Below are 57,671 nucleotides of genomic sequence, written 5' to 3' on the forward strand. Positions count from 1 at the left end.
ATATACTATCTAAATAATACCATTGATCGAATATTGAGACGATCACCTCAGTTTAATTTTATAAGAACCCAATTACATCGACTGGAATAAACTGAACGCGCAGAGCTATGGGATAGACTTCTTCCTGAAAGATCAATCAAATAGGCTGAGTTGCTTCACCTCAGAAGGGCGTTTCCTGCCACCAGCAGATACAGTGTGGAGTTGTTCCTTGGGAATGCTTTCCAGAAAGCAGGAAGGTTCTTTGGAAGTCAGAAGAATTAATTCGTCCTGCGCACGAGTCATCCCGACATAGAAAAGCCGGCGTTCTTCTTCGAAGTCCACAGGATGTTTTGGGGATTCCAATGGTATTTTCCCTCGGCGGACACCGCTTAGAAATACTACAGGATATTCAAGGCCCTTAGAGCCGTGTAAGGTCATTAATGTTACCGCGCCAGCTTCATATAATTTGCCTGTGGCACTGCGCATCAAATCGCTCTCCTGGCCAAGGAGCAGGTTTTGCAAGAAGGATGCCATATCCTTATGAAATACGGCAGTATTCAAGAATCGCTGGAAGGGTTCGGAGGAAGTGAGGTCGTGTTGTTTGGCCCATGTATCCAACATCTTCCGCGGCTTGTCTTTTCCCACACGCGGCAAGAACTCCTGTGCTTGTAAAAAGAAAGGTTGTAAAACAGCAACATCCGCATATTCAGAGGCCGCCATTTGCAATGTTTCTTGAAGGGAGGCTTGCCCATGGGAACGGGTCCAAAGTTGTGTGAGATGGTCGATCAAGTCTGCCGGACAGTTCCAAACAAGCTTTAGACAGGCGCGAAGAGCGGGAACATTATGGGAGTCCATTAAAAAGTGAAAGAATCCTACAGCACCGCGTACAGCGTCATCCGCTAAAAAGTCGTCGCGGCCAGAAATTATACAGGGAATTCCTTCGCGGCGTAGACATTTTTCAATGATGTCAGCCTGACGGTGAGTACGATACAACACGGCAATATCGGAAAAGCTGCGCGGAGGAGCGTCTTCGGAACGGGAGAAGCCAGCATCGCTGTCCAACATGTCAATTCCACCCACCATGCGGTTGATCTCTTTAGCAATATAGATTCCCTCGGACAAATCACTTTCTGCGGTGACACAACTCACACGCGGCCCTTTCGGACGTTGCGCTTCTAAACAGCGCATTTTCCCTGGATTTTCGGCAATGACGGAAAGAGCACAGTTTAAGATTTCCGGCGTAGAACGATAGTTTTTCAAGAGAACAACCTCACGCAGATTGGGAAAATCAGCCCGCAAGCGTTCGAAACAGTGGGCATCGGAACCACGGAACCCATAAATGGATTGGTCGGGATCACCAATCACGAAAAGATTCTTTCCATTTCGATTCCAAGCCTGAATCAGCCGAAACTGTAGCGCGTTGATGTCCTGGAATTCATCGACCAGCAGATAATGGAAACGCTTCTGCCATTTTGCATGTTTGTCCACTTCTGTTTCCGCCATTTCTAAAGCTTGAATCAACAAGTCGTCGAAGTCCAGAACCTGCGCTGTACACAGATATTCCTGGTAAGCGTCGAACGCCTCTGAAGAAAGCGTACTGTCCTCCGCTGCAATTCCATTCTTTTTGCGAGAAACTTCCTGCAAAAAAGCAGTGGGGGATAATTTGCAATCATGTGTTTTCATGATCTCCTCGGCGATTTCCCGTGCATCATATGCATCCAGAAGAGCGATGGTTGGATTCTGTTCGGTCAAAAGTTGGAGACTGATTGCATGAAAGGTGCCGATGGTCATAGCGCGGACAGCTCGTTTTCCACCGAGCTGTTTTTCCAAGCGTTCGCGCATCTCCCCAGCAGCCTTGTTGGTAAAGGTCACAGCCGTGATTTCGGCAGGTTTTACGCCGCGTTCCTGGATCAGATAAGCAATTCGTGAGACCAATGTCTTAGTTTTGCCCGTACCAGGACCAGCGACAACCGATATGGCTCGTTCCGGTGCGGTCACAGCGGCCAGCTGTTCCTCATTGAGGCTGTCGAGAGGTCCGGAAACTTTTTCCTGTACGGTTTCTACAGGAACGGATTTACATGTCGCTGGCGAATGTTCTTGCTGTTTTACCGGCGCTTTTTTGGCTTCGGAAGCAGGACGGATAAAGAAACAGATTTGCCCGTTCAGCGCATCGATTTCGTCCGGACGCAAGAGCTGAATTCTACCATAAGCGCCATCGTATCCGGGGGAACGTTGGACCTTTCCGGCCCGCAGCCGGCGTATTCCTTCGGCAACACAGGGGCCGGCAATACGTTCAATATCTTCCGGAGCAATTTCGCGCAGAATAGAAAACTCCGGCCCAAGCTGTCGCAACATGGATTCGTATTGTGTAGTTACTTTACTTCCGGTAGCTGACAACCCGGTCGACCCGGCAATGACTTCCGGCAGAGGCGCTAGACTTTCAAACGGGTTTGCGTTTGGTGCGCGGGCGCCGTCGTCTCGATCTGCAAGCTGTTCCACACGATGTTGCACGCCAATGGTTAACTTACGCCCGCAGACGGGACAAATCCCACCATATCGCTCGGCCTCGGCTGGACTCAGACAGAGATTGCAGTTTCGGTGGCCGTCGAAATGGTACTTTCCCTCCTCTGGGAAAAATTCAATGGTTCCGGCAAGCCCTTCCCCTGTTTGCAGGGCATGGGAAGGGGCCGGATAGGACAGCGGCCCCTCCAACAGATTCGGCCTCCCGCCCCAATTTGGAAGGAGAGTGTGCATCCGAATTGGAGACCAGATGATAGCCGTCCAATGCGGATAAGCGCCAGTTCATCGGCGGGTCCGAAGAGAGGCCTGTCTCCAAAGCGTGAATATGAGGGGTTAAGTCCTCAAAGCATTCTTCAATAGTGTTGAATCCAGAAAAGGCGCCAAACAGGGAAAAATGAGGCGTCCAAATGTGTGCGGGAATGAACACAGCATCGGGACAAGCTTCCAATGTGATTTCAAGAAGATCGCGGCAATCCAGCCCCAAAATGGGTCGTCCGTCCGAGTGAATATTACCAATTGCCTCCAACTTTTGCGAAAGAAGCTCTGCTGCTTCCAGGCTAGGCAATAGGATGACATTGTGGACCTTACGGACTTTACCCCCTTTTTTGTAGATGGAACTGATTTCACCCGTTACGACAAAACGTGGACGCAACAATCCGTCGGTACAGGCATCGTGCAGCCGGAAATCTTCCCGCAGCGTGTAAAGACCTTCCTCTGCGGGAATCAATTTTTCGTTTAATTCCTCCCGCCAGGCTGGATGGGTAAAATCTCCAGTACCGACCAGATGAATTCCCTTGCGGCGGGCCCAGAGCTCCAAATACTCGGGGATACATTCCCGACTGGTCGCTCGGGAGTACTTGGAATGGATATGTAAATCGGCAATATACATGCTTCTCACCTATTTTCGTCAAAATTCGCATCCTTATTATAGAGCGTCTTTTGGTGACTTGCAATCAATGTGCCACCGAACGCACTACGACGAAACCTTGCCTTTTTCGACAGAACGCGATACAATAAATCTGTTATGCCTGAGAAGGGCGCGCCCTTCTTGCTGGAACAAGTACCCGCTGCGCGGGAAATCCAAAATGAGGAGAATGGATCTATGAAAAGTTTGGGCTTCTATCCGGCAAATGTCCTTCTGCCCGATGGAGTGGACCTCAAAAAGTGGAGCGTTGTTGCATGCGATCAATATACATCACAACCTGCTTACTGGCAGGAAGTGGAAGAGATTGTCGGGGAAGCTCCCTCCACGCTGCGGATGATCGTACCGGAACTCTACCTGGAGGAACCGGGTGTCCAGCAGCGGATTGAGGCGGTGAACGCAGCGATGGACCGGTATCTTGTAGAAGGACTCTTCCGCACGGTGGACAACTTTATCTATGTGCGCAGGACCCTTCGAGACGGAAAAGTACGCCGCGGTCTGATGGGCGTCATAGACTGGAAAGATACGACTTTACTAAGGGATCACAGTCTCTGATTCGGGCGACAGAGGGAACGGTTTTGGAACGAATTCCACCGCGTGTGAAAGTACGCGAGCATGCGGCACTGGAATGCCCGCATATTATGTTGCTGATTGACGACCCCATGAAAACCGTGATTGAGCCGGTCGAGGACCGTATGGCTGAACTGGAATCGGTATATCAATTTGACCTGATGCAGGATAGCGGCTCGCTTGAAGGAATCCTCTGCGATGATTCCGAAGCACGGCGTATATTAGCTGCTTTGGATGAGCTGGGTGATCCAGAGGCATTTAATGCGCGGAACCAACTCACAGGAAAAGCTCCTCTGCTTTTTGCAGTAGGCGACGGCAATCACTCCTTGGCAACAGCAAAGACCTGTTATGAAAATTTGAAAAAGACCCTTTCTCCGGAGGAAGCACGGATACATCCGGCGCGTTACGCACTGGTTGAAGTTGTGAATCTGCACGACGATTCTTTGGAGTTTGAACCGATTCACCGCGTCGTTTTTGGTGTAGATGAAGAAAAACTGCTGCATTCTCTGAAGGAGCAGTGCAGGGCATCGGATGGCCAGCGTGTGGTCGTTTGCAAGGGGAAACAAAAAACAGAGCTGTATTTTTCCCAGACGTCGTCCAATCTTCCGGTCGGTACCCTCCAGCAGTTTTTGGATGCTTATATAGAAGAGAACGGTGGTAGAGTCGATTACAGTTCACGGAGCGGAAGTTGTGGAAGAACTCTCCGCGCAGACGGGAAATGTTGGATTCTTACTGGAAGCCATGCCGAAAAGCGAGCTTTTTAAAACCGTTGTTCTGGACGGCGCTTTGCCACGGAAAACATTCTCCATGGGGCATGCGTGGGACAAGCGCTTTTATATGGAGTGCAGACAGATTCAGGAATAAATTTCTTAAAAGGGGAAGAGCTTTTGCATCTCAGTAGAAGACGCAAGGCCTTCCCCTTTTTGGATTAGGAACCGGAGGGCTTGTCCCGATTCGTACGCTCCAAGTCACCAAAGTATTTCGCAATGGCATATAGCTGATCCAACTTGCAATAGAGTTCATTCTGATTTTGAATGATTGCGTTAAGATTCTGGTTGATGAGCTTTAATTCCTGACACATTTTCCGATTACGATGTCGACGTTTCATTACAAATCCCCCCATTCTACGTCTCAAGTATACCATATTTTACTTCATAGGCAATATCTCGTAAAGAGACACAGCCCGGAATTATGAGAATAAAATAGGGGGAAAGGAGGAAACCGGTTTGAACACCCAACAAATGCTCTATCAATTGGAGACCGTACGCCGCTCTATTTTGACCATACAAAAGCTTCAAAGCCGCGCATGTCAGACCCAGGCTTTGCTTCAAACAGTGGGGTATGCAGCAAATTTGTATTCATGGATTGACGCGATAAACCACTTTCGATATCCGGTGCGAAGCTGTCCGCGAAGACGCAGGTTTTAAACAATTCAATTTTCTCTTACATTTTTATCCAATAATGTGCTAAAATAAAGATACAGTATGCAAACTTGCGATGCCGAGGATTGGTAAGATCGTTGCATACAACGATGTTCGAGCAAATGGTGAATGCATGTTATGAAAAAGGAGGCCAGAACGTCTGTAAAGGTCTGGAATCCCGATGAGAATGGATGCAAAATCGCCCATTTGTTGACGTTGCAGAAGATACGTTGGTGAGATGTACGTTTGGAGGGCGAAAAATGTTTCAGAAAAATGATTTAATTGTTTATGGGAACACAGGAATTTGCCGTGTAGAAGAGATTGGCACGCCGGAGAGCCTGCCAGGGGTTGATAAAGGGAAACTCTATTACAAATTAGTACCTGTACGAAGTGCCAGCACCATCTATACTCCGGTGGATACGCATGTGTTCATGCGTCCAGCGATGACAAAAGAAGAGGCTGACCAATTGATTGATCGGATTCCACAGATTTCAGAGGATTCCTTTGAATGCCGTGACCCACGCGTCTTGGCTGAGCATTATCGTACCTCGCTGCAAACACATGAGTGCGAAGACTTGGTTCGTTTAATTAAAACGGTTTATCAAAAGAGCCAAAGGTTGGTTCAGAATGGAAAGAAACCTGGAAAGACCGATCAGCAATATCGCAAACGTGCAGAAGAATTGCTCAACGAAGAATTGTCCGTGGCGTTGGGCATCCCCTATGATGAGGTACCTGCCTATATTGAGCAGCGAATTTCCGGTTTGGAAGTGGCGCAGGGGGCATAAATCTGCGAAAAATCCAGATGATAAAAAACCGGGCTGTCTGCTTTTCATCAAAACAGATGGCCCGATTTTTTCAGCTCGTTTTAGAAATATCAATTGTACATACAATCATGTATCCATTTACTCATGCAGACCACAAGCACATTCTTCGCATTCGGTGAGTTTCCCTACGATTGGAGTGGGATCCATGCCTTGCCGTTTGTAGTAGTCCGCAATTGCTGCCTTGATTGCCTGCTCGGCCAGGACAGAGCAATGAACTTTGACGGACGGCAAGCCGTCCAGGGCTTCCATCACAGCCTTGTTTGTAAGTTTGAGCGCATCATTGATGGTTTTACCTTTGATGAGTTCTGTCGCCATCGAACTAGTAGCAATTGCGGCGCCACATCCGAACGTTTTAAATGTCACATCTGTGATGACATCGTCTTTTACTTTAATATACATACGCATAATGTCGCCACAACGGGGATTTCCCACCTCTCCGACGCCACTAGGTTCTTTTATTTCTCCCACATTGCGGGGATTTGTAAAATGATCCATGACTTTTTCACTGTATGCCATAAAGAACAACCTCCTTCTTTTTATCATTCATACGACGTTTGACCGGCAAGAATTTTCTCCCATAGGGGACTCATAGAGCGCAGCCGCTCCACAATGCCGGGTAAGACTTCGAGAATATAGTCGACGTCCTCCTCGGTGTTTTGGTCACTCAAGGAGAGGCGTAGTGAACCATGCGCGATTTCGTGTGGCAAGCCGATCGCAAGCAGTACATGGCTTGGGTCCAGAGAACCGGAGGTGCAAGCAGAGCCGGAGGAACCGCATATACCATTCAGATCGAGTAAAAGCAGAAGAGATTCCCCTTCAATTCCTTCAAAACACAGATTCACATTGCCAGGCAAACGTTTCGCACGGTCACCGTTGAGACGGGAACGTTCGATTTGTAAAGCGCCGTCAATCAGGCGATCCCGCATAGAACGCAGGCGTTTAGTACGCTCATCCATTGTGGCACAGGCCTCTTTTAAAGCTACGCTAAGGCCCACAATACCAGCCACATTTTCGGTGCCGGCCCTGCGGCCGCGTTCCTGTGCGCCTCCATCGATCAGATTTGGAAGGGAGACACCCTTTCGAATCGCTAATACCCCTACGCCTTTGGGACCATGTAATTTGTGCGCAGAAAGGGATAGTAAGTCGATGTTTTGCTCCTTCATTTGAATCGGTACGTTTCCGGCTGCTTGGACCGCATCGGTGTGAAATAGTACACCATGTTTTTTGCAGATTGCTCCAAGCTCTGGGATCGGCTGTATGGTACCAATCTCATTGTTTGCATACATAATGGTGACTAAAGCGGTATCTTCCCGAATTGCCGCTTCAAGTTCCTCTGGACGGACAAGACCGTCGGAATGAACATCTAGGTAGGTGACAGAGAACCCCTCTTGTTCCAGAGCCGCACATGTATGCAATACAGCATGATGTTCAAATTTTGAGGTGATGATGTGTTTCTTGCCCTTTTTGGCCAGTTGATGGGCAACGCCTTTAATCGCCCAGTTGTCAGATTCACTGCCGCCAGACGTAAAAAATATTTCATGAGGTTCTACCCCAAGGCAGCTTGCCACATCTGCACGAGCCAATTCCAGATGTTTTTTTGCGTCCCGCCCGATGGCGTATAGGCTGGATGGATTTCCGTATAAATCGGTATAAAATGGTTTCATTGCCTCAAATACTGTGGGAGAAACCGGAGTAGTTGCAGCATTATCTGCATAAACAAAGCGTGCCATAATTTTCACCTTTACTTTCTTCCTTTAGAAAGGGGATTTCCACACCCCTATGCTAAGCTTTCCCTATGAAGGAAATTTTAATCCTTACTAATTTACTATGAATTGAATATACACCATTTCAGTCTACATTGCAAGGGCTTTTAGCAAAAAGTTTCTGTAGGCTGATTTTTTGAAAGGGCAAAATGTGCAGCCGTGGAAACCATTCGGAAGTTTTCCACGGCTGCACATTTTATTGATATATAGAATATACATATTTGTTATCAATCTTTGTCTTTTGAAAACGGAAACAAAAACAATGGCATGTTTTGCATATGAGGAGTATAAACAATTATTTTATCGAGAAAAGGGCGTATCCAATCTATCTGAAACCGGCTTCATAGCAGGGATTCTTTTCAGCGGAATATGAACTCATCGGATAGGCTGCCTGTGAAATTAAATGGTTTTTCCCGTAGCTTTGGCACGATCGGCTCCGGCGACCGCCAAACGGTCGCATCGTTCGTTTTCAGGATGCCCGTTGTGCCCGCGTACCCATACAATATCCACTTGATGAACATCCAGCAATTGAAGAAGAAGGTCCCAAAGGTCGGAGTTGAGTGCAGGACTTTTATCTGCCTTTCGCCAACCGTTTTGTTTCCACTTTTTCGCCCAACCTTTTTCTATGGCATTGCATACATATTGTGAATCGCTGCAAAGGGTTACCGAACAAGGTTCCTTCAAACATTGTAGGGCACGAATTACCGCAGTAAGCTCCATTCGGTTGTTGGTAGTAGCGGGATCACCACCGCTGATTTCTTTTTCGATACCGTTAAAGCGTAGAATAGCTCCCCAGCCCCCTGGACCAGGATTGCCTTGACAGGCGCCATCGGTGAATATCTCTACATGTTTCATGTTTTTCGTCCTTTGTCCCCGCAGATGCGGTTGGTTTTATACTCTCAGCCGTCGGAAGGAGGCGAGCTCTGGCGAAGCCGGCTTCCGGTTACGGCGTGAGGTTATCTAAAACATCCAGGTTTGAAGAATGGAAAGGTACTAATAGAAAATTTGTGAAATCACAAAGCCGGATGTTTCAATGCTCTCTCAGCCGTCGGAAGAGGGCGAACTTTGGCGGAACCAGCTTCCGGTTACGGCGCGAGGTTATCTAAAACATCCAAGTTTGAAGAATGGAAAGGTACTACTAGAAAATTTGTGAAATCACAAAGCCGGATGTTTCAATGTTCTCTCAGCCGTCGGAAGAGGGCGAGCTTTGGCGGAACCGGCTTCCGGTTACGGCGTGAGGTTATTATAACACATTTTTCCCTACTCGTGATATTTTTGTATTTGTATCCCCTGTGGCGTTTTAAAAAAATCGTAATAGGGCAATAATAGAAACAACGACGGATGTTCAGAACGTGTTCATACCTTGACAGCCATACGGAATCAAGGTACAATAATGACAATCAAAACCGGTCAGGTTTGGCTTACTGTTATTATGGACATCCAGCCTGCGGTCGGCATACAAATGATGCAGAGCGATTTAGAGGCGCCGGGCAACGGGCCTCTTTGCTGTATAAATTGGAATATTCTTTAATACGCGCAGTTTCGGGGCGTGTGGGAAGGCACAGCGCGGGACAACACAGCGCGGATTAAAAATATATATCATTAATTTTTATTATTGGAGGGCCAACGCCGTCAGGCACCGTTTGCAGGCGGGCGTTTTACTTGGCATCTCCAGAAGACAATGGAGGTTGTATTTTGACAGAACGAAATCTGAATTATGAGGGAACATCTAATCCGTCTGAGAAAAATGCGATGGGCACAATGCCGGGCATCCACCCTGCCCTGTACGGGAAAGTGACGCTGCCGGTAAGGTCGGAACAGCCCATGCAGGCGGAAGTGTTATCCGAGAAATCTGAGCCGCAGAAACGCCGTACCGTACGTCGTGCGGCAAAAAAGGCAGACTCGGAAAAGGCACTGATGCAAGGACACAAAGAAACAAAACCTGCTCCTTCGCGAGGCAAAAAACGCGGACAAAACGGCGGAGGCAAGAAACCATCGATTCGAATTTACTTTCTGGGCGGTCTGAATGAGATCGGAAAAAACTTCACCCTGTATGAATGTGAAGGGGACATGATGATCGTCGACTGCGGGATGTCTTTCCCCGATGACGATATGCTCGGAGTAGATCTGGTGTTGCCAGACTTTACATTTGTAGAACGCAACGCAGATAAGATTCGTGGAATTGTGCTTACTCATGGGCATGAGGATCACATCGGCGCGCTGCCGTATTTGCTCAAGCGGGTCAATTTGCCGATTTATGGCACCATGTTGACCCTTGGGTTGGTGGATGGAAAGCTCAAAGAGCACGGACTCTCTGGAAAGGTAAAAATGAATGTCGTCAAGCCGGGACAAACGGTCAAGCTGGGGTGCCTGGATGTGGAGTTTATCCATGTGAATCACTCCATCCCAGATTCGGTGGGATTTGCCATTCATTCGCCAGCGGGTACCGTCGTCTATACGGGCGACTTTAAGATCGATTGCACTCCGGCTTGGGGAGAAATGATCGACTTAGGCCGTTTTGCGGAATTGGGTAATCAAGGCGTTTTGGCCCTGCTGGCTGACTCTACCAATGCAGAACGCCCCGGTTATACCAAAACCGAGCAGATGGTGGACAATACCTTTGAAAGTTTGTTCAAAAAAGCGGAAAAAAAGCGTATTATCATTGCAACGTTCGCTTCCAATATCAGCCGTGTACAGCAAATCATCAATTGTGCTGTACGTTATGGCCGAAAAGTTGCGCTATCGGGCCGCAGTATGTTGAACGTCATGGGCATTGCGGTGGAAATGGGCTATTTACAAGTACCGGACGGTGTGTTGATTGACATTGACCTGCTCAACCGTTATCCGCGTGAAAAAGTTGTCCTAATCACGACGGGCAGCCAGGGGGAACCAATGAGCGCTTTGACGCGCATGGCTTTTGCCGATCATCGAAAAGTGGAAGTAGGGCCGGAGGATTTTATCATCATTTCGGCGCGCCCCATCCCTGGCAATGAAAAGACCGTAGGGGCAGTGGTCGATGAACTCCTGAAGCGCGGTTGTGAAGTGATCTATGAGTCTATGTATGAGGTTCATGTATCCGGCCACGCCTGTCAGGAAGAGCTCAAGATCATTCAGGGTATCACTAAGCCCAAATTTTTCATTCCATTCCATGGCGAACAAAAGCATCTGCGCAAGAATGCGGATATCGCTATTTCCATGGGGATGGACCCCTCCCATGTCTACATTGGAGACATCGGAGACGTTCTGGAATTAAATCAGGATTATATGAAGAAGCTTACCTCGGTTCCTGCGGGCCGCATTTTGGTGGATGGTTTGGGCGTAGGAGATGTAGGCAGTATTGTTTTGCGGGACCGCAAGCATTTGGCAGAGGACGGTTTGATCGTCGTAGTCTGTACAATCGACGACAATGGCCAGGTTGTGGCGGGACCGGATGTGGTTTCGCGCGGTTTCGTCTATGTGCGTGAAGCAGAACCCTTGATCGATGAGGCGAAGAAGCGCGTCTTGGCAGCTCTTGAGAGTTGTTCCGAACATCATATCCACGATTGGGGGACGCTCAAAACGCGCATTAAGGACGAACTATCGCGCTTCCTTTATGAGCGTACCCGTCGCAGCCCAATGATTCTCCCGATTATTATGGAGGTCTAAGAGGCTGAAATGTGCAAACAGCACTGGAGTGTTGAAGGAGAACGACCGTGAAGAAAAAAGTTTGGGTGGCGTCGCCGGTCTGCTTTATATTGGCAGCGGCGATGCTGATTATGGCGCTGATAAGCTGGGCCATGGACCACCGGCTCCTTTTCATCGCGGAGGCGGTGATGGCTGTTTTGGCCATTGTTGCGATTGCCATTGTGAATATCCGCTTTCAGGGATACGTCTATACCTCTGTAAAGGCGGCCAAAAAGGCGCTCTTTGGAAAGAACTATGACGCCCTGGAACGCTTTACAATGCCTACTGCGATTGTTGGCGAAGCAGGAGACATCGTATGGGCCAACGCGGCTTTCCTAGAAAGCGCCGGCGGGGTACGCGATTGCCGGGGAGAGAACGTGATGAAGTTTCTCTATCCCCATACAATTCAGCAGGTGGTAGCATCCAAAGGTACGGATGTAACCATCGGCGAACGGCGGTTTACTGCGTTTGCCTCTAAAACGGAAAGTGGACACATTCTCTGTTTCGTGGATGATACGTACTATAAAGCAATCAATCGTGAATACGTGGAAAAGCAGCCCGTGGTGGCGTTGGCTCATTTTGACAATCGGGAAGAGCTTGCACGCGATTCTAGTGGCAGCGAGGATGCCCGGATTGCCTCGGAGGTAGAACAGATACTGACCAATTGGGCACAGAGTATGGGGGGATTTTTGCGGCGGCTTTCCGGTGGGCGGTTCCTGATTTTGACCGATGAAGCCCATATTCGCCAGGCGATAGAAAAGCGCTTTGAAGTTTTGGACAAGATCCGGGAGATTAAAGCGGGAGAACGCCGCAGCGCAACCGTATCGATCGGCGTAGCGCGCGGTGCAGAATCCCTGCAAGAAGCGGAACAGTGGGCACGTAAAGCTTTGGAGATGGCCTTGGGGCGGGGCGGAGACCAAGTGGCAGTCAAGCAAAAAAATGATACATATGAATTCTTTGGCGGATTGAGCAAGGGCGTGGAAAAACGTGACAAGGTGCGTACACGTGTGATCGCCGCAACCTTGTCAGATCATATCAAAGAGGCGGACAATGTGCTCATCATGGGGCACCGTTTTTCCGATTTAGATGCGATGGGGGCGGCGGTCGGCCTGTGGAGCGCGATCACCAAGGCTTTGCATAAACCTGCATTTGTTGTTGTAGATCGTCAGCAGACGCTTGCAGGGCAGATTGTAGAGCGGATCGATGCCCAGTCGGGCGACCGCGTGGTATTTCTTTCGCCCATGGACGCCATGGAACAGTTATCTTCCCGGACGCTGTTAATCGTAGTGGACACGCATTCGCCAGATTTTGTGGAGAGCCGCGAACTGTTGAATCATGTCAGCCGTGTAGTTGTTATTGACCATCATCGCTTGATGGTCAAGCGAATTGACAATGCGATTGTCTTTTACCATGAGCCCTATGCGAGTTCTGCTTCAGAAATGGTGGCGGAGTTGGTCCAATATATTGGGGACAGCACGCTTACGCAACAGGAAGCGGAAGCACTTTTGGCTGGAATCATGCTGGACACCAAGAGTTTTGTGCTCAAGACAGGTGTGCGGACCTTTGAGGCAGCCGCCTATTTGCGCCGCCGTGGCGCGGACACGGTGGAGGTTAAGCGGATGTTTGCCGACTCCATTGACAGTTACAAAGCAAAGTACAAAATTGTCTCCGAAGCCGGAGATTGTACAGAATTGTGCGATCGCCTGTGCAGAAAAAGAATTTCCGGATATTCGAGTGGTTTCTTCACAAGCGGCAGATGAACTGCTTTCGATCCGTGGGGTAAAGGCATCCTTTGTGATCTTCCCGACAGGGAATGTGATGAATATTTCCGCACGTTCGCTGGGGGACATCAATGTCCAGGTGGTGATGGAGGTTTTGGGGGGTGGAGGCCATTTGACCATGGCGGCGACCCAGCTTCCCAATTTGACCGCTGAACAGGCCAAGAGCAAGCTGTTGGCTGCGATCAAGGAAAAGGCGCAGCTTCCAGTTGGTCAGAAATAGGCAGTATAATCGGAATCATGGATAAAGGCAGGAGTTCCCTGTCCTTATCTGTGATTCCGGTTCTTCTCCGGTTTTCGCCGGAATAAAGTTTTTGCTATGGAGGAAATAACTATGAAAGTCGTATTGCTTCAAGATATCAAAGGAACGGGAAAGAAGGGCGAGCTTGTCAGTGTGTCGGATGGCTACGCTCGCAATTTTTTGTTTCCACGCAAATTGGCCAAGGAGGCCAATGCACAGGCCATGAATGAATTGAAAAACGCGGAAGCTGCTAAAGCGCACAAAATTGAAGTGGACATTGCCAACGCCAATGCCGCGGCGGAAAAGCTGGAGGGAAAAAGCGTCAAATTGTATGCTAAGGGCGGCCAGGGTGGACGCCTGTTTGGCTCTGTGACGGCAAAGGAAATTGCAGAAGAGATTAAGAAAGTCTATCATATCGATATTGACAAGAGAAAGATCGAAATCAACGGAGACATCAAAGCTTTTGGCACATATGAGTGCGTCATCAAGCTTTACACAGGAATTAGCACAAAGATTTATGCGGTGGTTTCCGAGGCGGAATAAGCGCTGTTTTTCTCAATTATAAAGGTGTTTGAAGAGGAGGTCTTTGCAGGATGGACAGTTTTTCAACGGGTTATAGCGCCTTGAATTTGCCGTTTAGCCCAGAAGCGGAACAGTCCGTGCTGGGCGCCATCCTGTTGGATTCCTCCTGTCTAGATCGTGTGGCGGAGATTTTACCGCGGCCCGATTATTTTTATCAAACCAACAATGGTCTGATTTACGGTGCGATGCTGGACATGTTTACCTTGGGGAAACCGGTGGACTTTGTCACAGTGTTGGAAAAGCTCAAGGAGAGCCGAGAATTTGACGAGGCGAGTGGAAAGACATACCTGTTACAACTTGCACAGATTGTTCCATCCATCAGCAATGTAGAGTCATATGCTCGGATTGTCCGCGATAAATATGACATTCGCACGCTGATTGTCACGGCGCGGGAGATCATAGAAGAGGCGGCAGACGGCACCGCGGATGCTACGACGCTTTTAGATTCTGCGGAGCAGAGGATCTTTGATATCCGTCGGGGGAAAAACATGCAGGGTCTGCAACGGATCGACGAGATCATCATCCAGACACTCGACCGTTTGGATTTGTTGAATTCACCGGACAGCGACCAATACAAAGGGGTGCCCACTGGAATCAAAGAGCTGGATGATACCATCACCGGCCTCAACCGATCGGACTTAATCCTGTTGGCAGCTCGCCCTGGTATGGGTAAAACAAGCTTTGCGCTGAATATTGCACGCCATGCTGCGGTTAAGGCGGACAAGCGTGTCGCCTTCTTTTCTCTGGAAATGACCAAGGAACAGTTGGTATCGCGTCTGCTCTCCACGGAAGCGCTTGTGGGCGGCACAAAACTGCGCACAGGCAAGCTGACCGAGGAGGAGTGGGTTCGTTTGATCGAAGGCGGAGACATTCTCTCTAAGACGCAGATGTTTTTTGACGACAGCTCGGGGATCACGGTTCCAGAGATGAAGGCAAAATTGCGCCGCCTGAAAGATGTAGATCTTGTGGTGATCGACTATTTGCAGTTGATGTCCGGTTCCACAAAGCGAAGTGGAGATGGTAATCGAGTACAGGAGATCTCGGAGATCACGCGAAATTTGAAAATCATGGCGAAGGAGCTAAATGTCCCTGTGCTGACGCTGTCTCAGCTTTCCCGTGCGAGCGAACAGCGCACAACGCACCGTCCAATGCTTTCAGACCTGCGCGATTCCGGTTCCATTGAACAGGATGCGGACATTGTCCTGTTCCTGTATCGAGAGGATTACTATGCTGGCGCGGATGCGCCGGGCGAATCGGAGGACCGCAACAGCGGCGAGTGTATTATTGCGAAGAACCGCCATGGCGAGACAAAGACGGTTCCACTGCATTGGCAGGGTGAGTTTATGCGCTTTACCGCGCAGGAGGTGCTGCGCCGTGAATGAGGACATGCAGCAAATTTTTGAACAAATCAAAGGGGTAATCGCTGCGTTCGGTATGTTTCCACAAAAGGGCAGGGTGATTGTTGGTCTGTCTGGAGGAGCCGACTCGATGGCGCTTACCCATTTTCTCATATATCATACCGATCAAACGGTATTGGCTGCCCATGTGAATCACGGCTTGCGCGGGAAAGATGCCAATCGAGATGAAGAGACGGTGCGGCTCTGGTGCCAGGAGAATCGAATTCCCCTGCGCGTCTTACACGCCGATGTAAAGCGTTTGGCGCAGGAGCGTGGAATGGGACTGGAAGAATGCGGACGCGAAGTCCGCTATGCTTTTTTTCGGGAACTGGCAAACCTTGAAACAGACCGTATCGCTACTGCGCACACCCTCTCGGATCAGGTGGAGACGGTGTTGTTGCATTTGACCCGTGGCGCAGGCCTGCGTGGCTTGAGTGGGATTCCCCCCGTGCGGGGGAAAATCGTCCGGCCCTTTTTGCGCATCACACGGGAACAGGTGGAAGCCTATTGCCAGTTTTACCGCCTTCCCTATGTGACCGATCAGACGAACGAGGAGCGGATATTCGCTCGCAATCGAATTCGTTTGGATGTAGTGCCTGTACTTGAATCCATCAATCCTGCGTTTGTACAGGGGATTGCTGGGATGGTCGAGCGCATTTCACGGGATGAGCAATATCTGCAAGAGGAGGCTGAACAGGCTCTTCGGCGGGCGAAGACGGACTACGGTTACAGGCGAGATATTTTGGCTGGACTGCCCATGCCGGTTCTTGTCCGCGCTCTGGAACATGTGATTCAGTGCGTAGGAGGTGTGCAACCGGAAAGTCAGCACTTGGAACATGCAGCGGTTGTAGTCCGTACAGGGCATGGCGGTTTGAGCACACCGGGTGGAATACAACTCGTCGTGCAGGGCAATACTCTCTTTGTGGCGCAGAGGCCGGTTTCCCCTTGGACTTTGCCTGCACAAGAAGGAACGATTCCTTTACCGGACGGTCGTTGCGTGACTTTAAGAAAAATCCACAAGAAAGACATAGAGAACCAGAATAAATTTAAAAATTTGTTATTTCATAATTGTATCAACTATGATACAATTACAACTACACTGTTCTTTCGAAATCGGCGGGCGGGAGATCATTTCCGCCCGGCGGGCCGCGGTGTCACAAAATCGTTGAAGAAGTTGTTCAACGAGGCGAAGATTGAGCCGCTACTGCGGGACCGCGTACTTTTATTGGACGATGGGAAGGAAATCGTATGGATGGAGGGCTTCGGCCCCTCTGAACATGCCCGGGTTCCGAATCATGCGGAACAGGTGCTCCTGATTACGGTCACGAACGCCAAAGAGGATTCGGAATCGCAGATACTTCGGGTAAATGATATCAGAAAGGAACGGGTAGATCATGGTCAATGACATCAAAGAGGTGCTTTTTAGCGAAGAATACCTGGCGAACATTGTCCAGCGTATCGGAAAACAAATCAGTGAAGATTACAAGGACAAAAATTTGTTGATGGTGAGCGTCTTAAAAGGGTCCGTTGTCTTTATGGCAGATCTGATGCGTGCGATTACCATCCCATGCCGCGTGGATTTTATGTCGGTGTCGAGTTACGGTTCCGGCGTAAAAACCTCTGGGGTGGTTAAGATCGTCAAGGATTTGGATATTCCGTTGGCTGGATATGACCTGCTGGTGGTAGAGGACATCCTCGACAGCGGTATGACGCTGAGTTACATACTGGAGCTCCTGCAATCTCGCGGCCCCCGGAGCATCCGGCTGTGCACGCTGTTCGATAAGCCGGAGCGGCGCACCGTAGACATAACCGCAGACTATGTTGGCACAACCGTTCCGGATGCCTTTATTGTTGGCTACGGACTGGATTATGATGAGAGATATAGGAATCTTCCCTTTGTGGGCATTTTAAAGCCGGAGGTGTACGGCGGCTGACCGTCCCTCTGTGAAGGAGTGGATAACTTGGACAATAGAGACAAAATGAAACGCCTGCTGATCTATCTTGGCATTCCGATTGCGCTGTTTTTGGTGATTGGTATGCTGTTTAGTAGCCGTCCGACGGAAAAGAGCTATGTCTATTCGGACATTGTCAGCTACTTTGAAGATCAGCAGGTGACCGCATTCTCGATCAATATGGGTACAGGCGAAATGCGCCTTCAGCTCGACGATGAGAAAAAGTCCATCATCAATTATACAGCGCCAAATTCAGCATACCTGTTGCAGGAGATTCAGCCCTATGTAGATGAATACAATGCTGACCATCCGGGCAATGCGCGGATGAAACGCGACATACAGCGGGCGCCGGAGACTTCCTGGCTTGTGAGTATGCTGCCGATGTTGGTGGTATTGGGGTTGGGAGTTTTCCTTTGGTGGTTCATGATGAAGCGCCTGAACTCGACCATGGGGGATGCCGGCAAGCAGATGAATTTTGGCAAGGCCAAAATCAAACAGATGGCCGACGAAAGAGGAAGACGACCTTTGCCGATGTGGCAGGTGCGGATGAGGAAAAGGAAGAACTGCGGGAGATCGTGGAATTCCTAAAGAACCCGAAAAAGTACAACGAACTCGGCGCAAGAATTCCGAAAGGTGTCCTGCTGGTGGGCCCTCCTGGTACTGGTAAAACCTTGCTGGCCCGCGCGGTTGCAGGGGAAGCGGGGGTGCCGTTTTTCTCCATATCGGGTTCCGATTTCGTGGAGATGTTTGTCGGCGTCGGTGCATCCCGTGTACGCGATCTGTTTGAACAGGCGAAGAAGAACTCTCCCTGTATCATTTTTATCGATGAGATTGATGCAGTAGGCCGTCAGCGCGGCGCAGGATTGGGCGGCGGCCACGACGAGCGCGAGCAGACATTGAACCAATTGCTGGTGGAAATGGACGGTTTTGGTGCGAACGAAGGCGTAATTATGATTGCAGCGACAAACCGCCCGGATGTTTTGGACCCCGCTTTGATGCGCCCCGGCCGTTTTGACCGCCAGGTGGTGGTCAGCTATCCCGACATTAAGGGCCGTGAGGAAATCCTCAAGGTTCATGCACGCGGAAAGCCGCTTGCGCCAGACGTTGAACTCAAAACGATTGCCAAGTCTACGGCGGGTTTTACCGGCGCGGACTTGGAAAACCTGTTGAATGAAGCAGCTCTGTTGGCAGCGCGGCGGAATCTGAAGGCGATCACTATGGCAGAGATCGAGGAAGCTACCATTAAGGTTGTAGTGGGAACAGAGAAGAAGAGCCATGTGATGACAGACCACGAAAAGAGGCTGACAGCGAACCATGAGGCTGGCCATGCTGTGGCGACCTATTATTGCCCCACGCAGGACCCGGTGCATCAAATTTCCATTATCCCGCGTGGCATGGCGGGAGGGTATACCATGCATCTGCCTACGGAGGACCGCTCTTATCAGTCTCGCAAAGAGATGAAGGAGGACCTGGTGGTGCTCCTGGGAGGCCGCGTCGCAGAAGCCTTGACGCTGGACGACATCTCTACAGGCGCGTCCAACGATATTGAGCGCGCCACAAAAGTCGCCCGGTCCATGGTGACAAAATATGGTATGAGCGAAAAGCTGGGGCCAATCCAATACGGTACGGATGACAGCGAACCGTTCCTCGGCCGCGATATGGGACATATCCGAAACTATTCCGAAGAGACCGCCTCCGCGATTGACAATGAGATCAAAATGTTGGTGGAGGATGCTTACCACAAGACGGAACGAATCCTGACCGAGCATATGGATCAACTGCACGAGGTGGCCGAATTCCTTTTCCATAATGAAAAGATGAGTGGTGAGGAGTTCCGGGCTGTGATGGAGGGTACTTATCAGTATCCTGAGGAACAGCCGCAGGAGCCTGCTTCGTTCGCCAGCGATTTCGATACAGATAAACATTGATTTTCGTCTATCGTTTTGGCCTATAGATTGTATGTGTCAAGGGGTCGCTGCCAATGCAGAATTTGCATTGTGCAGCGTCCTTTTTTTGCCAAACCGAACCAAGCAAATTTATTTGCAAAATGTATTGTTTTGGCATATAATTACGTATTGTATATGATTTGGCTTTATGAAAGTTTGAGGAGAGAGCAGAGAAATGGCAAAAAAACCGGTTTACGGCAATGAGAGCATCTCTTCCCTGAAAGGCGCGGACCGTGTCCGCCGCCGTCCGGCAGTAATCTTTGGCTCGGATGGAATCGAGGGATGTGAGCATTCGATCTTTGAAATTTTATCGAACTCCATTGATGAAGCACGCGAAGGATATGGCAAGGAGATCACAATCACCCGTTTTGCCGACGACTCAGTTGAGGTGATCGATCGCGGGCGCGGATGCCCGGTAGACTACAATCCCAAGGAACAGCGTTACAATTGGGAGTTGGCTTTTTGCGAGCTGTATGCGGGCGGCAAATATAACAATGCTTCCGCAGAGAGTTACGAATATTCGTTGGGGTTAAATGGTCTAGGCCTGTGTGCCACGCAATATGCTTCGGAATACATGGACGTGGAAGTCTGCCGGGATGGCTTCCGATACACTCTGCATTTTGAACGTGGAGAGAACATCGGCGGATTGAAAAAGGAGCCTTATAATGGAAAGGGCACAGGGACCAAAATCCACTGGAAGCCGGACATACAGGTTTTTACAGACATCCATATCCCTGTGGACTACTATTTAGACATCATTAAACGTCAAGCGATTGTGAATGACGGCATCAAGTTCGTCTTTCGCAATCAGGTGAACGGTAAGTTTGAAACGACGGAATTTCTGTATCAAAATGGAATTGTCGACCATGTAAAAGAAATTGTTGGAGAGGATGCACTGACTTCCGTGCAGTTCTGGCAGACAGAGCGCAAAGTCCGTGATCGCGCCGACAAGGCGGAATACCGCACAAAAATCAATGTGGCGGTTGCCTTTTCCAATCGCAATAGACAGATTGAATATTACCACAATTCCAGTTGGTTGGAACATGGCGGGGCACCGGATAAGGCGGTTCGAAATGCATTTGTCTATCAGATCGACGCTTACCTGAAGCAAACAGGGAAATACAATAAAAATGAAAGCAAGATTACCTTTGCAGATGTAGAGGACTGTTTGGTGTTGGTTATTTCCTCCTTTTCAAACCAGACTTCCTATGAGAATCAGACGAAAAAGGCGATCACCAACAAGGGCATTCAGGAGGCGATGACGGAGATGCTCCGCCATCAGCTGGAGATCTATTTTATTGAAAATCCCATGGAAGCGGACAAGATTGCTGCACAGGTGTTGATTAACAAGCGCAGTCGTGAAGATGCAGAAAAAACCCGCCTGAATATCAAGAAAAAACTCACCAGCACCATGGATGTCACCAGCCGTGTGGCAAAATTTGTGGATTGCCGCAGCCGCGATGCAAGTGAACGTGAGATTTTTATCGTGGAGGGAGATTCCGCGTTAGGAGCATGTAAACAGGCGCGCGACCCCAATTTTCAGGCGATCATGCCGATTCGAGGCAAAATTTTGAATTGTCTAAAGGCGGATTATGATAAGATCTTTAAGAGTGAGATTATCACAGACCTGTTAAAAGTTTTGGGGTGTGGTGTGGAAGTAAAAGCAAAGGCAAACAAAGAGCTTTCGACCTTCGACCTTTCCCTCCTGCGCTGGAATAAGGTGATTCTTTGTACAGATGCGGATGTGGATGGGTTTCAGATTCGCACGCTTTTGTTAACGATGCTGTACCGCCTGACGCCGACCCTCATCAATGTAGGAAAGGTATTTATCGCAGAATCGCCCCTATTTGAAATCACAACCAAAAGTGAGACGTATTTTGCCTATACCGAGAAGGAGAAGGACGATTTCCTCAAGCAATTGGAGGGGAAAAAGTATACCATCCAGCGCTCCAAAGGCTTGGGTGAAAATGAACCGGATATGATGAACCTGACCACAATGAATCCGGAAACGCGCCGTTTGATTAAGGTTATGCCGGAGGATGCGGCGCGAACAGCGGAGATGTTTGACCTCCTTTTGGGGGATAATCTCTCTGGGAGAAAGGATTTCATTGCGGAGAATGGATACCGCTACATCGACACAGCGGATGTAAGCTAAGGAGGGGGAGAACAGATGCCAAAAAAACGTAAGGACCCACCCCAGGCCCGTCCAAAGGCCAACGGCGTGATCGAAGGAGCGGGCGAGGTGGTAGAGCAGCGCATTACAAGGACGCTGGAAGAAAATTATATGCCCTACGCGATGAGTGTCATCCTCTCACGTGCAATTCCAGAGATCGACGGCTTTAAGCCTGCGCATCGAAAGCTCCTGTATACCATGTACAAAATGGGGTTACTGGGCCCGACCCGCACCAAATCAGCAAACATTGTGGGACAGACGATGAAGTTAAACCCGCACGGCGATGCGGCAATTTATGATACGATGGTGCGATTGAGCCGCGGTTATGAGGCACTGCTCCATCCATATATTGATTCCAAGGGAAACTTTGGAAAGTTCTATTCCAGGGATATGGCCTGGGCGGCTTCGCGTTATACGGAAGCACGCCTGGATGACCTTTGCAAAGAACTCTTCAGCGATATTGATAAGGATACGGTGGACTTTGTCGACAACTACGACAATACGCTGAAAGAGCCCACTCTACTGCCTGCAAGCTTTCCGTCCGTTCTGGTCAATGCAAATACCGGCATTGCGGTTGGTATGGCGAGCTCCATCTGCCCGTTCAATCTAGCGGAGGTTTGCCAGACGACCATCGCGCAGATGCGCGATCCGGACCATGACATTTCTTCCACTTTGTTGGCGCCGGATTTTCCCGGAGGGGGACAGTTGGTCTACGATGCCAAGGCGGTACAAGAGATTTACCGAACTGGGCGCGGCAGTTTCCGAGTGCGCGCGCGATATAGCTATGATAAATCGGCCAACTGCATCGATATTACGCAAATTCCTCCCACAACCACGGTAGAAGCCATTGTAGAAAAGGTTGTGGATCTGGTTAAGCATAGCAAACTCAAGGAGATTTCGGATATTCGCGATGAGACCGGGCTTGATGGGTTGAAGATCACTGTAGACTTAAAACGCGGCGTCGATCCGGACCGTCTGATGCAGCGTCTTTATAAGCTTACACCCCTGGAAGACAGTTTCTCCTGCAATTTTAATGTATTGATTGCGGGGGTTCCGCGTGTGTTGGGGGTGGGAGAGCTTCTACAGGAGTGGACTGCGTTTCGCATCGAGTGTGTACGCCGCCGCACACATTTTGATTTGAGCAAGAAACGTGACAAACTTCATTTGCTCAAGGGACTACAAGCGATTCTCTTGGATATTGACAAGGCGGTGTCCATCGTACGAAATACAGAAGAGGAAACCGAGGTCGTGCCGAATCTGATGATCGGCTTTGGAATTGACGAAGTGCAAGCAGAGTATGTGGCAGAAATCAAGCTGCGCCATCTCAACAGGGAATACATCCTCAAACGAACGGAAGAGGTTGACCAGCTCGAAAAAGACATCGCTCAACTTCAAGGAATCCTGGACAGCAAGGCAAAGGTTCAAGGAATCATTATCAAAGAGTTACAGGCTGTCGCCAAGCAATATGGACAGCCACGCCGAACCATGCTCATTTATTCCGATGAGTTGGAGGAATACCAGGAAGAAGAGGAGATTCCAGACTATCCGGTGCATCTCTTCTTCACTCGCGATGGTTATTTTAAAAAGATTACGCCCCAGTCGCTTCGCATGAGCGGCGAACAAAAGTTGAAAGAGGGCGATATGATTGTTCAACAGTTAGAGAGCACAAACAATGTGGACTTGCTGTTCTTTACAGACAAAGCACAGGTGTATAAGGCGAAGGCTTCCGACTTGGAGATACCAAAGCGAGTGTTCTGGGAGAATACATCCCTGCGAAACTCGGAATGGATGAAGGTGAAAATGCGCTGTATATGGCGGTGACGAAGGATTACAGCGGTTATATGCTGTTCTTCTTTGAAAATGGAAAGGTTGCAAAGGTCAGTATGGATTCCTATGCAACAAAGACCAACCGCCGTAAATTGCTTGGAGCTTATAGCGATAAGTCCCCAGCGGCATCCATTGCCTATATACAGGAGGATTGTGAGTTTCTGCTTGCCAGCGCACAAGGACGAATGCTTTTGATGCACACGGAATATCTGTTCAACCAAAGACAACGCGCAATACCCAGGGCGTCGCAGCAATGACCCTTCGCAAAGGTGGACGGCTGTTGAGAGCCGTCCCCTATGTAGAGGGAATGCTCAAAAAGCCAGATCGCTATCGGAAAAACATCCCAGCGTTGGGGGCATTGCCCACTCCGGAAGAATCCGAAGGAGAACAGATGACATTCGGATAATTCTTTGTCAAATGCCATAGGAATGGGATATTTGTATTTAGAAAAAGTAAACGTGCGGTATACCCGGAAAATACATGGAATGGTGTGGTATAAACAGAAGCGTTTCAGATTTCTGTTATGCTTTGCTTAAAACAGTTCTATACACGGCAAAAGGGCGCCAACGGCCAATAGCCGCCAGCGCCCAATGCGGTTTCCGAAACGGCAAACGCATGCATTCCGGAAGTCCTTTGTTAGATTGTCCAAATCCATATAGACTTATACATCGTCTGTCTTTGGTTCCAATCGGGTGTGGATTGAAAGGATGAATCGCAAATTGTCAAAACCCAAGCGGAACTTGTCACCCTCCATGCAGAGGGTATGGATTGAAAAGCTCCATTGCGGGCGAACATTTCCAGCGTGTCAGTCATCCTCTATGCAGAGGGTGTGGATTGAAATCTAAAAGTGCAATGTCCCCGGTTGTATGAGATGTGTCACCCTCCATGCGGAGGGTGTGGATTGAAATATTATCAGGAGATGTTACTGGATACTCTAAATGATGTCACCCTCCATACAGAGGGTAAGTATGGAGATCGGTTTCATCAAGCCGGGACGATCAAATTGGATAGGTTTTCTGAGACGTAATCATAGACCGACAACGCCCAACGGAAATCATAATCGGGAAACGTTTTTTCTCGCTCTTGAATTCTCTCTTCGAAGCTTTTGTCCGGATAAAGGAATCTTGTGACATCACAGATGAGATAGCCGTCTTTTTCCAGAAGGCAGGTTTCTCGGATTTCTTCGGTGGGAACCGCCTGTTCCTTCAAAAAAACGTAGGCTCCATCGACCAGTTCGTCTTTTTGAAAGCATTGTAGAAGGTACATCACCTGGGGCTCAAAGTCGACCACCCGTTCAGAGGTGTCCACATGGATGCGGGTTGCATTTCCATAAAATTCGCCGTTCTTCCAATATTCAGAGATGGCTGTGTGCTCTGCGCCCCAGAGGCCGTCGGCATTGCAGTTGGGATCTTGAAACGTTTTTGATGTGTCCACCTCTAGTCCAATATCCATGAGGGAATAACCTTTGATAATTCTGGCATATTCTGCTGAAAAGTCAGTGGGCAAAGATTCCGAGGATTGCGAAAGCTCCGTACTTTGGCTGGAAGAGTTAAGAGCAGAGTTATCCGTAACCGATGTTGGGAGGTTTTCATGGTTGGTGCAAGCACAAAGAATCAATACGAATAAAACTGCGGAAAATAGACAGTAGCGTTTTCTCATAAAAGGCCTCCTTTCAAGATCGACCATGGAGAGTTAATATTGGTAACTATACACCCTATGGATGATAGATCCCTGGTTCATGTAGTCTTGGAGGGTGGGATCGTTATAAAAAGCGGGATCTTTGATATAAATCAGTTCCCCGCTGTATGCATAAGCTACAACGAAATGAGTGTCATTCCCTTTGGCCATACCAATCATTACGGGCCTTTTTTTATTACTGATAGAGTCTGCAACAATTGGCGCTAATTGTGCAGTCGTATACGTTCGGGAGCGATCATGTAAATCTAATGTTAAGCTGCAACGGCTTCCCGCTTGTTCATAATCGAAAGGACAGGCGTAATTGGCGACAATTTTATGTACCTGACCAGGGTTATAATCGAGTCCTCTTAAATAGTTTGCTATCATTGTGAAGCTTGTCCATGTGCAGCCATAAGTTCCTATGGGAACATTCTGCGTTTGCATGAGGTCGTTGCTATACGACTGGCCGCTTTGCTGCCAGCGTTTTATAGAGATTTCTCCACGAGCTCTTGTGCGAAGTAACCGTTGTCCTCTTGCTGTTGCTGCTTAAATTTCTACCGTACTGGGAGGTAAGGGATCATCATCTAAGGAAATTGGACCTGTTGTCTGACTTGGCGTAGCAGAAACTGGTAGGGAAATCGTAGTTACAAGTAATATGTGTAATAAGAGAAGAGAAAAAATTTAAGTACGATAGAGCTTCTGCTTTAAATTTTATGAAATTAGAAATATAAATGATTATAATAATAAAATGTAATATGTATAGCCGCAAGAGAATCATCTTCTTATACAGCCTATTTTTAGAATATATAATTAAATTTGAGTTTGTCAATAAAAATTACAGATTTGAAATTACTTAAAACAAAATTTGTAAAGAATATGTGAGAAATATAGATATGTTTGGTTTAAAAGGATACCTTGATGAAAAGATGCTTGCAATGAGGCCCTTTTTGTGCTATTATATTCTAAGCTAAAAGCGGATTGGGTGAATCGTCCCAATTCAATTTTCGGAGGTGCGCTATGGGCGTTTGGCAAATTGTTTTGGGGGTCGTTTTGGCCTTGTTCTCCGTTGCTATCATCATCGTTGTTTTGTTGCAGGAAGGCCATCAGGCGGGACTCGGAGCAATTACAGGCGGTGCGGATACATTTCTTGCGAAGAATCAGGCTCGTACAGTGGACGCATTTCTTGCCCGGTGGACAAAGGTGATTGCAGTAGGTTTCTTTCTCCTGGTCATTGGCCTGAATGCGCTTGTATTTTTTGCCCCGTAAATCAAAACGTAAAAAGCCCCGCTTTCTAAGCGGGGCTTTTTTTGTGCAAAGAATCGGAAAGAAAAGCAATAATTTGTGTAGGAATCGGGAAGAATTTTGGTTGAGAAGTGCCGCAGAAGGCGGAACAGGAGTATTAAGAATGTTGGAAGAAATGAAGGATCAGATTTTAAAATTTGTGCAGAAGATGCCCCAGGCGTTTACTTCGCGTAGTTTAATGAAAAAATTACGGGTCAAGGATGCAAGGCTGTTTTATCAAGCGTTGGATCAGCTGCAACAGCAAGGGCTTGTAAAAATCAATAAAAAACATCGAATTCGCCCAGCTGATCCGTCGGCTCGAAAAAAGCGTTCTAATTCGAAAAGAGGAAAGCAGCCGTTGGGGAGTGCCTTGCGAGAAAAATTGCGCGGTCCCGTTGAAAAAATCGACGGTGTTAAGAAGGCTGTCATTGTCTCTCTGAGCAAGGGGTTTGCTTTTGCCCGCCCGGAGGATGGTGGGGAAGATCTATTCATCCATGCAGACCACTTAAAATCGGCGTTTCTTGGGGATACGGTTGTATTAAATCACCTGGAGCGCAGCGAACGCGGGCTTTCGGCTGACGTGGAGCAAATTACCGGAAAAGGCGAGCCGCTTACTCACGGGCACACTGGTAGAGGGAGAAAGTGGGCTGGAATTTGCGCCGGATGAAGCGATTCGTTATCATCTTCCCTTGGAAAAGAAGAGCTTGCAGCATCTGCGTCCACTGGTCAAGGCGCAAGCAGAAATTCGTCGGATTCCCGGGACGGACCGGCTGACCGCTCGTGTGATGAAAACTTATGGTAGTTCAGACCGCGCAAAGATCTGCGCAGATGCAATTATTGATCAAAACGGAATTCGAACCGAGTTTCCGAAGGAAGTTCTGGCAGAGGCAGAAAAGATTCGAAAAACCGAGATTACGGATAAGGATCTCAAAGGGCGCTTGGACTTGCGCGGAACAAGCATTTGTACGATTGACGGTGCAGACGCAAAAGATTTGGACGATGCTATTTCTGTAGCCGCACCCGATTGGGTTACCGCTTAGGCGTGCATATTGCGGATGTATCCCACTATGTAAAAGCTGGCAGTGCAATGGACCGTGAGGCACAGGAGAGAGGAACGTCGGTCTACTCTTGCGGATCGCGTCATTCCAATGTTGCCGAAGCATTGAGCAATGGGGTGTGTTCCCTCAACGCAGGGGAAGATAAGCTCACATTTTCAGCCATCATTGAATTGGACAAACGGGGACAATTCTTTCCTATCGGTTCCGCAAAAGCGTGATTCAGTCCAAGGTGCGCGGCGTCTACTCCGAAGTCAACCAGCTTTTTGATGGAACAGCCGATAAGGCATTGCGCAAAAAATATTCGCCGGTTATCCGCTCTTTGCACGCGGCAAGGGAACTTGCGGAGGTTCTTAAAGCGCGCGCAAAGCGGAATGGAACGGTAGATTTAGACAGTGTGGAGTCGCGCTTTGTATTGGATGAGAATGGCGTCTGTATCGATGTACAACCCCGTGTGAGTGGGGAGGCAGAGCAGATGATTGAGCAGTTAATGATTACTGCCAACCAAGCTGCTGCCAAGCTGGCAAAGAGTGCAAAGCTTCCCTTTGTGTATCGAATTCACGAACAACCGGATCCAGACCGGGTGGATTCTTTGGCAGAATTGGTAAACGCCTTGGGATTCAATCCTGTAAGTTTACGGCATCGCACAAGCGTCAAAACGGCCGATTTTGCTGCTATCATGGAACAGGCGGAAGGAAAGCCAGCCCAAAAGGTAATTTCCCACCAGCTGCTCCGAACTATGGCGAAGGCACGATATGATACACAACCGATTGGTCATTTTGGGCTGGCCCTCGAGGACTATTGCCACTTCACGTCACCGATTCGACGCTATCCGGATACTGCGATTCATCGGATCCTATCGGCATACCTGGCAAAGGACAAGGAAATTGCAGCGCACTATACAGAGTTTTCTCGTGAGGCTGCATCGAATTCATCTAAATGCGAAATCCGGGCGATGGCGGCAGAAAGAAGCGCAGAAGACTGCTATATGGCGGAATATATGCGGCAACATCTTGGAGAGGAAGAAACCGGCGTAATCAGCGGGGTGACCATGCGCGGAGTTTTTGTCGAATTGCCCAACACGGTAGAGGGATTTGTCCGATTACTTCCTTTGAAGGAGCAAACTTTACGTTTGATGGGATGATTACACAATATGATGAAACCACAGGCCGGAAGCTGACCATCGGCCAAACTTTAAGAGTAAAAGCAGTTGCAGCAGATGTAGCTACCGGCCGGATAGACTCATTCCTGTAGAAAATACTGCGGTTAGCGCCAATTAGGCGTATTTGCCCAAGGTTCCTTTTTTAGAAGGATACTTGGGCTTTTTGTTTGTGGTTTTTCTAGAATCTGGTATAAAGCGTGGAATAAATGCCCACCATATTGACATAAAAATAAAAATACACGCGGAGAATTCATGTAAGGGTATCTGTCGTAGTTTGACCCTCACAGAATAGATGCGGATGGAAAGTGGTGTGCATATGGAATCGGTGTTAAAACTGATACAACGTGTAGACAGCCGGGAGACCGATAAAAAACAGGATCAGGAGAAGCGGCAGCTCCTGGAAGAAATTCGGGAGGTGGCGCGCCTTATGGCCTGTAACGACCTTTGGTTTGAGTTGGAATGCAATGAAGACCTGATCGAAGCATGCATTTATCAACGTGAGGCATTGCAGGCACGGTATCGCTATCTATTGGCGACTGCACGGCGCAAAGGAATCAGCTGTGCGCCGTTCCAACCAAAGAGGGCAGAGGGATAAGTCCATTGCTTGGGCTTGTCCCTTCGCCTTGTTTTACAGGTGTTTTCCAGAGACATCCGATGAATTTGCACAAGGGGAGAGCCGCTTATACAGTGGTCTATACGATGGGATTGTCTACAGACATCTCCGCGGAAGAAAACAGATGGTGAAGAACCGCATATGGAAAGGGGAACGGGAAAATGAACAGTTGGAACATGCTTTTGATCGGATTGGGAATCTTTGTGCTCTTGGTCCTTTTGCAAGCAATTGTACGGGCGGCACATCCGATACAGCGTGCAGTTGGCGGAATTGCAATAGGTCTTTGTGCGCTGGTGGTGGTCAATTTAACGGGTGTTTTCACAGGGGTATCCATTCCGTTGAGTCCACTTGCAATTGGAGTATCAGGAGTAGCGGGGATTCCTGGGGTAACACTCTTGCTCCTGCTCAATTTAATCCTTGTATAGATTGCGCCTTTGCTCCAAAGAGGTTTTAAAGGAGGTCAAATAAAAAGAGATTGACTGGATTTTGAAGGATAGATATGATACAATCGAAAAAAAATACATGGGAGGTTGCATATGAAGGAGTTTCTTTTGGAGGCGTGTGTAGATAGTCTTGCGTCTGCTGAAGCGGCTAAACAGGGCGGAGCAGACCGCTTAGAACTCTGTACAGGCCTGGTCATTGGAGGACTGACACCAGGGTTGTCTTTTTTTCGTCAGGTCAAGAAGCGTACAGGTTTGCGAGTACATGTACTGATTCGACCGCGTTTCGGAGATTTTTGTTATTCTGCGGATGAGTTTGAAGGAATGAAAGAGGATATTCAAGCCTTCGTACAGGCAGGTGCAGATGGAATTGTCACAGGCTTTTTGCGTCCGGATGGCCATTTGGATTTCGAACGGATGAGACAGGTGCGCGAACTTTGTGGAACTTGTCATTTTACATTGCATCGTGCCTTTGATGTTTGCGTCGAGCCATTTCGCGCTCTGAGAGAGGCCAAAGAAATTGGTGTGGACACCATCCTAACTTCTGGGCAAAAGGACAGCGCTCTCGACGGCGCAGATCTTCTGCACGATCTGGTACAGGCTGCTGAGGGAAAAGTGGATATTCTTGTTGGAAGCGGGGTTCAAGCCAAAAATCTTGCGGAACTGGCTTCACGGACAGGAGCCAAAAGTTTTCACCTTTCGGCTAAAGAAAAAGACAGTGCCATGGCCTATCGGAAAACCGATGTGCACATGGGACTGCCCATGATGAGTGAATATACGATTTTTGAAACAGATGCACAGGAGATCGCCGCTGCACGGCGTATCCTTGAGCAGTTGAGTGGGAATCAGCTTTAACCTTTCATTTCCTTCAAAAGGTCGGAAACCATATCGCGATTATTTGTGACAAGCGCCAGCATCATCCGGTACACATTCTGTGGAGCACGATGAAAATTGCGCTTCACCATACGCGCCTGAAAGAGGTCTGGAACATAGAGGGAAAAGCTCATCAGCTCCATGTCGCCGCCAGAAACATGACAGGTTACATTATATCCACGTTCAGTCCGATTGATCTCTACTTTGTTTTCACGTTCTCGTTTGGCAGCTGCCAGCAGATTCACAGCCGCAGACACTGCGCGTTCACGTACCGAGAGGGGAACGGCTGCATCGAGCTGTTTGGCAATCATACGAGCCTGCCGTGTAGCAGAGAGCAGATCGGGGTGCTCGGCATCAGCCGTGATGTTCCCCTTATCGAGAAGTTCTGCCAAAGCGTCCGTCACTTCAAAATAATTGGCCAGCCCATTGTCCTGCATAATTCCAATGATGTCTTGCCGGGAAAGAGGGGCATCTACACTGGAGAGCAGATAACAGATCAATATACGAATCTGATTTTTGGTGCGGAGTCCCCCGGCTCCACGCCTCCGGTAAAAGCATCATAGTCCATGAGAAACCCTCCTCTTTTATCCTAGCAAGGTACACACAGCCGTTCTGTACGCACAAATGTTGCGAGAGGAATTATCACACAAAAGGCGTTACAAAAAAGTCAAAGCGACTCATCCCGCCTGGATGATTTTGCTTTGACTTTTACAATTCCTCTTTTAGTTTAACATATGGCACGGCACCTTGCAAGACGAAAGAGCGGGTTTTATTTTTTCAGACCACAGATATCGTTTGCGCTCTGAAGAATCTGTTCCTGTTCTTCTGGTGAAGCAGAACGGAAAACTCCGACTAACATCCGTTCGTCGGCCGATAGATCGTAAATATATTTGATATGATCAAAACTATCCCCTCTGCTGGAATCACGCAGCTGTCCTGCCTCTGATTCATCCATCAACAGTTCCATCAAAGAGACGTTATAGATTTTTGCCAGCAGCTTTAAAACAGAAATAGAAGGCGTCGTTTTGCCGGTTTCATAGTAAGTATAGGTGGAACGAGAACAATTTAGAATTTTCGCGATTTCCATCTGTTTAAAACCATTGTTTTCCCGCAAAGTGCGCAGCTTCTCGCAAAGCTTTTTGTTCGTCAAGGCCTATTCCCATCTTTCTTATAAATTCTGAATCTATATGCTATATTATAATATAACTGTTTGATTTTCGGATAAATATGTCAATAATCTTCACTGAATATAGAGATAATAGAGGTAGTATTCGCGGATTTTAAAGAAACTTGATGGGATGGACAAATATTTTTTGTAAAACTCTTGACGTTTCATTGAAAATTTTGTATACTATCAAAGTCAGCGATGCTGTATGGTTCTTTATATCGGTAGCTGATTAATGGTTTATTCCTTTGGAAGATTGGTCATCCAGAGGGAGTGTTATAGGAGTTTTATGCTGGTGTGGCTCAGTCGGTAGAGCAGCTGATTCGTAATCAGCAGGTCAGCGGTTCAAGTCCGCTCACCAGCTCCAAAAGAGTCGAGATCATTTGATTTCGGCTCTTTTTGTTTTTACTGAATTGTTATTCTACGTTGGAACTGTTTTGCCCGAAATTCCCCGGCAAAGAGATGGTTTTGTAACGCGACGATGTAGATTCTTGGCCGCTCATAGGTGTAAGATGGAAAATCATTCTTTACCATCATATAGGGTTCCCTTAGAATACAGAAGGTTAATATGGTTTTAGTTTTTCAGAAGAAGTGAATCATTAAATAAAGGGTAAAACACCCCATAATAGCCGTTTGTTCTGCTATTATGGGGTGTTTTTTGCAATGAATTTTGAATAAAAACAATAGACTGAGTACAAAAGAGCGTTAAAGGAATCAGAAAATGGAGTTGCCGATTCCACACTTTTAGAGATCTTCGACGGATAGTTCGATTTACTCAGGTTGGTTTTCTGTATATGTTCGTTGAACTAGCATAAGGGTATAGGCAGAACCGGCTAGGATATAAGTACAGAAAGCGCCAAGAACGAGAGTAGACCATAGAATGCCAAAATTTTGTAGAAAGATCACCCCTATGACTCTGTATCCCTGTCCCATTGTAATTCTTTCGGCGGATACAAGGTTTATTACTATGTAATGTGGAGCTATGCCATACGAATCCGTGTATCGGTTTACCGGGAAGTATTGCAGTTATCAACAATATCTGACCGATACACATCAGAAGGGGTAGAGAGATCAAGAAGTGCAAGCCGTCCACAAAGGGATTAAGAGTAATAGGTGGAAGAAGTGCCAAAAGGGATGGATGGGGGGAAAGTTATATATTAGGAGTTTTTTATATTCTTTAATAATCCGGTCGGCCAATGGTTTGAGTCCGCTTACTAGCTTCAAATGGACCACATAGTTAAACTTTTGTGAAATCATATGACACGTTGTTTTTGTTTATCTTTCGTGCTATTGTAAAAAATTCGCTGTCTTGTTTATTCTTGGAAGGAAAACGGTATCATGATTTTACATGTTCGAGAGAGGAATATAGCTAAAATAACTAAAAAGTTGTGGAGAAGAAAAACAAAAAAATTACTAGACCTAAAAAATATACCAGTACAGTAAAAAATAAACACAAAAAAAGTACAAGAAGTTCAAAAAATAGTATTATATATTCTGGACGCATTTTCATTACAATGTATAAAAGAAAGATAGATAAACAACGAGAAAATATAAAAATTGAAAGGTTCTTTGATGCATCGTAACAATAGCGGAAAATATGAACCAATTGATCGCTGTTTAGTCTATTTATATATAAAAAGAACGGGGGGAAAGGCATAGAAAGAAGATTACGCGATGAAGAAGAATGAACAGAGGAACAAATATTTTGAAGACATTTGTCCGGTTCGAGGAAACATTTTGGTAAAGGAGAAACATGATGAAGGAAAGAAAAGGCGTATTTTGGCGCTCTAAGCTGCAAAGGATCTTGGCTTCGACGCTGGCGGTATGTATGGTAGCAACCAGTATACCGGTGGCATCGGCCATAGCGACTTCGGACGATACACAAGTAGAGTCCGCGCAGGAAACCATTTATGTGAATTCTTATAGTGGGAATGAACGGTCGATTGATTTTAACGACCATTGGCGTTTTTATCTGGGGGATGCCAGTGGTGCGGAAAATGTCATATTTAACGATTCCTCTTGGAGTGATGTTACATTACCGCATGACTATAGCATTGACCAGGGGTTTACACATGTGGCTCCTGCGGAACAGGAGAGCGGATATGTGTTGGGCGGTACCGGATGGTATCGTAAAAGCTTTATTCTGTCGAAGGATATGCAGGGAAAGACGATCAGCCTGGATTTTGACGGCATTTATATGAATGCGACTATCTGGGTGAACGGGCAGAAGCTTGGTGAACACCACTATGGTTATACTCCATTTTCGTTTGTCCTTCCCAATGATATATTGAACTTTGGCGGCGAAGAAAATGTGGTTGCAGTCAAGGTGGACCATCAATTGCCTTCCAGCCGCTGGTATTCCGGAAGTGGTATTTACCGCAACGTATATATGACGGTAACTGATCCCGTACATATTGCTTACCATGGCAATTATGTGACAACGCCGAAGATTGCCGATGAGTATGCTTCTGGTGTGGGAACCGTCCATGTGGAGACCACAGTGGAGAATGATCGCACAGAAGCAGCAAAGGTTTCCATTCAGAATACGGTTTACCGCTATAACGAAGACAATTCAGCGGTCGAAGAAATCGCGGTTGTGACGAGCGAACCGACAGAAGGGACAGATATTGCCGCAGGTGAGAGCAAGACGATCGAATCAGACGTTATAGTGGATGCTCCTGCGCTCTGGTCCACAGACGATCCGAATTTATATCGTGTTCGTACGGATGTATTGGTAGCAGGAGAAGTGGTGGACAGTATTACATCCGATTTTGGTTTCCGTTGGTTTAAGTTTACGAGTGACGGCTTCTGGTTGAATGGTGAAAAAATGCGTATGCACGGCGTATGTCTCCACCACGACCAGGGCTCTTTGGGCTCAGAGGCTTGGTATGCTTCCATGGAACGCCAGATTGAACTGATGAAAGACATGGGCGTCAATGCCTACCGAACTTCACATAACCCTGTGTCCGACGAGATGATCGACATCTGCAATAAAAAGGGCATGCTGGTAATGGAAGAAGCGTATGATGGTTGGAAGGCCTATAAGGACGGCAATAACCATGATATGGGTGAATGGTTTGATGTACAGGTTGGGGAAGACAATCAGATTGTTTACGGCGAACCAGACATGACATGGGCTGAGTTTGACCTCAAGGCCATGATTCGTCGGGATTGCAATGCTCCGAGTGTGTTCAGTTGGAGCATTGGCAATGAAATCTTCCAGCTGATTACGGGTTCGACCTCCGACTATACACAGCGTGCGCAGGACCTGGTAGACTGGGGTGCGGAAATCGACAACAGCCGTGTGTTTGCTTATGGATGCAACCAGAACACAAGCAGTGCCAGCGACGGTGTAGCCAGAGTACTGTATAACCATCAGGATGACTATGGCAATCGTGGATTGTCAGGTTACAATTATAGCAATAACTTCTCGAATGGCCACAGTAAGGGGTATAATGTCTTTTCAGCAGAGACAGCCTCTGCGGTAAACAGCCGCGGCGTGTACGACCGCAAGACGACCCGGCAGGATCTCAACGATGACAAACGACTGACCTCTTATGACAAGAGTGCAGTCAGCTGGGGCGCTACCGCTAGCAACGCCATGTGGAAGATGACATGGGCCCCTTACCTTTTTGGCGAGTTTGTATGGACGGGTATCGATTATCTCGGTGAACCCACCCCGTGGAACTGGACCGGACCTGGTGCGAATGGCCAGTCCAAGAACTCTTATTTTGGTATTGTGGATACGGCAGGTTTCCCCAAGGACACATATTACCTCTATCGCAGCCAGTGGAATGACAACGAAAATACGCTGCATCTGCTGCCCACTTGGGACGAAGAGGATGTTATTAAGGATAACCAGGGCCGCGTGGAAGTGGTTGTATACAGCAACGCTCCGTACATTGAGTTAGAACTCAACGGAGAGGTGGTTGGCACGGCAACGGCAACGGTTCGTAAGATGGAAGAAAACGATGTTTATATCACTTATGATGCGGGAACGGGCGCATTTTCTAAGGGGAACGATGCGAGTTCGCAGTATGCAACCTTCTGGGTCCCCTATGAAGAGGGAACATTGGAAGTAAAGGGATATGATTCTCCCGAAAAAACCGAGCAGATTACAGAGTTTGAAGGCCGCAATCAGGTTTCCACTACAAAGGGAGCAACGCAATTAAGCGCCTATGTGGATAGTCCCTCGATCAAGGCAGATGGAAAGGACTTGAGCTTTGTCACTATTGATGTAACCGATGCGGATGGTCATTTGGTCAATTCGGCAGAACCGGAAATTACGGTCACTGTAGAAGGCGATGGTAAGCTGATGTCTTTGGACAACGGTGTACACGACGACTGGACCAATTATTCCGATCCTGACTCGGAAAGCTGGCCGCGGGAAACTTTTGGCGATTGTGCAGTCCACCGAAGAAGGCGGCTCTTTTACCGTGACGGCCAGCAGCAGAGGTTTGCAATCCAGCAGTGTGACCGTGACAACCGAACCGGTTGCAGAGGAAGAGCCAGAGGCAGGCGCAATTTCTAGCTATGTGATGTCACGCAATCTCTATGTAAAGGTTGGCAATATGCCGAAACTTCCTGAGACGGCGACAGTCAACTATGCAGATGGCAAAACAGAAGAAAAGTCCATTGTCTGGGATACAATTCCAGAGGAAAACATCGAGACAGATGGTTCCTTCTCTGTCGTGGGCAAGTTGGATGGTATTTCGGTTACGGTCAATGTGACCATGATTAGCGAAGCAGCGGCTTTGCTCAATTATTCTGCGGCAGTTTCTAAGGGTTCTGATCCAAACCTTCCGGCCACACGCCCTGCCATTTTAGCAGATGGTACCATCTTAAATGCGGAATTCCCGGTGGATTGGGAGACCGATGGAATTGATTTCAGTACGGAAGGCCTCAAGAAGATAACTGGTACAGCAAATGTCTTTGGAAAACCACTCACTGTGACCGCAAATGTGCGCATTGCAGCAGGGGAAGATATCTTGACGGAGAACATGACCCCCGTTGCCCCGAAGAGCTTTGTCAATGGGGAACCGTCCAATGGTGCGCTTGATCCGGTAAGCGACGGAAAGAAAACGGCCGACAGTGCCGGCTGGACAGGAACCGGTAGCATCTATTTTGAGTATGCAACAGCGGTTAACTTTAAACAAGCAAAACTGTATTTGAAGGATACAGCTCCTACATCGGACACCATGCGTCTCTATCGGTCCGGTGACGAAGGCGCGACTTGGCAGCCTATCGAAAATGGCCTGGAGGTCAGCAATGCCCGTGAGGATGGAGTGACCATCCGCACATACGACTTTGATATGACTCCTGGTACGGCGTTCAAACTGGAATTCGATGAGCAGGTTACCCTTTTGGAAGTCGAATTGATGAACAGTGTACCGGATTTTCCGGTCGGTTCTGAGGCGGCGCTTGATTCCCTGCAAGTGGGAGGATATATTGCCAGCTCTTCCGCATTGGAAAACGGTTTGTTTGAAGTCATTGACACGGATTTGAATGCGGACGATGTTACGGCGCAGGGGAAAGACAACGCCAGTGTGACGGTTTTGCCGAAGAATGATGAGAATATCATCCGTATTCTAATGGAATCTGAAGATCATGCAGAGCGCAACGTTTTTGATGTTGTGCTCGGGGAAGATGGTTCTGCCTCCGACGATCCCGACGATGCGACCAGTGATTATCCGTATCAGGATATGATTCTGACGGCGCCGAGCGTAGAAAAAGGCGGTTCCGCAGCAAATGCAAATGATGGCGACAGCAATACCATTTGGCATACGAACTGGGGCGGCGGTGTTGGTCCGGCCGACCTGACAAATGATCCGGAGAACCGTTATCTCCAAATTGAACTGCCAACCGCAGTAAAAATCAATGGTATGCGTTACCTGCCGAGAAATAAAGATCAAAATGGCATTGTCACTTCCTACAGCATACAAGTGAGTATGGATGGGGACGAATGGACGGAAGTAGCAACAGGTGATTGGAGCACTTCAGTGGAGTGGAAACTGGCTCAGTTTGCACCAGTAGAGGCAAAGTATATCCGGCTGTATGGCGTAAAAACCGCAACAAACGAAGGAAAGCCGCAAAAATATATGTCCGCTGCAGAAGTACGTGTGCGTTGTGCAACGACAAGCCTCTATGCTGGAAATACGTCTATTGCACTGGATGCAGAAAGTTTCGACTATACAAGCAACCCGATTACCCCTGAACCAGTTGTCGTCTATGATAACGGTACAGAAAGTATCACGTTGACCAAGGACGTCGATTACACGGTTTCCTATCGGAACAATACGGAACCGGGTACGGCAACCGTGCGGGTTACTGGCAAAGGGAATTATTCTGGTATTGTTGAAAAAACCTTTACAATCCGTCCGGTGGATGTAGTAATTGAAGATTACGAAGAGGTAGAAGTTACGACAGGCGTAGGCGAGTATCCGCAATTGCCAGGCACGGTGCTGGCATATACAAATATTGGCCAGACCCTGATGGAGGTTCATTGGGATAGCATCAGCAATGAGCTTTTGGATGAACTTGGTACATTTAAGGTATATGGTACAATTGCAGCGGACGACAACCACCGTATTGTTGCAACCGTGACGGTCAGCGGTGTTGTGGGTGTGGAAAGTGTCAGCTCTGTCACAACGATTGGCAAGGTGCCGAATCTTCCAGAGAAAATTCTGGTATATTATAGCAACGGGGATGTTGCCCGGAGAAATGTAGAATGGACTCTGGACCATGTAAGCTTTGATGGCGAAGTGGGGGATATTGTTCCAGTCGCCGGCATGGTGGGAACCACAGAGACCCTGGCGAACGTTCGCTTAGTAGAGGAAGGTTCGGTGGATAACACAACCGAAATCCAAAAGAATTTGGCTTTGAATCCGGATGCCTTTAATCAGACGCAGATGACGGATCAATGGCCGGTTGTCCGTGCGCATGCCAGCACAAAGGGGATGTATGTCACCCGCGTGGTCGATGGAAAACGCGGAGAAGACCATGGTGAGATCTGGACCAGCAGCACCAGCAGCATGCGGAAGGATTTCTATGCAATCACTGTTGGCTTTGGCGAAGGAGATAAAACAGGTAAACTTCAAACGATCAGCAAGGCGGTCCTTGATTTTGCTATCCCAGATGGCAGCGCTTTGCCAGAAGGATACAAAGTTCAGTACTATTCCGGAAACGGCGGTATGTTTGATGCGTCCAGATTCTTTGGAACTGGTGATATTGAGCATATCGGAAACACACAGAACTGGAACAACACCAACCCTATCAATATTGACGACAATTGGACGGATGTAGTCCTATTGGATGAAGAGTATCCCGTTCCGACCGAAGAAAACCCAACCGTGTCCGTGCAGTTTGAACCGGTGAAAACCTCGGCAATCCGCGTTGTGTTTACTCCGGCTGCGGGCAAGCAGGTAAGTCTGTACGAATTGGAATTCTATTATATGCCGGATATTATGAGCGATCGAGTGACGGATGTTTCCATCCAGTGTGGTGGAACGCCGGTCACGTTTGACGATGAGAAAACAGCGGTTGTTCATTTGGAGAGCGGAGAAGGCTTGCCGGAAATTCTCGCCACAGCTGGCGAAAATGCATCGGTTACCGTGGTCCACGCCACCGATGTTAACGGAACAGCACGCGTAATGATCACTCCTGAAAATGGTAATATAGCCAAGCAGGAAGTATATACCATTCAATTCCAGTCCGAGGGTGGCGCAAGTGCAGGCGCGTATTTTGTTTCTTCCCAGAATCCAAATATCCTTGTAAAGCCCGCTAGGACCGATGAAGGTATGACCGTCACAGTGGAGCCGAAACCGGGCTATACCATCCAGGAAGACAGCTTAAAGGTACTCAAGAGTGCTGATTTGACCGATGCTGGCGTAGAGGTGGCGGCTGGCCAAGTTGCCGGAACCTATACTTTCTTGATGCCAGAATTTGACGTTACGGTCACAGGTGAAACGGTTAAGGGCGGCGAGCAGTCATTGACGGTCACCTATAACTCCAAGGATGTCACCTTGAAAGTAAATGGAGAGCCACAGAATCTGGCGGATCTGGTCGGCAAATATGTAGCGGAAGACCTTGAAAGCGGAACAGCGGTAGAGTTGACCTTCGAACCGCGGATCGATGGCCGTGCATTCCGTTCCGTAACCGTTGATGGAAAAGAACCAAAGCTCATCGAAGGCAATACCTACACGCACTTAGTAGAAATGGAAGACCATGCTGTGCAAATGGACTTCGTATTTGAGTTGATAGACAAATCCATTTTACGTCAGATTTACGATTATGCCACGATTTATGTGGAGGATGGAACCGTTGACGGACTGATCAGCAGTGTGAAGGATGCCTTCATGGAGGCGTACAGGACCGCAGAAGACGTGTTGAATGATCCAGCTGCTTCCCAGAACGATATTGACCGCGCGTGGTCCAAGCTTCTGGACGCGTTACACTATCTGGAGTTTAAGCCTGGTGATAAGAGCGGGTTGGAAAACCTGTATGAGATCCTGAAAAACCTGGAAGAGGACCACTACACCAGTACGGGATGGGATGCATTTCAAGAGGCGCTTGATCGGGCAGAAGAAGTCCTGGCAGATGATGAGGCGCTTGCAGGGGATATCACAAGTGCATATGATGATCTTTTGAACGCATTTGAACATTTGGAGCCCACGGCAGATCGCTCCGCGTTGGATGCAGCGCTTGAAAAGGCGCAGACCGTAGCAGACGAAATCCAAGAAGGAAAGTATCTGCCGGATGGCCAGAAAGATTTCCAGGATGCATGGAGAGCGGCATTGGACATCGGCCGAGATGCAAGTCAGGAAGAAGTCGATACAGCAACCGAAGCTTTGGTGAAGGCAATGGCCGCTCTGCGAAAAATTCCCAGCAGAGACGAGTTGAACGCATATATCCAAGAGGTGGAGCAGATCGATTTGGATGGTTATACGGATCGCAGTGTGGCAGCCTTTAAGGCAGCTTTGAATATTGCGAAGGCTGCGGCAGACGATATGGATGCAGATGGCCAAGTATTGGCAACCGCATTCTATGGACTAAAGGATGCAGTCAATGGACTTGAGAAGGTGGAGAATCCTGCACCGGGTCCAAAGCCGAATACCAACAAAGGGAATAGTAACCGCACAACGATAGCGGACAACACATATGGGACTTCCGGCGTCGTTTCTGCAGCCCAAGCGATTTCTACGCAGGAAGCATATGTAATCAGTGACACGACAGTCAATTTCGTATTAAAGCATGGTCAGGCATATTGCTTTAAGATGAAGGTTGTAAACAGCAGTGTGGTTCCAAACTTTACAGTGGGCAACGGCAGTGTACTCAAGACACAGTTTGTCGCAAAGGTTGGCAATGACTACTATTATAGGGTTTATGCCATTGGTACACCAGGGCAGAGTACAGGTGTATATACGACGCTGCCGGGGCAGAATGCGCAGAAGCATTGTACTGTAACGATTGCTTAAATAAGCAGTAGCTTTTAAAAGGCCACTGTAGTGGAGAAAAAGGTGGACAGCTTCCAAATGGGAGCTGTCCACCTTTTTTGTCTTTAGGTTTAAGAAAACCCCTGGTTCTACCAGGGGCAAATTAAAAAGCCTTGGCAAATAAAACTTTCATGCTGCAATCGAGCTGGTTTGACAACCGCATCGCAAAAGAGCAAGGAGGTTTTACACAAGTGAAAAATGAAAGAAAACACACGGCGCGCTCTAGCGATCGGAGTGAGTATCATTTGGTGTTTGTGCCGAAATATCGCAGGAAAGAGATCGATAAGGCAGTGCGCAGAGACATTATCGAGATCATCAAAAAACTGTGTAAGGAGATGAAAGTCGAGATTATCGAGGGCGGGGCATGCCCGGATCACATTCATCTTCTAGTGAGTATTCCGCCGTACATGGGTATAGCGCAGTTCGTGGGACCGCTCAAGAGCAAAAGAGCGCTGATGATCTTCGATAGGCACGCAAATCGGAAGTATAAATATGGGAGTAGGAACTTCTGGTACAGGGGATATGTCGTGGATACGGTAGGAAAGAATGCAAAAATAATTCAGGAGTATATCCAAAACCAGTTGGTGGAAGATCTTGCAAGCGGCCAGATTTCCCTTAAGGAGTACATGGATTTGTTCACGGGCAGCAAGAGAAAGTAAGACAAAAGAAAACAGCCGCTGTAAGCGGCTGCCTGTAGTAGTGATGCGATGGTAAACCCTCTGTGCCCTTTCCAGAGGTCAGCAAGTGCTGACCCCTCTGGGGTCTGAGCAAACCACTCGTTTACGAGTGGTTTTGGTTTGATGATTTACGTTTTCCAGAAAAATCGGCCATTTTAAAGTCCTTCGTCGCTCTCACATATCTTGTAACCATCTTTTGTACGTGGTATAGTCATAATCATCCCAGAAAAAGGTTAGGAGAAAAGGAGTGGCGAAATGAGATTGGAACGTGTAACCGATATTGGACACAAAATGTTCGAAGAAGCATTACAGGTATACCGCATCAGTTTTCCATTTCACGAACAGAGGGAGATCCATTCACAGATAAACATCATACAAGATGACGAGTATCATTTTGATCTGATTTACGATGAGGGACTCTTCGTCGGGTTGCTTTTGTTCTGGAAGACAGAGGACTTTATTTATATAGAGCATTTCTGCATTTTACCCGAAATGCGCAATAAACAGTATGGACGTAAAGCTTTGGAGCTTTTGGGACGGCAAGGAAAAACAATGATCTTAGAAATAGATCCGCCAGTGGATGCCATTTCCTGCCGTAGAAAAGAATTTTACGAGCGGAGTGGTTTTGTAGAAACCCCCTATCTTCATGTCCATCCCCCTTATCACAGAGGGAATACCGGGCATAGTCTGGTCCTTATGTCCTATCCCCAAAAAATCGCTCAGGAAGGATACGGTTTATTCCGCCGTTATTTAGAGCGCCGTGTAATGGCAGATGCCTACATCTAATCTTATAGTTTGCCGGATAACCACTCGCCAATGGAACATGGGAGTCTCCCAGCCATTCTGATAGGGAAGCGCGATACATTTGACTGAATGGATGTACCGCAAAAGCCCACCGAAACAGTGGGCTTTTGTAAAAAGGTTCTTCTCTCAGATAGCATCTAAGACGACGTCGAATAAATGAATCGGGTCTAACTGACACCTTGTGCAGCGCTGTGCAAGTGCCGTTACAAAAGATAGACAGGGGGAGACGTCAGAAATAAAGTTGACTTGCTCCCATTCAAGGTCGATAATTTGTAAAGCGATAATTCCAAAGGACTGATAACACCCTATGTAGGGAGAAAAGAGCGTTTCTTTAAAGGGAATGTATTGAACCACGATTGCTGATACCCTCCCTGCCAACTTTTATGTTCCAATCAAAAAAGAAGGCAGGCCGAAGGAATATCTCCGTACTTAAGGATTGTTCTCCTTTTCTGATTTTTGAAAATGTATGCGAGAAAGTTGGTACGATGTTAGTAGCATAGTGTTGTGTTTGTTCAGAATGATCGTTACAAGTATCATGGAGAGCGTTTTCAAAGTGTGTTAAAATTGACATAATATTCCTCCTCGAAAAAAGGATATTCGAATGATTTGTACTCAGCTACGAATAATCGTTCATGTTGTGGAATATATCAAAATTAGCGATAATTTTTGTTTGTTTTAATGATTAATTGAGAAGAAGAACTCGGTGAGTTGGAAACGGTTCAGATTCTTAAATAGAAGGACTGAGAAAGTACCAGCCTAATAAGACAAATAGAGGGGACCTTTTTGTGAACCGATTCAGTTTGTCAGGACAGCATAAAAAGAAGTATGATTGTAGGAAATAAAATCGAGTTACGAACGGACGCCACCGCAGTTCCAGCGGTATCCGTTCTGTTTTAGTATGGGTACGCTGATGGTTGTAAAAGAATATGTAGCCATCAAAGAACCAGCTGGCGTCTTTAAAGGTAGGAATCTTCGAGCGGTAAATGCACTCCGTTTTAAGGATAGAGAAAAATTTTTAGCGCGAGCATTGTCATAGGGGGTTACCTCGTTTTGACCGAGATGGCGTAACGCTGTATTCTTCAATCAGCTTGAAGTATGCTTGGAAAGTATACTTCAAGTTTCGGCCGCTGTGGAGTTGCAGCTCTACAGTGCTTTTCTCTATTTTTAGCAGTCCGTATGGTGTTCAGGACAAGATCGATCGTTTACCTGAAAGTTCAGCTCTTTGGGCACTGGCGCCTAAGCAGCGCGACAGGTTCTCTCGGTTCCTTCCAATTTTTGAACCTATTATTTGCAAGCGTAGTTTTTTCTAGAGAAGTGGTACAGAAAACAGGGATGGCTGTATTTTTCTACAGCCATCCCTGTTTTTTGATACTCTTATTTCGCCGCACAAAAGTTAGCGCGGCATATGTAGCCTTACGAGACTGAAAAAGCTTTGGGGTAATCCAAATAAAAGCAATCCCGGCAGTCCGGGGGATTCTCCCCAACGACTGCCGGGATTGCTTTGTGTGAAATTGAGAGATCTATATACACTCTTTTAAGAATAGATACCATGAGAAGGTGTAAAACGGCGATCCGTTGTGGGAACTCTCCGAAAATAAACGGAAAGGCCCCATTTTGGAAGAAAAATGCAACCAAGCAAAAAAGATCTCCCCACGATGTAACTTTCGTAAGTAATAAAAAAGGGCGCGCAATCCTCTGCACGCCCCTCATAATGACCTGAAAGATTCTCCCATGAAAGGGATTGCCTCTTCGGTGCCGTTTTCCGATCGATTATATCAATGGAACACGGCTTTTCGGAGTTTTGTCGGATACCAGTCCTTTTTGCCTGAGAGTTTCCGGCACAGCCCCTTCGGCGTCGCATACAGTATGCGATCTCTCCTGGTATCTTCATCCATTTTATACACTTTATAAATTTAGTATAGTAAATTTTTCTAGGGAAGTCAAGCTTTTTTGTAAAACGTTTTTATAATAATGCCGGGCCAATGCGAACAGAAAGAACGGGGACATAATCACATACTTTTATGCCATATATTTTGATGCACCTTATATTATGTACCTTATCATTCGATATCTCACTCCTTCGGAAAACATACGAAATAGAAATCCTCTCTCCTGTGCTCTGGACGCCCTCATGATTTGGAAAACACTGTAGAGGAAGGAACGAATGGGGCGGACTATTCTCAGATAATATGTTCCTAGATGATGGGGAGATTGCGTTTTGAGGGGGGAAAACGTTTATAGCTTCAGAAGACATAATCGCTGAAAGAAGGAATGTAGGGCCCAGTTTTACCGTTGGAAACGATCGTACACGAGAGATTTTAACGTATAAAATATTTTCAAAGGAATTTTTGTTCCAATGCCCGTCCTATTCAAAAGGAAAAGAGGAAACCAGAACAAGAACGTCCGGTTCCCTCTGCTCCTTCTCCACATTTAAAGGCTCTGTACAAAGTCTTTGATGTCGCCCAGCTCCTCCAGAAGAGGGGCACCAATGACCTTTGAAAGCGCCTGGTTTAACTCCGAATACTCATTTCCAGTGATCTCAATTTGGTCATACTGATGTTCCCGCAGAAGATCCATGCGACGATCCAGTTCGGCGATAATTTCCTTTTTGATATCTTTTGCCATGGAAACACTTCCTTTTGTTCAATATAGGCACATGCGCATCTGCGCTGTACAAAACATATGGGAGTAGTGTCCCCGGGTGGATCGCGCTTATGCGTCTTATTTGCTCATCTCCTTCGACTTTTCTGTACAGACATGGACTGCTTGGATGACAGCAGCGCGCATACCGTTTTGCTCTAAGCTGGCAACCGCTTCGATTGTTGTGCCTCCGGGGGAACAGACCATATCCTTTAGAGCTCCTGGATGCATACCGGTTTCCAACACCATACGCGCAGAACCTAAGACTGCCTGTGCAGCAAATGTATATGCCTGCTGACGTGGCATCCCCTGTAGTACAGCGCCATCGGCCAATGCTTCAATGAACATATAGACGTATGCTGGGGAAGAACCGCTGACGCCGGCTACAACATCCATCATGCTTTCTCCAACAAATTCCGCCTTACCAAAGCTCTCAAAAATTTCCTGAATGTCTTTTTTTTCCTCTTCCGTTACAAAACTGTTGGCGCATAGCGCCGCCATCCCCTCTCCAACTAAAGCGGGCGTGTTGGGCATGGCGCGTACAATTTTGATATTGCGGCCGAAACGCGCTTCGTTGACAGCGATCGTCTGTCCAGCGGCGATCATGACAATCACAACGTCCTCTTTGACGGTATCCCGAATTTCCTCGATTACATCTGCGTATAAATAGGGTTTAACCGAGAGTACGATAATATCACATTTTTTTGCAGGAATCAGATTGTCCTGTGTGATGCAAATCCCGTATTCCTCCTGCACATGGGTTAAATTCTGTTCACTGGGGTCTGCTGCATATACCTGTTCTGGCGAGACTAATCCGGACCGTACAATTCCTCCGATCATCGCTTGTCCCATGTTGCCACAGCCAATAAACCCGATCTTTTTATTCATAGTAATGACTCGCTCCTTTTTCAGACGCCATGTCCCATTTGGACAAGGTGTTTTTCTTTTATTTTACAGCGTGGGGCAAAGAATGACAAGGCGAGCGATTGGAATGCAGAAAATAGGCATGCGAAAATTTTTGCTGCATACAATGGAATGGCGGGTGGATGGACCGGATTTTTCAGTGAAATTTCCGAACTTTTCAAAGTGTCTTCAAAAAACGGTCACATTACGCCAGTATACTAAAGGCAAATCTAAGAAAGGAGATGAGAGACAAGAATAAAGTATAGAATTGTAAATAGAAATTGAAATACATAATATACTACTGTTGAAGCTGACCGGGTGGCTGGAATACCAGCCCGGTCGGCGGGACAGACAAACAGAGAACTCATGCAACTTTGTGCATGGGCTTTTTTATTTTATCCATGTTGCGATTGAAATCAGGAATGTTTTTAAGTTCATTCCAGTTTTGAAGAAAATTTTGGGCGGAATTTTACTCAGATTATGTAAACAGTCGACGCTTTTTTCCTTGAACATTTTGGGCGTTTACGGTATAATCAAAACATATTTTGGGAAAATAGGTTTTTTTGGTCATGACAGATATTTTTGTATTCGGAATAAAAATTCTTTCGTAAAGCGATAGGAATTTGTAGTGAAAGGGAATCTGCTTTGTTGGTTTGTGGTAGGTATCCGGATGGGGAATAGGAGTGAACAAATTTGAGAAAGCAATTTCGGCGGATGGGTTCTGCCGTAGCAGCTATGTTGTGTGCCGTTTCGTTGACAGTGACAGCCCTGCCAAACGTTGCAAGGGCTGTTACCACTGCGCAGACGACGGATTATCTGAATCTGCGTACAGGTGCTGGCAAGTCCTATTCGGTTCTTTTGACCATGCCCAAGGGGACGGAAGTTACCGTTCTTGAGGATTCGCAGGGGGAATGGGCGAAAGTACGGCTTTCTTCTGGCCAAGAAGGGTATTGCAGTAAAGCATACCTGACAACAGAAGGAACTCTGAGCACCTCCACCTATGGGGCATTGGGGACAGGAGAAGCAGCGGTTACGACAGCAAACCTCAATGTGCGCAAGGGTGCCGGCACCAGTTATGGAATTGTGACGACTCTTGCGGAGGGCGCCTCGGTGACTATCCTAGACGGCTCTCATGCAACATGGGCGAAAGTGCGCACGGCTAGCGGGCTGGAAGGATACTGCCTAAAAGAATTTTTGAGCAGTACAGGAAATGCCGCAAATTCTTCTAATACAGGCGGGGAAACGGCTTCTACGGGTAGGACTGCGGTAACCAAAGACTATCTAAATCTGCGCAGCGGCCCTGGAACCAATTACGATCGTATATTGACGTTGGCGCAAGGCGTCTCAGTAGAGGTATTGGACAATTCCAATGCGGAATGGGTCAAGGTTCGCACTTCTTCGGGCCAGGAGGGTTACTGTAACCGGACCTATTTATCGGTTTCCGAAACATCCGCCAGCGATAGTGCGGGGGCATCCAACTCCAATGCGGGGACTACCGCCGGGTTGACTGCCACGGTTAAGGAAAATTTGAATCTACGTGAAGGCGCTGGTCCCAGCTATGCGATTATCAAAACGATGCCAAAAGGCGCGACCGTCACCGTGATTGACAATTCCCATTCCACTTGGGCGAAAATCCGGACATCGGATGGAACAGTAGGATGCTGTTCCAAGGAATTTTTGGATATCCAAGCCAGCTCTACAACTTCCCCATCCTCCCCACCGGCAGGAACGGCTGATTCCGCTACTTCTTCTGGTTCGAATTTGACGGCCACAGCAAAAGAGAGCGTGGCACTGCGCTCTGGAGCAGGGCCGAGCTATGATGTGATCCGTGTACTCTTTCCGCAGGAAACTGTCACGGTAACCGACAATTCTCATGCGACTTGGGCAAAGATCAAGACGTCGGATGGGACAGAAGGATACTGTATGAAGCAATATCTAACGATTCAGGCTTCTACCACAGGCACCGGTTCGGAAACAGGAAATTCCAATGGCGATCAAACAATCACTGGGGCAACGGTCACTGCGGATGCATTGCGTTTGCGTAGTGGGCCGGGAACGCAATATGATCAGGTTGCGATGCTGCTCAAGGGAGCCACGCTCACGGTGCTCGATACCTCCAATACAGAGTGGACCAAGGTGCAGACAACCAACAATCTAACAGGTTACGTCAGTAATGAGTACATACAGTTCCTATACAACGGCCAGACGGGAGTTCCGGCCAATTCGCTGGCCATTTCGCGCACGTCTGGTACGGTTTCCGCCGGAAAAACACTTTATATCAAAGCGACAGCAAGCCCGAGTACTGCTTCGATCACATGGAGCAGTAGCAATTCCGCAGTAGCAACCGTCACCAATGGATACATCTACGGAGTATCCCCCGGCACAGCTACGATTACAGCCACTTCGGGTTCACAGTCTAAGACCTGTACGGTCACAGTTACGACAGCTGAGCCAGTCCGGACTGCGTATACCTCACCGAATATTGCAGGAGTAGGTTCTGCGGTCACCTTTACGGCCATTACGGATACCAGCCGGGATGGAGTTCGCTTTACTATCCAGATGCCAAACGGTACGGCACAGATGATTACGGCTACATCCAGTACAACGGAGACTACTGGTCAGACAAGCACAAAGGTCTGGAAAGCAACAATGAATTTGACCGAACAGGGAACTTATCGTGTGGTGGCAAATTCGTCCCAGGGCGGTGTTTACAGTACAGAGGGGTTTGCAACCAGCGCTTATGTGGTATCTTCACAAGACTATACGGTGACAACCACTGAACAGCGGCGTGCCAGTGACAAGATGATCGAGTTGATCGCCAATTGGGAAGGCTACAGCGCTTCGGTTTATGCGGACAAGTTGACCTCCAATCAGGTGCCGACCCTCGGCTATGGACTGACGCTCAAAGAGGGGGATACTTTCTATAACGATCTTTCTAAGACCGAAGCGTGGTCTTTGCTGGTCAATACCATCAATGATGCGTCGTATACGACCGAGGTCAACAAGTTTATCACACAGAACAACTTGCGGATGAGCCAGTGCCAATTTGACAGCCTTGTGAGCTTTGGCTACAATGTGGGCGCAGGATATTGGAACAGCACGTCCTCCGAGATTGATTTGCGACGGATTATCCTAAACGCAGTGGTACCGCCACAGAGCTTTGGCGCAGGAATGTCCGCTACCGTCAGCAAAGCTACAGTCGTGCGTTCGGCACCGAGTCTTTCCGGTTCGCAAGTATGCGAGGTTGCAAAGGGTACGACCATTTCGGTTACCTCAGCCGACTTTACGAATCAAAAGGATGGCTGGTATTTGGCGGCTTTGCCGAACGGTTCTGCAGGGTGGATTAATTCCGGATATGTGACCCTGAATAGTTCCGATTTAGTGCACGACCTCAATTATACGAACGCCTATGCATTTGGAACCGACATGTTGCGTTGGAACCAAGCAGGTGGAAAGAGCTATGCAGGCCTGTTGTACCGCCGTTTAGGAGAGGCAAATGTCTATAATTACAACGATTACAGCGCATCCCGTGTCAACACCTATGGATATACGTATCCTTCTGCATTGGCCTATTTGGACACGAAATCATGAGATAGCAAGAACCGATTTTGACATTGGATGTTCTCTGGATTCAAGTATATGGGATAGTCCATCTATAAGGGGGAGCCAATTTGACCGAGCGTGAAAAAATGGAAAAGGGACTCTGGTATGATGCCAATTATGATACCGAACTGGTGGAAAAGCGTTTGGAAGCAGAGGAACTATGTTTTGCTTTTAACCATACACGTCCGAAAGAAGTCGATCAGAAAGAGGCCCTTCTCAAAAAAATTCTTCCCCATAAGGGAGCGGGTGTTGTTATCCTGTCTCCATTTTACACGGATTACGGCTATAATTGTTGGATAGGAGAAGCCACATTTATCAACCACAATGCTTATCTGATGGATGGCGCCCCCATTGTGATCGGGACACACTGTTTTATTGGGCCAAATTGTGGAATGTATACAGCCAATCATCCCGTCGTGGCGGAAGAGCGAAATATGGGATTGGAGCAGGCCAAACCGATTACAATTGGAGATCATGTATGGGTTGGAGCAGATGTCACTATTTTGCCGGGGGTCACCATTGGAGAAGGAAGTGTGATTGGAGCCAAGAGTGTTGTGACCAAAGATATTCCAGCACGCGTGCTTGCTGTAGGCAATCCATGCCGCGTTCTTCGCCCAATCACAGAGGACGATCGTATTCGCTGAAGATCAGGTGAAAGACTGGCGCGAGAGAATGACAGGGTGTTTTAAAATACCTGTTCGATCCGTTTTTGCAGGGAGATCTGGAACAAAGCCCGTTTCCGAGGGATTTTCCTCCCAAAAGAGATTTATTGAAAACGATAAAAGGACGCTCTGCGAGCTGGCAATGTGCCGGATGCAGGGCGTCCTTTATATACTTGCTGATTTCAATGTACCATCGCTCTTTTTGTACGAAGCGCTTTTTGCATTCACCTCCTAGTGAGATAGAAGTAAGGGTTAAACGAATATTTTGGATGATAATGTGAGTAAGTTTCACGATTTTTATATTGACTTCTATAGTATGTCATTGTAGCGTAGAAGATGCGAAAAAGAGAGGTGATGAAGCAACGTAAAGCCAGCTTGGAATCATAGGCTCTGTATAAGGAGGATCGTTCGTATGTGGCCTAAAGGGCAGATAAGGGTATGCTGGTGAAACTTTGGAAAAGTAGTAGAGGCAAAACGAGAAAGGCTGACCGTTTTTTAGGCGGATACCAGCGAATTAGAACGTACGGAACTTCTTTTCCTGTATAAGGCCGTTTCAAGTAAGTTTGAGGATTGCATGTAGAAGAACTTGGGAAAGGAACAACACTATGGACAGCATTTTAAAACACTTATATGAAGGGGAACTCTATCCAGAGGAAAAGATCGTTTCCACAGATCCGAAATATCATTCCCTTGTACGTGAAATCAATGAAGAACAGAACTACTTATATGAACTTTTGGATGAAACAGACGGCAGGCGGCTGGAGCACCTGGGGAAACTCTATATGGAGGAAAATGCCATGGACTGTTACGCGGGTTTTGCCTACGGGTTTCGATTGGGGGCGCGCATGATGTGTGAGATTTTCGCGAAGGAGAACCATTGACAGAGGTTAAAGAGCAGAATCATTTTCGAATTTCACAGCGCAAAAGGCCGGAAAGCCGTTTCGTGGGCTCCGGCCTTTTGTGTTTCTGTTATAGGGCCCTTTTAGCTTTTACAATTCCCGTGTCCAGTACTTTCGGTCCAATGCACGATATTGTACGGCTTCCGCCGCATGAACAGCCTGAATCTGCTCGCTTCCATCCAAGTCTGCGATGGTTCTGGCGACCTTTAAAATACGATCGTATGCACGTGCAGATAGGCCGATGGTTTCAAAAGCATGTTTGAATAGATTTCTGGCGTCGTCGCTCAATACGCAGATCGTATGTAAACATTCTGGGGTGATGCGGGCATTACAGGAGATTGCTGTCCCGCGATAGCGGTCGTTTTGTATTGCGCGTGCAGCATCGACCCGCTGCTTGATCGAGGAAGAGGGTTCTGACGGGAGGGAAGAATCAAGCTTATCAAATTCCACGGCAGGTACTTCGATATGAAGATCCAAACGGTCCAGCAGGGGGCCGCTGACACGGGAGAGATAGCGGGAAACTGCGCCGGCGCTACAGACACACCGCCTGGTAGGATGCCCAAAATATCCACAGGGACAGGGGTTCATGGCGGCCACCAGCATCACGCTACACGGGTACGAAACCGCTCCGCTGGCGCGAGAGATCGTCACCCGGCCATCCTCGATGGGTTGCCGGAGAACCTCCATAGCACTGCGGGAAAATTCCGGGAGTTCATCCAGAAACAAAACCCCGTTGTGGGCAAGGGATAGCTCTCCCGGCTTGGGAAGAATCCCTCCCCCGGAAAGCCCGGCTGCTGATACGGTGTGATGTGGCGAACGAAACGGCCGCGCCCGTATGAGTGCTGTACAGGTGGGGAGTGTCCCTGCAATGGAATGAATTTTTGTTGTTTCAATGGACTCTTCGAAGGTCATATCGGGCAGAATGGAGGGGAGCCGCTTGGCCAACATACTTTTGCCAGAGCCGGGTGGACCGATCAGGAGAACATTGTGCATCCCGGCCGCTGCAATTTCCAGCGCACGTTTCGCCTCTTCCTGTCCGCGAACTTCGGCAAAGTCAGGGAAAAGCCCGTCGTTTTGGCTTGGAGTGTCTCCTGGAAGGATGGGAGATAGCGGGACACGCCCTGTTAGATGGGCAAGAAGAGATTCGAGGTTGCGCACCGGGTAAACCTCAAGCCCTTGAACGACAGCACCCTCGGCAGCATTTTGTGCAGGGGCAAATAAACGCCGAAACCCTGCCTCTTTTGCAGCAATTGCCATTGGTAGCGTCCCACGGATGGGGCGGACAGCCCCGGAAAGGGAAAGCTCCCCAAGGAATATGCTGTCTTCCACCGATGCATCCAGTTGACTGGAAGCACGCAACAGGGCAATAAGGATCGGCAGATCATAGAGGGAGCCCTCTTTGCGCTTGTTCGCTGGGGCGAGATTGACGGTGATCCGGCTGACGGGAAACTGGAAGCCCATATTTTTCAATGCCGCACGGACGCGGTCTCGCGCTTCGCGTACCGCAGCATCGGGTAGGCCGACCATCTCGAACGCGGGAAGCCCCCGTGAAAGATCCACCTCTACCTCTACGACAAATGCGTCCAATCCATATAATCCCATGCTGTATACATGTTCTACCACGGTTGTATCCCCCACTCGATCAAAGTCTCCTGAAATTATACGCTATGGTGGGGAATCCTGCGAAAAAGGAGATAAAACTTCACCTCAGAATGTTTAAGAATATTGGTCGATTATGGCAGAGACCTGTTCCGGGCGAACAGATGGGTGGATAGTGGAATCAATCATTACATTCGGAGCGTTACCACATTTTTTCAGGCAATTGCGCGTTTCCAGATGGAACCGGCCATCCGTTGTGGTTTCGCCCGGTAAGATTCCAAGGGCGTCTTGTATGGCGCGTAAGACGGCTATGCCCCCTTTTGACGAACAGCGTGGCCCCGTACATACCGTGATTTGATGGCGGTATTCCGCTTCTGTAAGACCAGGTATCCGTTTGACCAACGCAGCGACCAGAGAAGGAGACGTTTCTGTCGCTTGGGCAATGCGCTGCTGAATGACGGTTGGCACACACCCGTAAAGCTGTTGGACCTCCCGCAGAAGAGCGATTAGGGCCTGCTGGTCGCCCGCGCCAGCAGTTCCTCGATAACGTTCCAGCGTAGACTCCAAAATGGTTTTCTTTTCTTCCATGCACGAATTCCTCCTTTTATCAGTCTATGGGATATTCTTTCTAGGGAACCATGGGGTATACCAATGCCCTGCCAGGGCTGGCAGGGCATTGACGGTTAAGCAAGCTGCATATTTGGATAGACCTTTTTCAGATATTCGTCTGTATAATGCTCATCCAAAAAAACGGCTACGGGATTATTCGCAGGAATTCCTAGATGCCGGTTGGTTTGACGGCGAATCGCCGCACCGGATATCAGAATATCGAATACCATAAAAATCAACAGGATCCATGCGATCATTTTTCCCGGCCGGTTGGGGATGCTTTCGATCAGATTGGTAAAGAACGGAAGCATATGCTTTAAGAAAATCAATCCCAGGATTCCCCAACATGCCGAGTAAAATACATTTGTACGGCCATGGACGTTCAAAGGGGAGTTGCTATATTCCCAGGATACCGTCCCGAAGATCAGTTCCTGGAATAGAGAACACAGATATTCAAAAATACCGCCAATCACGCCGCTTGCCAGGAAAATCACCAGGCTGCTGGAATGACGGAACCGATAGAGTACAACCGTAAAGATGACGGCCCCCATTCCATAAACTGGGCTGAACGGGCCGTAGATCAATCCCTGCCGGCTTTCAAAGTAACCGAGACGCAAATAACACCAGAGCATTTCCACGCAATAACCGATGATGCAGCCAATGATAAAAACAAAAAATAGCTTGTAAAAGTTTAATCCATGCGCGAAGGAATCCTTCCGTCCTTCTTCGGGGGTATAATTGTGAACTTTTTCTTCCTGTTTTCCAAACCGAATCATGGGTACACCTCTTTCTCTGTCAAAGTATGTTGTATCATGTCGATAAAGGACATCTTAACATAAAGCGCCTGCATCTGTAAAGCAACCAAAGAAATAGGGGAAACCGGAAAAGTCTTTGTGAAAAACCATTCAAGGCTTTTGTGAAAAGACTCTTGCCTTTCACATTGACGAAATAAAACAAATATATTTTTTTAGAAGGACAAATATTTGTTGACTTTATAGAGAGAATGCAGTATGATATAGAAAGTCATAAGGAATGTGAGTCTCATGAGGTGTTATGTTTGGCCACAGAAATCCAAAACAACCGTATGGAATCTTATTCGGATCAACAGTTGGCCACACTTGTGAGAGAGGGAGACCCGGATGCATTTTTGGAATTGACGTCCCGTTACATGACGCTCATCCGGGCAAAGGCTGCACCGTTTCACGGCACTATGCTGGAAGCGGATGACCTATGCCAGGAAGGACTTTTGGGGTTGTTGGATGCGGTGCGCAATTATCGGGAGGACGGCGGTGCAAGCTTCCGTACGTATGCGGGTGTCTGCATTACGAATCGCATTATTATGGCATACCGGTGGGCGGCCGGCCGGAAAAACTTTCCGTTAAACAATTTTGTTCCGCTCAGTGAGGAAGGTGCTTCCTGTGGCGTGTTTGCCGGGGAAGAGGCCAACCCCGAAAAAATGCTGGTGGAAGAGGAGGATCTGCTTCTCCTCAAACGATTCATCAGCCGTGGTTTGTCTAAAATGGAACGCCAGGTGCTTATGCTTTATTTGGGCGGTTATAGTTACAAGGAGATCGCCGATTCCCTTTGTATTACCTCGAAGGCTGCAGATAACGCCCTGCAACGTGTGCGCCGCAAGCTCAAGGAACCGTTTTAGTCCCATTCATATGCCCAGCTCAAGAGGAGCGTTGTTTTATGGCAAAGGCGCGGTGCAAATCCGGCAAGGGCAAATATCTATAATCTGAAGCGAGGTATATCAAATGTACGAAGACAAGACTCTCATCTGCAAAGAATGTGGCGCTGAATTTGTTTTCACCGCCGGCGAACAGGAATTCTATGCTTCCAAGGGTTTCGTAAACGAGCCCCAGAGATGCAAGGCCTGCCGCGATGCGCGCAAGAATGCTGCAAAGCCTGAGCGCGAAATGTTCACCGCCATCTGCGCGAGCTGTGGCAAGGAAGCAAGAGTTCCCTTTAAGCCCCGTGAAGACCGTCCTGTATATTGCAGCGAGTGCTTTGCAAAGATGAGGGAAGAATAAGATATAAATTTTTTCAATTTGTAACTGAGACGCCTCGGAGGAATCCGGGGCGTTTTGTTTCTGTGGGAATGTGTCAAATCTTCGTATTGCAATCCTTTCGGTGGGGTATTATAATAAAAACACAAATTTTGCTTTTCATAGAAGCGCAACACAGAGTATAGGAGGAAACAACATGGCTGCTGTTACAAAGGATACCATTATTGGCGATATTCTGGATATGGACAAGACGACCGCTCCCTTCTTTATGGAAATGGGGATGCATTGCTTGGGTTGCCCGGCTTCCCGTGGGGAGACACTGGAACAGGCCTGTATGGTGCACGGCGTGGACCCGGAAGAAATGGTGAAAAAGCTCAACGCCCATATGCAGGGCAAATAAGTTCGGATCGGTTTACACGCCGCCCGTCAACATGTTTGGCGGGCGGCGGTTCCATATTTGGAGAAAAGGAGGCTGTTGTATGCCGCATCCGTTGTTTACCCTGGGAAACCGGCTTTCTCTGTGTGCATCTATGGTTCGAGAGGGAACAAAGCTGGTGGATATTGGAACCGACCATGCTTACCTGCCCATCTGGCTGGTGCGGAAGGGCCGGATTTCCAATGCAATTGCTGCGGATGTCAAGCTTTCGCCTTTGCGGTCCGCAGAACGGAATATTCGCCGCTATCATGTGGAAGAACAGGTTTCCGCCCGTCTTTCGGATGGGCTGGATGCGGTCTTTCCAAACGAAGCAGATGACATCGTGATGGCAGGGATGGGAGGGGAGCTGATTATCCGCCTGATCGGAGCAGCCCCTTGGCTTAAGCAGGAACATAAGCGGCTCATTTTGCAGCCGATGACCTCTGCGGAAGAGCTACGCCGTTTTTTGGCAAGGGAAGGCTTTTCGATTCTACGCGAAGAAGCCACGGAAGAGGATGGACATATCTACTCGGTTATGCAGGTGATGTACGCTCCTGCACAGGCGGGCGGGGGAGAACTGTATCCCTATATTGGCAAACTGGATGGCTCTACTGCGGAAAGCCGCGCCTACATATCCAAATGTGCTGTCCGGCTTTTCAAAAAAGCACAGGGGATGCGGATTTCTGGACATAGTGAGGAGGCAACGGCCCTTCAGGCAATTTATGAGTGTCTACAGCAGCTTTGCGAAAGAGACAATTGAAAGAGGGATTGGTTATGGCAACGGTTGGAGAGTTTTATGATTTGATTGACGCATTTGCCCCATTTCATACCGCGATGGGGTTTGACAATCCGGGCCTGCTCGTGGGAGACCGCGGCACAGAGGTCCATTCGGCCCTGTTTGCACTGGATATTACGCCGCAGGTGGTGCGTGAGGCGGCAGAGATGGGCGCGCAGTTGGTCGTCAGCCATCATCCGGTCATTTTTCATCCATTGAGAGAGCCTTTTGCCGGGTTCCTGCGCCGCTATCCGTTGGCGCAATATGGGGTCGCCGCGATCTGTGCCCAGCACCAATCTGGATATGGCGCAGGGCGGAGTGAATACATGCCTGGCTGAACGGTTGCAGCTGAAACAGGTGCGTATGCTTAAAGAATATGAACACAGCGGTTTGCCGGAGAGGGCTGATCGGCGAAACCGATCATCCGTATACCCCAAAGGAGTTTGCCGGATTTGTCAAAGAGGTATTGGGATGTGATGGCTTGAAATATGCGGATGGTGGAAAGACCATTACAACGGTGGGCCTGTGTGGGGGCGCCGGCGCAGATCTTACCATGGACGCCGCACAACAGGCGAGCGCAGGCGATGGTGACTGCGGATACCAAACAGAACCAACTTCTCGATGCGGAGGATATGGGGATTACGCTGGTAGATGCAGGCCGTTTCTCATACGGAAGATGCGGTGATCGTTCCGCTGATGGAACGATTCCAGGCCCGTTTTCCGGAGGTAAAGATGGCCGAGAAATCCGGTACAAGCCGCGC

The 57,671-nt window shown here is 48.0% G+C and carries 47 protein-coding genes, 1 tRNA gene, 4 pseudogenes and 1 riboswitch (1 of these 53 running past the window's edge); of the genes and pseudogenes, 35 read left to right on the forward strand and 17 right to left on the reverse strand.

The window, feature by feature from the left end:
• Positions 1 to 132: 132 nt before the first annotated feature.
• Positions 133 to 2,691: a UvrD-helicase domain-containing protein gene (locus ACGCCZ_RS10980; protein ID WP_411656045.1), complete on the reverse strand. Its 2,559-nt coding sequence runs from the start codon at positions 2,689 to 2,691 to the stop codon at positions 133 to 135.
• Entirely contained in the window at positions 2,618 to 3,388 is a 771-nt protein-coding gene (locus ACGCCZ_RS10985) for an endonuclease Q family protein (RefSeq protein ID WP_411656046.1), read from the reverse strand. The genes ACGCCZ_RS10980 and ACGCCZ_RS10985 overlap by 74 nt, the downstream gene beginning before the upstream one ends.
• Positions 3,389 to 3,601: 213 nt before the next feature.
• Here ACGCCZ_RS10985 and ACGCCZ_RS10990 point away from each other — a divergent pair, with 213 nt between their 5' ends.
• A complete protein-coding gene (locus ACGCCZ_RS10990) occupies positions 3,602 to 3,976 on the forward strand; it encodes a DUF1015 family protein (protein ID WP_411656047.1) in 375 nt (124 codons plus the stop codon).
• 23 nt (positions 3,977 to 3,999) lie between these two features.
• The gene (locus ACGCCZ_RS10995; protein WP_411656048.1) at positions 4,000 to 4,755 is read left to right on the forward strand and encodes a DUF1015 family protein; all 756 of its coding nucleotides are present in this window, start codon (positions 4,000 to 4,002) and stop codon (positions 4,753 to 4,755) included.
• 164 nt (positions 4,756 to 4,919) lie between these two features.
• On the opposite strand, the gene ACGCCZ_RS11000 is transcribed toward ACGCCZ_RS10995, so the two are convergent.
• Entirely contained in the window at positions 4,920 to 5,099 is a 180-nt protein-coding gene (locus ACGCCZ_RS11000; protein WP_085531687.1) for a hypothetical protein, read from the reverse strand.
• A gap of 573 nt (positions 5,100 to 5,672) precedes the next feature.
• Here ACGCCZ_RS11000 and ACGCCZ_RS11005 point away from each other — a divergent pair.
• Complete coding sequence (locus ACGCCZ_RS11005; RefSeq protein ID WP_054323924.1) at positions 5,673 to 6,197, forward strand: CarD family transcriptional regulator; 525 nt, start codon at positions 5,673 to 5,675, stop codon at positions 6,195 to 6,197.
• A gap of 117 nt (positions 6,198 to 6,314) precedes the next feature.
• Here ACGCCZ_RS11005 and nifU read toward each other — a convergent pair whose 3' ends face one another.
• From nifU to rnhA, 3 genes are all read right to left on the reverse strand, one after another.
• Positions 6,315 to 6,752 (reverse strand): Fe-S cluster assembly scaffold protein NifU, encoded by a 438-nt coding sequence (nifU, locus tag ACGCCZ_RS11010; RefSeq protein ID WP_054323923.1) that lies wholly within the window; start codon positions 6,750 to 6,752, stop codon positions 6,315 to 6,317.
• Positions 6,753 to 6,775: 23 nt separating this feature from the next.
• On the reverse strand, positions 6,776 to 7,966 hold the full coding sequence (gene nifS, locus ACGCCZ_RS11015; RefSeq protein ID WP_411656073.1) for a cysteine desulfurase NifS: 1,191 nt from the start codon (positions 7,964 to 7,966) through the stop codon (positions 6,776 to 6,778).
• A gap of 432 nt (positions 7,967 to 8,398) precedes the next feature.
• Positions 8,399 to 8,854 carry a ribonuclease HI gene (gene rnhA, locus ACGCCZ_RS11020; RefSeq protein WP_054323922.1) on the reverse strand — a complete coding sequence of 152 codons (456 nt, stop codon included), beginning with the start codon at positions 8,852 to 8,854 and terminating at the stop codon, positions 8,399 to 8,401.
• Positions 8,855 to 9,823: 969 nt separating this feature from the next.
• On the opposite strand from rnhA, the gene ACGCCZ_RS11025 reads away from it, so the two are divergent.
• From ACGCCZ_RS11025 to ACGCCZ_RS11070, 10 genes and pseudogenes are all read left to right on the forward strand, one after another.
• Positions 9,824 to 11,644 carry a ribonuclease J gene (locus ACGCCZ_RS11025; RefSeq protein ID WP_143255354.1) on the forward strand — a complete coding sequence of 607 codons (1,821 nt, stop codon included), beginning with the start codon at positions 9,824 to 9,826 and terminating at the stop codon, positions 11,642 to 11,644.
• 47 nt (positions 11,645 to 11,691) lie between these two features.
• Positions 11,692 to 13,422, forward strand: coding sequence for a DHH family phosphoesterase (locus tag ACGCCZ_RS11030; protein ID WP_411656049.1), 1,731 nt, complete (start codon positions 11,692 to 11,694; stop codon positions 13,420 to 13,422).
• A complete protein-coding gene (locus tag ACGCCZ_RS11035; protein WP_411656050.1) occupies positions 13,397 to 13,663 on the forward strand; it encodes a DHHA1 domain-containing protein in 267 nt (88 codons plus the stop codon). The genes ACGCCZ_RS11030 and ACGCCZ_RS11035 overlap by 26 nt, the downstream gene beginning before the upstream one ends.
• Before the next feature lie 111 nt (positions 13,664 to 13,774).
• Positions 13,775 to 14,224 carry a 50S ribosomal protein L9 gene (gene rplI / locus ACGCCZ_RS11040; protein WP_054323921.1) on the forward strand — a complete coding sequence of 150 codons (450 nt, stop codon included), beginning with the start codon at positions 13,775 to 13,777 and terminating at the stop codon, positions 14,222 to 14,224.
• Positions 14,225 to 14,274: 50 nt separating this feature from the next.
• Positions 14,275 to 15,645: a replicative DNA helicase gene (dnaB, locus tag ACGCCZ_RS11045; protein ID WP_085531697.1), complete on the forward strand. Its 1,371-nt coding sequence runs from the start codon at positions 14,275 to 14,277 to the stop codon at positions 15,643 to 15,645.
• Positions 15,638 to 17,065 (forward strand): tRNA lysidine(34) synthetase TilS, encoded by a 1,428-nt coding sequence (gene tilS, locus ACGCCZ_RS11050; protein ID WP_411656051.1) that lies wholly within the window; start codon positions 15,638 to 15,640, stop codon positions 17,063 to 17,065. Before dnaB ends, tilS begins: the two co-directional genes overlap by 8 nt.
• Entirely contained in the window at positions 17,055 to 17,594 is a 540-nt protein-coding gene (gene hpt, locus ACGCCZ_RS11055; RefSeq protein WP_054323918.1) for a hypoxanthine phosphoribosyltransferase, read from the forward strand. Before tilS ends, hpt begins: the two co-directional genes overlap by 11 nt.
• Positions 17,595 to 17,621: 27 nt before the next feature.
• Positions 17,622 to 19,540 (forward strand): annotated as a pseudogene (ftsH, locus tag ACGCCZ_RS11060) (ATP-dependent zinc metalloprotease FtsH).
• A gap of 193 nt (positions 19,541 to 19,733) precedes the next feature.
• A complete protein-coding gene (locus ACGCCZ_RS11065) occupies positions 19,734 to 21,713 on the forward strand; it encodes a DNA gyrase/topoisomerase IV subunit B (RefSeq protein ID WP_411656052.1) in 1,980 nt (659 codons plus the stop codon).
• Positions 21,714 to 21,728: 15 nt separating this feature from the next.
• Positions 21,729 to 23,964 (forward strand): annotated as a pseudogene (locus ACGCCZ_RS11070) (DNA gyrase subunit A).
• Between the two features lie 578 nt (positions 23,965 to 24,542).
• On the opposite strand, the gene ACGCCZ_RS11075 reads toward ACGCCZ_RS11070, so the two are convergent.
• On the reverse strand, positions 24,543 to 25,217 hold the full coding sequence (locus tag ACGCCZ_RS11075) for a hypothetical protein (RefSeq protein ID WP_411656053.1): 675 nt from the start codon (positions 25,215 to 25,217) through the stop codon (positions 24,543 to 24,545).
• 33 nt (positions 25,218 to 25,250) lie between these two features.
• Positions 25,251 to 25,679 (reverse strand): papain-like cysteine protease family protein, encoded by a 429-nt coding sequence (locus tag ACGCCZ_RS11080; RefSeq protein WP_152918350.1) that lies wholly within the window; start codon positions 25,677 to 25,679, stop codon positions 25,251 to 25,253.
• 573 nt (positions 25,680 to 26,252) lie between these two features.
• Between ACGCCZ_RS11080 and secG the strand changes: the two genes are divergently transcribed.
• The 7 genes and pseudogenes from secG to ACGCCZ_RS11115 all read left to right on the forward strand — a co-directional run bounded on the left by secG (position 26,253) and on the right by ACGCCZ_RS11115 (position 30,641).
• Positions 26,253 to 26,501 carry a preprotein translocase subunit SecG gene (gene secG / locus ACGCCZ_RS11085; protein ID WP_054323914.1) on the forward strand — a complete coding sequence of 83 codons (249 nt, stop codon included), beginning with the start codon at positions 26,253 to 26,255 and terminating at the stop codon, positions 26,499 to 26,501.
• 139 nt (positions 26,502 to 26,640) lie between these two features.
• Positions 26,641 to 27,183, forward strand: coding sequence for a hypothetical protein (locus ACGCCZ_RS11090; protein ID WP_411656054.1), 543 nt, complete (start codon positions 26,641 to 26,643; stop codon positions 27,181 to 27,183).
• A 22-nt stretch (positions 27,184 to 27,205) separates the two neighbouring features.
• Positions 27,206 to 27,556: a hypothetical protein gene (locus tag ACGCCZ_RS11095; RefSeq protein ID WP_411656055.1), complete on the forward strand. Its 351-nt coding sequence runs from the start codon at positions 27,206 to 27,208 to the stop codon at positions 27,554 to 27,556.
• A 2-nt stretch (positions 27,557 to 27,558) separates the two neighbouring features.
• A pseudogene (locus tag ACGCCZ_RS11100) lies at positions 27,559 to 28,715 on the forward strand (RNB domain-containing ribonuclease).
• Between the two features lie 334 nt (positions 28,716 to 29,049).
• Positions 29,050 to 29,328: a DUF2508 family protein gene (locus ACGCCZ_RS11105; protein WP_054323932.1), complete on the forward strand. Its 279-nt coding sequence runs from the start codon at positions 29,050 to 29,052 to the stop codon at positions 29,326 to 29,328.
• Between the two features lie 179 nt (positions 29,329 to 29,507).
• On the forward strand, positions 29,508 to 29,771 hold the full coding sequence (locus ACGCCZ_RS11110; protein ID WP_054323911.1) for a pro-sigmaK processing inhibitor BofA family protein: 264 nt from the start codon (positions 29,508 to 29,510) through the stop codon (positions 29,769 to 29,771).
• 111 nt (positions 29,772 to 29,882) lie between these two features.
• Positions 29,883 to 30,641, forward strand: a complete 759-nt coding sequence (locus ACGCCZ_RS11115; protein ID WP_411656056.1) for a copper homeostasis protein CutC — start codon at positions 29,883 to 29,885, stop codon at positions 30,639 to 30,641.
• On the opposite strand, the gene ACGCCZ_RS11120 is transcribed toward ACGCCZ_RS11115, so the two are convergent.
• Together ACGCCZ_RS11120 and ACGCCZ_RS11125 are read right to left on the reverse strand one after the other, a co-directional pair.
• Positions 30,638 to 31,159: a DUF4364 family protein gene (locus tag ACGCCZ_RS11120; protein ID WP_411656057.1), complete on the reverse strand. Its 522-nt coding sequence runs from the start codon at positions 31,157 to 31,159 to the stop codon at positions 30,638 to 30,640. The genes ACGCCZ_RS11115 and ACGCCZ_RS11120 overlap by 4 nt on opposite strands.
• A 269-nt stretch (positions 31,160 to 31,428) precedes the next feature.
• Entirely contained in the window at positions 31,429 to 31,809 is a 381-nt protein-coding gene (locus ACGCCZ_RS11125) for a helix-turn-helix domain-containing protein (protein WP_085531711.1), read from the reverse strand.
• A gap of 306 nt (positions 31,810 to 32,115) precedes the next feature.
• Between ACGCCZ_RS11125 and ACGCCZ_RS11130 the strand changes: the two genes are divergently transcribed.
• From ACGCCZ_RS11130 to ACGCCZ_RS11150, 5 genes are all read left to right on the forward strand, one after another.
• A tRNA-Thr gene (locus ACGCCZ_RS11130) sits at positions 32,116 to 32,191 on the forward strand.
• Between the two features lie 1,389 nt (positions 32,192 to 33,580).
• A complete protein-coding gene (locus ACGCCZ_RS11135) occupies positions 33,581 to 36,355 on the forward strand; it encodes a glycoside hydrolase family 2 TIM barrel-domain containing protein (protein WP_411656058.1) in 2,775 nt (924 codons plus the stop codon).
• Between the two features lie 7 nt (positions 36,356 to 36,362).
• On the forward strand, positions 36,363 to 41,297 hold the full coding sequence (locus tag ACGCCZ_RS11140) for an Ig-like domain-containing protein (RefSeq protein WP_411656074.1): 4,935 nt from the start codon (positions 36,363 to 36,365) through the stop codon (positions 41,295 to 41,297).
• A 209-nt stretch (positions 41,298 to 41,506) separates the two neighbouring features.
• Positions 41,507 to 41,974, forward strand: coding sequence for an IS200/IS605 family transposase (gene tnpA, locus ACGCCZ_RS11145; RefSeq protein WP_411656059.1), 468 nt, complete (start codon positions 41,507 to 41,509; stop codon positions 41,972 to 41,974).
• A 273-nt stretch (positions 41,975 to 42,247) separates the two neighbouring features.
• Positions 42,248 to 42,778 (forward strand): GNAT family N-acetyltransferase, encoded by a 531-nt coding sequence (locus ACGCCZ_RS11150; RefSeq protein ID WP_085531717.1) that lies wholly within the window; start codon positions 42,248 to 42,250, stop codon positions 42,776 to 42,778.
• A 144-nt stretch (positions 42,779 to 42,922) separates the two neighbouring features.
• On the opposite strand, the gene ACGCCZ_RS11155 is transcribed toward ACGCCZ_RS11150, so the two are convergent.
• The 4 genes from ACGCCZ_RS11155 to proC form a co-directional block, all read right to left on the reverse strand.
• On the reverse strand, positions 42,923 to 43,150 hold the full coding sequence (locus ACGCCZ_RS11155) for a DUF6514 family protein (RefSeq protein ID WP_143255218.1): 228 nt from the start codon (positions 43,148 to 43,150) through the stop codon (positions 42,923 to 42,925).
• A gap of 373 nt (positions 43,151 to 43,523) precedes the next feature.
• Entirely contained in the window at positions 43,524 to 43,799 is a 276-nt protein-coding gene (locus tag ACGCCZ_RS11160) for an IS3 family transposase (protein ID WP_082402182.1), read from the reverse strand.
• Between the two features lie 799 nt (positions 43,800 to 44,598).
• Positions 44,599 to 44,687: riboswitch (glycine riboswitch) on the reverse strand.
• Positions 44,688 to 45,226: 539 nt separating this feature from the next.
• Entirely contained in the window at positions 45,227 to 45,421 is a 195-nt protein-coding gene (locus tag ACGCCZ_RS11165) for a hypothetical protein (RefSeq protein ID WP_054323903.1), read from the reverse strand.
• Positions 45,422 to 45,517: 96 nt separating this feature from the next.
• On the reverse strand, positions 45,518 to 46,324 hold the full coding sequence (proC, locus tag ACGCCZ_RS11170; RefSeq protein WP_411656060.1) for a pyrroline-5-carboxylate reductase: 807 nt from the start codon (positions 46,322 to 46,324) through the stop codon (positions 45,518 to 45,520).
• A gap of 708 nt (positions 46,325 to 47,032) precedes the next feature.
• Between proC and ACGCCZ_RS11175 the strand changes: the two genes are divergently transcribed.
• From ACGCCZ_RS11175 to ACGCCZ_RS11185, 3 genes are all read left to right on the forward strand, one after another.
• Complete coding sequence (locus tag ACGCCZ_RS11175; protein ID WP_411656061.1) at positions 47,033 to 49,930, forward strand: SH3 domain-containing protein; 2,898 nt, start codon at positions 47,033 to 47,035, stop codon at positions 49,928 to 49,930.
• Between the two features lie 80 nt (positions 49,931 to 50,010).
• Positions 50,011 to 50,586: a sugar O-acetyltransferase gene (locus ACGCCZ_RS11180; RefSeq protein ID WP_411656062.1), complete on the forward strand. Its 576-nt coding sequence runs from the start codon at positions 50,011 to 50,013 to the stop codon at positions 50,584 to 50,586.
• A gap of 623 nt (positions 50,587 to 51,209) precedes the next feature.
• A complete protein-coding gene (locus ACGCCZ_RS11185) occupies positions 51,210 to 51,485 on the forward strand; it encodes a DUF6809 family protein (RefSeq protein WP_054323899.1) in 276 nt (91 codons plus the stop codon).
• 108 nt (positions 51,486 to 51,593) lie between these two features.
• Here the strand turns inward: ACGCCZ_RS11185 and ACGCCZ_RS11190 are convergent, their stop codons facing one another.
• The 3 genes from ACGCCZ_RS11190 to ACGCCZ_RS11200 all read right to left on the reverse strand — a co-directional run bounded on the left by ACGCCZ_RS11190 (position 51,594) and on the right by ACGCCZ_RS11200 (position 54,487).
• Positions 51,594 to 53,126 (reverse strand): YifB family Mg chelatase-like AAA ATPase, encoded by a 1,533-nt coding sequence (locus ACGCCZ_RS11190; RefSeq protein ID WP_152918353.1) that lies wholly within the window; start codon positions 53,124 to 53,126, stop codon positions 51,594 to 51,596.
• 93 nt (positions 53,127 to 53,219) lie between these two features.
• On the reverse strand, positions 53,220 to 53,690 hold the full coding sequence (locus ACGCCZ_RS11195) for an NAD(P)H-dependent oxidoreductase subunit E (RefSeq protein WP_085531730.1): 471 nt from the start codon (positions 53,688 to 53,690) through the stop codon (positions 53,220 to 53,222).
• A gap of 95 nt (positions 53,691 to 53,785) precedes the next feature.
• Positions 53,786 to 54,487 (reverse strand): putative ABC transporter permease, encoded by a 702-nt coding sequence (locus ACGCCZ_RS11200; protein ID WP_085531732.1) that lies wholly within the window; start codon positions 54,485 to 54,487, stop codon positions 53,786 to 53,788.
• 281 nt (positions 54,488 to 54,768) lie between these two features.
• Between ACGCCZ_RS11200 and ACGCCZ_RS11205 the strand changes: the two genes are divergently transcribed.
• From ACGCCZ_RS11205 to ACGCCZ_RS11235, 7 genes and pseudogenes are all read left to right on the forward strand, one after another.
• Positions 54,769 to 55,365 carry a sigma-70 family RNA polymerase sigma factor gene (locus ACGCCZ_RS11205; RefSeq protein WP_242967217.1) on the forward strand — a complete coding sequence of 199 codons (597 nt, stop codon included), beginning with the start codon at positions 54,769 to 54,771 and terminating at the stop codon, positions 55,363 to 55,365.
• A 103-nt stretch (positions 55,366 to 55,468) separates the two neighbouring features.
• Positions 55,469 to 55,744, forward strand: a complete 276-nt coding sequence (locus tag ACGCCZ_RS11210) for a zinc-ribbon domain containing protein (RefSeq protein WP_054323897.1) — start codon at positions 55,469 to 55,471, stop codon at positions 55,742 to 55,744.
• Positions 55,745 to 55,916: 172 nt separating this feature from the next.
• Entirely contained in the window at positions 55,917 to 56,120 is a 204-nt protein-coding gene (locus ACGCCZ_RS11215) for a DUF1858 domain-containing protein (RefSeq protein WP_054323896.1), read from the forward strand.
• Positions 56,121 to 56,199: 79 nt separating this feature from the next.
• Positions 56,200 to 56,895, forward strand: coding sequence for a class I SAM-dependent methyltransferase (locus ACGCCZ_RS11220; protein WP_054323895.1), 696 nt, complete (start codon positions 56,200 to 56,202; stop codon positions 56,893 to 56,895).
• 14 nt (positions 56,896 to 56,909) lie between these two features.
• The gene (locus ACGCCZ_RS11225) at positions 56,910 to 57,248 is read left to right on the forward strand and encodes a Nif3-like dinuclear metal center hexameric protein (protein ID WP_411656063.1); all 339 of its coding nucleotides are present in this window, start codon (positions 56,910 to 56,912) and stop codon (positions 57,246 to 57,248) included.
• Positions 57,214 to 57,595: pseudogene (locus ACGCCZ_RS11230) on the forward strand (Nif3-like dinuclear metal center hexameric protein). Before ACGCCZ_RS11225 ends, ACGCCZ_RS11230 begins: the two are co-directional and overlap by 35 nt.
• Positions 57,562 to 57,671: the 5' portion of a hypothetical protein gene (locus ACGCCZ_RS11235; protein WP_411656064.1), read on the forward strand. It continues 211 nt past the right edge of the window; only the first 110 of its 321 coding nucleotides appear in the window; it begins with the start codon at positions 57,562 to 57,564; its stop codon lies off the right edge, out of view. Before ACGCCZ_RS11230 ends, ACGCCZ_RS11235 begins: the two are co-directional and overlap by 34 nt.

It is taken from the genome of Anaeromassilibacillus sp. SJQ-1 (genome assembly GCF_046693725.1).
Classification (GTDB): domain Bacteria; phylum Bacillota; class Clostridia; order Oscillospirales; family Acutalibacteraceae; genus Anaeromassilibacillus.

Coding starts and splice junctions, on each gene's coding strand:
- ACGCCZ_RS11110 (WP_054323911.1), top strand. CDS start 29,508: ATGAACAGTTGGAACATGCTTTTGATCGGATTGGGAATCTTTGTGCTC.
- ACGCCZ_RS11105 (WP_054323932.1), top strand. CDS start 29,050: ATGGAATCGGTGTTAAAACTGATACAACGTGTAGACAGCCGGGAGACC.
- ACGCCZ_RS11025 (WP_143255354.1), top strand. CDS start 9,824: ATGCAGGCGGAAGTGTTATCCGAGAAATCTGAGCCGCAGAAACGCCGT.
- ACGCCZ_RS11195 (WP_085531730.1), bottom strand. CDS start 53,690: ATGGAAGAAAAGAAAACCATTTTGGAGTCTACGCTGGAACGTTATCGA.
- ACGCCZ_RS11090 (WP_411656054.1), top strand. CDS start 26,641: ATGTTGGAAGAAATGAAGGATCAGATTTTAAAATTTGTGCAGAAGATG.
- ACGCCZ_RS11150 (WP_085531717.1), top strand. CDS start 42,248: ATGAGATTGGAACGTGTAACCGATATTGGACACAAAATGTTCGAAGAA.
- ACGCCZ_RS11200 (WP_085531732.1), bottom strand. CDS start 54,487: ATGATTCGGTTTGGAAAACAGGAAGAAAAAGTTCACAATTATACCCCC.
- ACGCCZ_RS11000 (WP_085531687.1), bottom strand. CDS start 5,099: ATGAAACGTCGACATCGTAATCGGAAAATGTGTCAGGAATTAAAGCTC.
- rnhA (WP_054323922.1), bottom strand. CDS start 8,854: ATGAAACATGTAGAGATATTCACCGATGGCGCCTGTCAAGGCAATCCT.
- ACGCCZ_RS11225 (WP_411656063.1), top strand. CDS start 56,910: ATGGCAACGGTTGGAGAGTTTTATGATTTGATTGACGCATTTGCCCCA.
- ACGCCZ_RS11065 (WP_411656052.1), top strand. CDS start 19,734: ATGGCAAAAAAACCGGTTTACGGCAATGAGAGCATCTCTTCCCTGAAA.
- hpt (WP_054323918.1), top strand. CDS start 17,055: ATGGTCAATGACATCAAAGAGGTGCTTTTTAGCGAAGAATACCTGGCG.
- ACGCCZ_RS11135 (WP_411656058.1), top strand. CDS start 33,581: ATGAAGGAAAGAAAAGGCGTATTTTGGCGCTCTAAGCTGCAAAGGATC.
- nifS (WP_411656073.1), bottom strand. CDS start 7,966: ATGGCACGCTTTGTTTATGCAGATAATGCTGCAACTACTCCGGTTTCT.
- ACGCCZ_RS11115 (WP_411656056.1), top strand. CDS start 29,883: ATGAAGGAGTTTCTTTTGGAGGCGTGTGTAGATAGTCTTGCGTCTGCT.
- rplI (WP_054323921.1), top strand. CDS start 13,775: ATGAAAGTCGTATTGCTTCAAGATATCAAAGGAACGGGAAAGAAGGGC.
- ACGCCZ_RS11215 (WP_054323896.1), top strand. CDS start 55,917: ATGGCTGCTGTTACAAAGGATACCATTATTGGCGATATTCTGGATATG.
- ACGCCZ_RS11005 (WP_054323924.1), top strand. CDS start 5,673: ATGTTTCAGAAAAATGATTTAATTGTTTATGGGAACACAGGAATTTGC.
- ACGCCZ_RS11075 (WP_411656053.1), bottom strand. CDS start 25,217: ATGAGAAAACGCTACTGTCTATTTTCCGCAGTTTTATTCGTATTGATT.
- ACGCCZ_RS11165 (WP_054323903.1), bottom strand. CDS start 45,421: ATGGCAAAAGATATCAAAAAGGAAATTATCGCCGAACTGGATCGTCGC.
- ACGCCZ_RS11220 (WP_054323895.1), top strand. CDS start 56,200: ATGCCGCATCCGTTGTTTACCCTGGGAAACCGGCTTTCTCTGTGTGCA.
- nifU (WP_054323923.1), bottom strand. CDS start 6,752: ATGGCATACAGTGAAAAAGTCATGGATCATTTTACAAATCCCCGCAAT.
- ACGCCZ_RS11210 (WP_054323897.1), top strand. CDS start 55,469: ATGTACGAAGACAAGACTCTCATCTGCAAAGAATGTGGCGCTGAATTT.
- ACGCCZ_RS10985 (WP_411656046.1), bottom strand. CDS start 3,388: ATGTATATTGCCGATTTACATATCCATTCCAAGTACTCCCGAGCGACC.
- ACGCCZ_RS11185 (WP_054323899.1), top strand. CDS start 51,210: ATGGACAGCATTTTAAAACACTTATATGAAGGGGAACTCTATCCAGAG.
- ACGCCZ_RS10990 (WP_411656047.1), top strand. CDS start 3,602: ATGAAAAGTTTGGGCTTCTATCCGGCAAATGTCCTTCTGCCCGATGGA.
- ACGCCZ_RS11080 (WP_152918350.1), bottom strand. CDS start 25,679: ATGCAAACGCAGAATGTTCCCATAGGAACTTATGGCTGCACATGGACA.
- proC (WP_411656060.1), bottom strand. CDS start 46,324: ATGAATAAAAAGATCGGGTTTATTGGCTGTGGCAACATGGGACAAGCG.
- ACGCCZ_RS11140 (WP_411656074.1), top strand. CDS start 36,363: ATGTCACGCAATCTCTATGTAAAGGTTGGCAATATGCCGAAACTTCCT.
- dnaB (WP_085531697.1), top strand. CDS start 14,275: ATGGACAGTTTTTCAACGGGTTATAGCGCCTTGAATTTGCCGTTTAGC.
- secG (WP_054323914.1), top strand. CDS start 26,253: ATGGGCGTTTGGCAAATTGTTTTGGGGGTCGTTTTGGCCTTGTTCTCC.